Source organism: Sulfurimonas sp. HSL1-2, assembly GCF_039645565.1.
GTDB lineage: Bacteria > Campylobacterota > Campylobacteria > Campylobacterales > Sulfurimonadaceae > Thiomicrolovo > Thiomicrolovo zhangzhouensis.
In genome coordinates this window covers 795,369-851,291 of sequence record NZ_CP147914.1, presented here as the reverse complement: position 1 = coordinate 851,291, position 55,923 = coordinate 795,369, and the positions used below count along the sequence as shown (strand labels likewise).

Annotated in this window: 57 protein-coding genes and 1 riboswitch (2 of these 58 running past the window's edge); of the genes, 31 read left to right on the top strand and 26 right to left on the bottom strand. The window is 58.1% G+C overall.

Features of this window, described 5'->3' with window-relative positions:
• The 14 genes from WCX18_RS04325 to WCX18_RS04260 all read right to left on the bottom strand — a co-directional run.
• Positions 1 to 245: the 5' portion of an MTH1187 family thiamine-binding protein gene (locus WCX18_RS04325; protein WP_345990757.1), read on the bottom strand. 58 nt of this gene lie to the left of the window's left edge; the window shows 245 of its 303 coding nt (coding positions 1-245); the start codon lies at positions 243 to 245; its stop codon lies beyond the left edge, outside the window.
• Positions 246 to 290: 45 nt separating this feature from the next.
• Complete coding sequence (locus tag WCX18_RS04320; RefSeq protein ID WP_345989965.1) at positions 291 to 800, bottom strand: tetratricopeptide repeat protein; 510 nt, start codon at positions 798 to 800, stop codon at positions 291 to 293.
• 114 nt (positions 801 to 914) lie between these two features.
• Positions 915 to 1,409 (bottom strand): HIT domain-containing protein, encoded by a 495-nt coding sequence (locus tag WCX18_RS04315; protein ID WP_345989963.1) that lies wholly within the window; start codon positions 1,407 to 1,409, stop codon positions 915 to 917.
• Between the two features lie 68 nt (positions 1,410 to 1,477).
• Complete coding sequence (locus WCX18_RS04310; RefSeq protein ID WP_345989960.1) at positions 1,478 to 2,368, bottom strand: thioesterase family protein; 891 nt, start codon at positions 2,366 to 2,368, stop codon at positions 1,478 to 1,480.
• Between the two features lie 15 nt (positions 2,369 to 2,383).
• A complete protein-coding gene (locus tag WCX18_RS04305; RefSeq protein ID WP_345989958.1) occupies positions 2,384 to 2,977 on the bottom strand; it encodes a hypothetical protein in 594 nt (197 codons plus the stop codon).
• A 13-nt stretch (positions 2,978 to 2,990) separates the two neighbouring features.
• Positions 2,991 to 4,274 carry a TRAP transporter large permease subunit gene (locus WCX18_RS04300; protein ID WP_345989955.1) on the bottom strand — a complete coding sequence of 428 codons (1,284 nt, stop codon included), beginning with the start codon at positions 4,272 to 4,274 and terminating at the stop codon, positions 2,991 to 2,993.
• The gene (locus tag WCX18_RS04295) at positions 4,271 to 4,777 is read right to left on the bottom strand and encodes a TRAP transporter small permease subunit (protein ID WP_345989953.1); all 507 of its coding nucleotides are present in this window, start codon (positions 4,775 to 4,777) and stop codon (positions 4,271 to 4,273) included. The genes WCX18_RS04300 and WCX18_RS04295 overlap by 4 nt, the downstream gene beginning before the upstream one ends.
• Before the next feature lie 10 nt (positions 4,778 to 4,787).
• Positions 4,788 to 5,300, bottom strand: a complete 513-nt coding sequence (locus tag WCX18_RS04290) for a TlpA disulfide reductase family protein (protein WP_345989952.1) — start codon at positions 5,298 to 5,300, stop codon at positions 4,788 to 4,790.
• A gap of 39 nt (positions 5,301 to 5,339) precedes the next feature.
• Positions 5,340 to 7,571, bottom strand: coding sequence for a TIGR03545 family protein (locus tag WCX18_RS04285; RefSeq protein ID WP_345989950.1), 2,232 nt, complete (start codon positions 7,569 to 7,571; stop codon positions 5,340 to 5,342).
• 64 nt (positions 7,572 to 7,635) lie between these two features.
• On the bottom strand, positions 7,636 to 9,078 hold the full coding sequence (gene murF / locus WCX18_RS04280; protein ID WP_345989947.1) for a UDP-N-acetylmuramoyl-tripeptide--D-alanyl-D-alanine ligase: 1,443 nt from the start codon (positions 9,076 to 9,078) through the stop codon (positions 7,636 to 7,638).
• Entirely contained in the window at positions 9,075 to 9,809 is a 735-nt protein-coding gene (locus WCX18_RS04275) for an alpha/beta hydrolase (protein ID WP_345989944.1), read from the bottom strand. Before WCX18_RS04275 ends, murF begins: the two co-directional genes overlap by 4 nt.
• The gene (locus tag WCX18_RS04270; RefSeq protein WP_345989941.1) at positions 9,809 to 10,846 is read right to left on the bottom strand and encodes a D-alanine--D-alanine ligase; all 1,038 of its coding nucleotides are present in this window, start codon (positions 10,844 to 10,846) and stop codon (positions 9,809 to 9,811) included. Before WCX18_RS04270 ends, WCX18_RS04275 begins: the two co-directional genes overlap by 1 nt.
• A gap of 8 nt (positions 10,847 to 10,854) precedes the next feature.
• The gene (gene ruvA, locus WCX18_RS04265) at positions 10,855 to 11,418 is read right to left on the bottom strand and encodes a Holliday junction branch migration protein RuvA (protein WP_345989939.1); all 564 of its coding nucleotides are present in this window, start codon (positions 11,416 to 11,418) and stop codon (positions 10,855 to 10,857) included.
• 127 nt (positions 11,419 to 11,545) lie between these two features.
• Positions 11,546 to 13,411, bottom strand: a complete 1,866-nt coding sequence (locus WCX18_RS04260) for a hypothetical protein (RefSeq protein ID WP_345989937.1) — start codon at positions 13,409 to 13,411, stop codon at positions 11,546 to 11,548.
• Positions 13,412 to 13,616: 205 nt separating this feature from the next.
• Here WCX18_RS04260 and murJ point away from each other — a divergent pair, with 205 nt between their 5' ends.
• Positions 13,617 to 15,023, top strand: coding sequence for a murein biosynthesis integral membrane protein MurJ (gene murJ / locus WCX18_RS04255; RefSeq protein WP_345989935.1), 1,407 nt, complete (start codon positions 13,617 to 13,619; stop codon positions 15,021 to 15,023).
• Positions 15,010 to 16,410, top strand: a complete 1,401-nt coding sequence (gene cysS / locus WCX18_RS04250) for a cysteine--tRNA ligase (protein WP_345989932.1) — start codon at positions 15,010 to 15,012, stop codon at positions 16,408 to 16,410. The genes murJ and cysS overlap by 14 nt, the downstream gene beginning before the upstream one ends.
• Positions 16,411 to 16,429: 19 nt before the next feature.
• On the opposite strand, the gene WCX18_RS04245 is transcribed toward cysS, so the two are convergent.
• Positions 16,430 to 16,861 (bottom strand): hypothetical protein, encoded by a 432-nt coding sequence (locus WCX18_RS04245; protein WP_345989929.1) that lies wholly within the window; start codon positions 16,859 to 16,861, stop codon positions 16,430 to 16,432.
• Between the two features lie 133 nt (positions 16,862 to 16,994).
• Between WCX18_RS04245 and WCX18_RS04240 the strand changes: the two genes are divergently transcribed.
• Positions 16,995 to 17,552, top strand: a complete 558-nt coding sequence (locus WCX18_RS04240; RefSeq protein WP_345989927.1) for a PAS domain-containing protein — start codon at positions 16,995 to 16,997, stop codon at positions 17,550 to 17,552.
• Positions 17,553 to 17,650: 98 nt separating this feature from the next.
• Here WCX18_RS04240 and WCX18_RS04235 read toward each other — a convergent pair whose 3' ends face one another.
• Positions 17,651 to 19,213 (bottom strand): inorganic phosphate transporter, encoded by a 1,563-nt coding sequence (locus WCX18_RS04235; protein ID WP_345989924.1) that lies wholly within the window; start codon positions 19,211 to 19,213, stop codon positions 17,651 to 17,653.
• Between the two features lie 149 nt (positions 19,214 to 19,362).
• Here WCX18_RS04235 and mgtE point away from each other — a divergent pair, with 149 nt between their 5' ends.
• The 10 genes from mgtE (at position 19,363) to WCX18_RS04185 (ending at position 31,046) form a co-directional block, all read left to right on the top strand.
• Positions 19,363 to 20,712, top strand: coding sequence for a magnesium transporter (gene mgtE, locus WCX18_RS04230; protein WP_345989921.1), 1,350 nt, complete (start codon positions 19,363 to 19,365; stop codon positions 20,710 to 20,712).
• Between the two features lie 49 nt (positions 20,713 to 20,761).
• Complete coding sequence (locus tag WCX18_RS04225) at positions 20,762 to 21,820, top strand: quinone-dependent dihydroorotate dehydrogenase (RefSeq protein WP_345989918.1); 1,059 nt, start codon at positions 20,762 to 20,764, stop codon at positions 21,818 to 21,820.
• A 41-nt stretch (positions 21,821 to 21,861) separates the two neighbouring features.
• On the top strand, positions 21,862 to 23,121 hold the full coding sequence (locus WCX18_RS04220) for a pitrilysin family protein (RefSeq protein ID WP_345989916.1): 1,260 nt from the start codon (positions 21,862 to 21,864) through the stop codon (positions 23,119 to 23,121).
• Positions 23,118 to 24,014 carry a 4-hydroxy-tetrahydrodipicolinate synthase gene (dapA, locus tag WCX18_RS04215; RefSeq protein WP_345989913.1) on the top strand — a complete coding sequence of 299 codons (897 nt, stop codon included), beginning with the start codon at positions 23,118 to 23,120 and terminating at the stop codon, positions 24,012 to 24,014. Before WCX18_RS04220 ends, dapA begins: the two co-directional genes overlap by 4 nt.
• Positions 24,015 to 24,791 (top strand): enoyl-ACP reductase, encoded by a 777-nt coding sequence (locus WCX18_RS04210; RefSeq protein WP_345989910.1) that lies wholly within the window; start codon positions 24,015 to 24,017, stop codon positions 24,789 to 24,791.
• Entirely contained in the window at positions 24,791 to 25,345 is a 555-nt protein-coding gene (gene pgsA, locus WCX18_RS04205) for a CDP-diacylglycerol--glycerol-3-phosphate 3-phosphatidyltransferase (RefSeq protein ID WP_345989908.1), read from the top strand. The genes WCX18_RS04210 and pgsA overlap by 1 nt, the downstream gene beginning before the upstream one ends.
• Entirely contained in the window at positions 25,342 to 26,394 is a 1,053-nt protein-coding gene (rseP, locus tag WCX18_RS04200) for an RIP metalloprotease RseP (protein ID WP_345989905.1), read from the top strand. Before pgsA ends, rseP begins: the two co-directional genes overlap by 4 nt.
• Positions 26,391 to 27,068, top strand: a complete 678-nt coding sequence (locus WCX18_RS04195) for a YggS family pyridoxal phosphate-dependent enzyme (protein ID WP_345989903.1) — start codon at positions 26,391 to 26,393, stop codon at positions 27,066 to 27,068. The genes rseP and WCX18_RS04195 overlap by 4 nt, the downstream gene beginning before the upstream one ends.
• Before the next feature lie 251 nt (positions 27,069 to 27,319).
• Complete coding sequence (locus WCX18_RS04190) at positions 27,320 to 29,710, top strand: hypothetical protein (protein WP_345989901.1); 2,391 nt, start codon at positions 27,320 to 27,322, stop codon at positions 29,708 to 29,710.
• A gap of 103 nt (positions 29,711 to 29,813) precedes the next feature.
• Complete coding sequence (locus WCX18_RS04185) at positions 29,814 to 31,046, top strand: NAD(P)/FAD-dependent oxidoreductase (protein ID WP_345989899.1); 1,233 nt, start codon at positions 29,814 to 29,816, stop codon at positions 31,044 to 31,046.
• On the opposite strand, the gene WCX18_RS04180 is transcribed toward WCX18_RS04185, so the two are convergent.
• Positions 31,043 to 31,312, bottom strand: coding sequence for an acylphosphatase (locus WCX18_RS04180; protein ID WP_345989896.1), 270 nt, complete (start codon positions 31,310 to 31,312; stop codon positions 31,043 to 31,045). The two genes, WCX18_RS04185 and WCX18_RS04180, sit on opposite strands and share 4 nt — an antisense overlap.
• Positions 31,313 to 31,438: 126 nt before the next feature.
• Between WCX18_RS04180 and WCX18_RS04175 the strand changes: the two genes are divergently transcribed.
• The 13 genes from WCX18_RS04175 (at position 31,439) to WCX18_RS04115 (ending at position 42,701) form a co-directional block, all read left to right on the top strand.
• Complete coding sequence (locus WCX18_RS04175; protein WP_345989894.1) at positions 31,439 to 31,993, top strand: LemA family protein; 555 nt, start codon at positions 31,439 to 31,441, stop codon at positions 31,991 to 31,993.
• 6 nt (positions 31,994 to 31,999) lie between these two features.
• The gene (locus tag WCX18_RS04170) at positions 32,000 to 32,965 is read left to right on the top strand and encodes a DUF3137 domain-containing protein (RefSeq protein ID WP_345989890.1); all 966 of its coding nucleotides are present in this window, start codon (positions 32,000 to 32,002) and stop codon (positions 32,963 to 32,965) included.
• Between the two features lie 62 nt (positions 32,966 to 33,027).
• Positions 33,028 to 33,537, top strand: a complete 510-nt coding sequence (locus WCX18_RS04165; RefSeq protein ID WP_345989888.1) for a YtfJ family protein — start codon at positions 33,028 to 33,030, stop codon at positions 33,535 to 33,537.
• Positions 33,534 to 34,391, top strand: a complete 858-nt coding sequence (locus WCX18_RS04160) for an EI24 domain-containing protein (RefSeq protein WP_345989885.1) — start codon at positions 33,534 to 33,536, stop codon at positions 34,389 to 34,391. The genes WCX18_RS04165 and WCX18_RS04160 overlap by 4 nt, the downstream gene beginning before the upstream one ends.
• Before the next feature lie 261 nt (positions 34,392 to 34,652).
• Complete coding sequence (locus tag WCX18_RS04155; RefSeq protein ID WP_345989883.1) at positions 34,653 to 35,105, top strand: hypothetical protein; 453 nt, start codon at positions 34,653 to 34,655, stop codon at positions 35,103 to 35,105.
• Between the two features lie 87 nt (positions 35,106 to 35,192).
• The gene (locus WCX18_RS04150; RefSeq protein WP_345989881.1) at positions 35,193 to 35,555 is read left to right on the top strand and encodes a cupin domain-containing protein; all 363 of its coding nucleotides are present in this window, start codon (positions 35,193 to 35,195) and stop codon (positions 35,553 to 35,555) included.
• Entirely contained in the window at positions 35,552 to 36,154 is a 603-nt protein-coding gene (locus tag WCX18_RS04145; protein WP_345989877.1) for a LysE family translocator, read from the top strand. The genes WCX18_RS04150 and WCX18_RS04145 overlap by 4 nt, the downstream gene beginning before the upstream one ends.
• A gap of 79 nt (positions 36,155 to 36,233) precedes the next feature.
• Positions 36,234 to 37,034, top strand: a complete 801-nt coding sequence (gene blaOXA / locus WCX18_RS04140; RefSeq protein ID WP_345989875.1) for a class D beta-lactamase — start codon at positions 36,234 to 36,236, stop codon at positions 37,032 to 37,034.
• A 158-nt stretch (positions 37,035 to 37,192) separates the two neighbouring features.
• Positions 37,193 to 37,420 (top strand): hypothetical protein, encoded by a 228-nt coding sequence (locus WCX18_RS04135; RefSeq protein WP_345989873.1) that lies wholly within the window; start codon positions 37,193 to 37,195, stop codon positions 37,418 to 37,420.
• 61 nt (positions 37,421 to 37,481) lie between these two features.
• The gene (locus WCX18_RS04130; RefSeq protein WP_345989870.1) at positions 37,482 to 38,201 is read left to right on the top strand and encodes an isoprenylcysteine carboxylmethyltransferase family protein; all 720 of its coding nucleotides are present in this window, start codon (positions 37,482 to 37,484) and stop codon (positions 38,199 to 38,201) included.
• 60 nt (positions 38,202 to 38,261) lie between these two features.
• Entirely contained in the window at positions 38,262 to 39,068 is an 807-nt protein-coding gene (locus tag WCX18_RS04125) for a sulfite exporter TauE/SafE family protein (protein WP_345989868.1), read from the top strand.
• 141 nt (positions 39,069 to 39,209) lie between these two features.
• Positions 39,210 to 39,911: a hypothetical protein gene (locus tag WCX18_RS04120; RefSeq protein ID WP_345989865.1), complete on the top strand. Its 702-nt coding sequence runs from the start codon at positions 39,210 to 39,212 to the stop codon at positions 39,909 to 39,911.
• Between the two features lie 102 nt (positions 39,912 to 40,013).
• Positions 40,014 to 42,701, top strand: coding sequence for a cation-transporting P-type ATPase (locus WCX18_RS04115; RefSeq protein ID WP_345989862.1), 2,688 nt, complete (start codon positions 40,014 to 40,016; stop codon positions 42,699 to 42,701).
• Between the two features lie 9 nt (positions 42,702 to 42,710).
• On the opposite strand, the gene WCX18_RS04110 is transcribed toward WCX18_RS04115, so the two are convergent.
• The 3 genes from WCX18_RS04110 to WCX18_RS04100 form a co-directional block, all read right to left on the bottom strand.
• Positions 42,711 to 43,289: a YigZ family protein gene (locus tag WCX18_RS04110; protein ID WP_345989860.1), complete on the bottom strand. Its 579-nt coding sequence runs from the start codon at positions 43,287 to 43,289 to the stop codon at positions 42,711 to 42,713.
• 31 nt (positions 43,290 to 43,320) lie between these two features.
• A complete protein-coding gene (locus WCX18_RS04105; protein WP_345989858.1) occupies positions 43,321 to 43,644 on the bottom strand; it encodes a hypothetical protein in 324 nt (107 codons plus the stop codon).
• Between the two features lie 151 nt (positions 43,645 to 43,795).
• The gene (locus tag WCX18_RS04100) at positions 43,796 to 47,035 is read right to left on the bottom strand and encodes a hypothetical protein (RefSeq protein WP_345989855.1); all 3,240 of its coding nucleotides are present in this window, start codon (positions 47,033 to 47,035) and stop codon (positions 43,796 to 43,798) included.
• Positions 47,036 to 47,178: 143 nt separating this feature from the next.
• A riboswitch (cyclic di-GMP riboswitch) is annotated at positions 47,179 to 47,254 on the bottom strand.
• 196 nt (positions 47,255 to 47,450) lie between these two features.
• Here WCX18_RS04100 and mutY point away from each other — a divergent pair.
• Positions 47,451 to 48,407: an A/G-specific adenine glycosylase gene (gene mutY, locus WCX18_RS04095; RefSeq protein WP_345989853.1), complete on the top strand. Its 957-nt coding sequence runs from the start codon at positions 47,451 to 47,453 to the stop codon at positions 48,405 to 48,407.
• Here mutY and WCX18_RS04090 read toward each other — a convergent pair.
• Positions 48,388 to 49,662 (bottom strand): MFS transporter, encoded by a 1,275-nt coding sequence (locus tag WCX18_RS04090; RefSeq protein WP_345989851.1) that lies wholly within the window; start codon positions 49,660 to 49,662, stop codon positions 48,388 to 48,390. The genes mutY and WCX18_RS04090 overlap by 20 nt on opposite strands.
• Entirely contained in the window at positions 49,659 to 50,573 is a 915-nt protein-coding gene (locus WCX18_RS04085) for a ChaN family lipoprotein (RefSeq protein ID WP_345989848.1), read from the bottom strand. The genes WCX18_RS04090 and WCX18_RS04085 overlap by 4 nt, the downstream gene beginning before the upstream one ends.
• Here WCX18_RS04085 and WCX18_RS04080 point away from each other — a divergent pair.
• Positions 50,572 to 51,075 (top strand): hypothetical protein, encoded by a 504-nt coding sequence (locus WCX18_RS04080; protein WP_345989846.1) that lies wholly within the window; start codon positions 50,572 to 50,574, stop codon positions 51,073 to 51,075. The genes WCX18_RS04085 and WCX18_RS04080 overlap by 2 nt on opposite strands.
• On the opposite strand, the gene WCX18_RS04075 is transcribed toward WCX18_RS04080, so the two are convergent.
• Complete coding sequence (locus WCX18_RS04075; protein ID WP_345989844.1) at positions 51,063 to 51,410, bottom strand: rhodanese-like domain-containing protein; 348 nt, start codon at positions 51,408 to 51,410, stop codon at positions 51,063 to 51,065. The genes WCX18_RS04080 and WCX18_RS04075 overlap by 13 nt on opposite strands.
• 139 nt (positions 51,411 to 51,549) lie before the next feature.
• Between WCX18_RS04075 and WCX18_RS04070 the strand changes: the two genes are divergently transcribed.
• A complete protein-coding gene (locus WCX18_RS04070; protein WP_345989843.1) occupies positions 51,550 to 52,035 on the top strand; it encodes a DUF2062 domain-containing protein in 486 nt (161 codons plus the stop codon).
• Here WCX18_RS04070 and WCX18_RS04065 read toward each other — a convergent pair.
• Both WCX18_RS04065 and WCX18_RS04060 read right to left on the bottom strand, forming a co-directional pair.
• Positions 52,032 to 52,781: an ATP-binding protein gene (locus WCX18_RS04065; protein WP_345989841.1), complete on the bottom strand. Its 750-nt coding sequence runs from the start codon at positions 52,779 to 52,781 to the stop codon at positions 52,032 to 52,034. The genes WCX18_RS04070 and WCX18_RS04065 overlap by 4 nt on opposite strands.
• Entirely contained in the window at positions 52,771 to 53,505 is a 735-nt protein-coding gene (locus WCX18_RS04060; protein WP_345989839.1) for a 5'-methylthioadenosine/adenosylhomocysteine nucleosidase, read from the bottom strand. Before WCX18_RS04060 ends, WCX18_RS04065 begins: the two co-directional genes overlap by 11 nt.
• A gap of 139 nt (positions 53,506 to 53,644) precedes the next feature.
• Here WCX18_RS04060 and dbpA point away from each other — a divergent pair, with 139 nt between their 5' ends.
• On the top strand, positions 53,645 to 55,024 hold the full coding sequence (dbpA, locus tag WCX18_RS04055; protein ID WP_345989837.1) for an ATP-dependent RNA helicase DbpA: 1,380 nt from the start codon (positions 53,645 to 53,647) through the stop codon (positions 55,022 to 55,024).
• Positions 55,021 to 55,473 carry a YaiI/YqxD family protein gene (locus tag WCX18_RS04050; RefSeq protein WP_345989835.1) on the top strand — a complete coding sequence of 151 codons (453 nt, stop codon included), beginning with the start codon at positions 55,021 to 55,023 and terminating at the stop codon, positions 55,471 to 55,473. Before dbpA ends, WCX18_RS04050 begins: the two co-directional genes overlap by 4 nt.
• A gap of 93 nt (positions 55,474 to 55,566) precedes the next feature.
• On the opposite strand, the gene WCX18_RS04045 is transcribed toward WCX18_RS04050, so the two are convergent.
• Positions 55,567 to 55,923, bottom strand: partial view of a nitrilase-related carbon-nitrogen hydrolase gene (locus WCX18_RS04045; RefSeq protein WP_345989833.1) — the end only. The gene runs 405 nt beyond the window's last position; only the last 357 of its 762 coding nucleotides appear in the window; its start codon lies beyond the right edge, outside the window; it ends in the stop codon at positions 55,567 to 55,569.

Below are 55,923 nucleotides of genomic sequence, written 5' to 3'. Positions count from 1 at the left end.
CGCCCCGCCTTGCCTTTTCGTATATCAAGTTTCAGCGACGAGTAGACCCGTTCGCAGTCCTCGCCCAGGACATCGTAGGCTTTCTCTACGACGGCAAGCGCCTCTTTGACGCTTCCCGTCTCAACAATGGTCCCCATCGGCGTCAGCTGATAGGGCAGACCACTGCGGTCGATCATATCGATGATGCGGCTGACATAGGCAGAGACGGAAGCGCCGTCCCGGCAGTCACCGCTGGTGGGAAACATGGAAAATTCAAGCAATACGGATGTCAAGCGTTACTCCTTCAAGCCTCAATCCAGGCAGGCCTGGGGGTCGAGGCGGCGCAGTTTTTCAATGTTGTCCCAGGCGTTGTTGTTGCCTTTCTGGGCTGCCTTGCGCCAGTAGCGGTAGGCTTTGGTACTGTCTTTTTTGACCCCGAGACCCATCATATGCATGATCCCCAGGTTGTTCATCGCCACCGTGCTGCCGTTGTCCGCCGCACGCTGGTACCACTGCACCGCTTCGCCGTAATTCTTTTTGACCCCTTTGCCGGTTTCATACATGTAGCCCAGGTTCAGCTGCGCCTCCGCATGTTCCTGCGACGCTGCTTTTTTATACCAGTAGACCGCAAGGTCATCGTTCTTGGTCACGCCGGCACCCCGGCTGTACATTACGCCGAGGTAGAACTGCGCTTCCGCATTTCCCTGCGAGGCGGCCATTTTGTACCAGTTGACCGTGCTCGTCTTCGTCGACGCTTCCCCTTCGGCCGCGAAGAGCGCCGTCCACATCAGAAGTGTCAGGGCTGCGATTACTGCTTTCATGGATATACCCACTTTCACATTATAGATTGCACTATGCTATCTGATATCTATTGAACATAAAATTAAACAAGAAATCAAACTTTTTTTATCTCACAAAAATGGCCACGCCGGATGTCACACGAAATAGCGCGGAGCCAGTTCCAGCAGACGGCGGTAGATCCGTTCGAAATCGGTCGAATAGACCCGGGTCCCGGCCACGGCGGTAATAAAGTTCGTATCCCGCTCCCAGCGCGGTACGAGGTGCAGGTGGATATGCTCTGCAATCCCCGCTCCGCCGGCCTTTCCGAGGTTCATGCCGATATTGACGCCCTGTGCGCCGAACCCTTCTTTGAGCATGCGTACCCCCTGCTGCGTCAGGGCGCTGATCCGCAGCCACGCTTCGGGCTCCAGCGTTTCAAGCGCATCCGTATGGACGTGGGGGATGATCATGAAATGGCCGGGCGTGTAGGGGTAGCGGTTCATGACGACAAAACAGTGTTCGTCGCGATAGAGGACATGCAGTTCGGCGTCGGCTTCGGCATGTTCGCTGATGTGGCAGAAAACGCACCCTTCTATAGTCTGCCCGCTGATATAGTCCGTGCGCCACGGCGCATAAAGAATCTCTTTCATGTGGGGAGTATAGCGCATTCTCATCGGCAGATGGAAGAGCGTCCAGGGAAGGTTTCCCGCAAGCGCTCCTATGCCTGCGGTGCTGTTGCAGGCACGGCTACGTACGCCGTCAGCTGCCGGTACAGTGCCTCCGGCATCGGCCGTATTGACCCCTCGGCTGTCTGGAAAATCTCCCAGGCGATGACGCACCGGGCAACAGGGGTATGATCGGATGCGCGCGCAATCGCGACGGCCCACTCACCCCCCTCCGGGCCCAATGCCGTCAGCGCCATCGTCAACTCCAGTGTCTCTCCCCAGACCGCCGGTACCAGGTACTGGATATGGACATGACGGTTCCGCAGCGCCAATCCCTGTGCTTTGAGCTCCGCGGGGCCCCACCCGAAACCGGCCAATGCCGCGACGACGGCATCTTCGGCAAAGGCGACGTAACGGGTGTTGTTGACATGCTCAAGCGAATCCAGGTCCTGCCACTCCACGGTCCGCCGGCGCTGAATCGTCCGGTTCCCCTCTATGGTAAGCGTCGGAAAGGGACGGTGCGGAACCGTCCGGGGTGCCGGCGCCGTCAGACGTTCCACAATGGTATCGGGAACCGCTTTGGGGCGCATGTTCGCCGGGTTGAGCGTGACGACCTCCTGTGCCCCCTGCGCGACAACCTCCCCGCTCGCCTTATGCACAATTTCGAAAAAGCGCGTCCCGTGGACCCTGCGCCAGTGGGCCAGCCAGATGGTCAGTTCGAATTCGTCGTCGGGGAGGAGCGGCCGCAGCAGGGTGATCTGCGTTTCACGGACCACCCAGACCAGCCCGAGCTTCCGGCTGTCCTCGATCCCGAGTCCGACCGCCGCCCCCCAGGACCAGGCCGTTTCGATCAGGTAGCGGAAATAGGTGGGCAGGTGCACCTCTCCGTTGGCATTGGCATCGGACCAGTCGACCCGGAACGTTCTTGAAAAAATATGTGACATCACTGTTCCCCAGACTTAGTAATAGACTTCACGTACCTTCATACGTTTGAGAGGTGCGCCGAAAAGTTCGACCATCTGCCGCTCCGTCAGCGGCAGCGCGTAAAAGGCACCGCCGTCCGCTGTGCCGACAATGGGTGCTGCCCTCCCTCCGGCACAGTGCGAACAGAGCCCGAGACGCTCCAGCCGCCCCGCTGCAAATTTCATGTAAATCCCTTTGCCTTCGTAAGCATCGTCTTTTGCCGCCCTCTGCTTCCACGCTTCGGGCCATTGCGGCGGCGGCTGATATCGTTCGAGATAGCGCGACGCCACTGCCGGCGTCAGTTCGTACAACGCATACGACGCTGTTTCGGGAGTAAATTTCAGGCGCACTTTTGCAATGTCGGGTGCTACCGTCTCGGTGAAGTCGATTCCGATGGAATAATAAAGGACGTCGTCCGAACCGTCAAGCTTTTCGGCATGCGCTACCAGAGAGGGCTTCTCGAAACGCACGACATTCGCACAGCCCTGGAACAGCACAACCGACAACAGAATGAACAGCAGCGTTCCTGCTCCAGCAATGGACGGTATTGATCTCCCGAACCGTCTTTGCGCTGTGATTCTGGCAGACATCAACCTATGCCGCCTATATGAACGCGAAGACGAGGTCGGGAAAGAGGATGACGATAACGATCGCCAGCAGCTGCAGCAGGATAAAGGGGATGATTCCCCGGTAGATCTGCAGCGTCGTCACCATCGTCCCGGCGGCCCCCTTGAGGAAAAAGAGCGCCAGTCCGAACGGCGGGGTAAGGAAAGAGGCCTGCAGGTTAAGCGCGATCAGGATCGCGAACCAGACGGGGTCGATCCCGAACGCGTGCATGACGGGTACGAGGATCGGTACGACGATAAAGGAGATCTCGATGAAGTCGATGAAGAAGCCAAGGATAAAGATGGCCAGCATCGCCACCCCGATAAAGACCCATACGTTCCCGATATCATGACTGAAAAACTCCAGCACGAGGTCGCTGCCGCCGAGCTCGTTGAATACGAGGCTGAAGGCCGTTGCCCCGATCAGGATCATAAAAATCATCCCGCTGAGCTTGACCGTCTCCAGCAGTGCGTAGCTGACCATGGAGCGGCCGAACGTGCCGTTGAAGGCGCTGAGCAGCAGCGCACCGACGACGCCGAATGCCGCCGACTCCGTCGGCGACGCGATCCCGGCGAAGATGGAGCCGAGGACCGCGACCATCAGCAGCAGCGGCGGTGCGATCGCCGCGAGGGCTTTGAAAATGCCGACACGTTCGCCCTGCGACGCCGCCGGGGCCGCTTCGGGTTTCAGCGCCGCGTACACCAGGATATAGACGATATAGAGGCCGACAAGCACCAGCCCCGGAAGCACCGCCCCCATGAAGAGCTCCCCGACGCTGACGTTCATGACGTCGCCGAGAATGATGAGGATGATAGAGGGCGGAATGATCTGTCCGAGCGTGCCGCTGGCCGCGACCGTCCCCGACGCCAGCCCCTTGTTGTAACCGGCCTGCAGCATCAGCGGCAGGGCGATAATGCTCATCATCACGACCGAAGCGCTGACGATGCCCGTCGAGGCGGCAAGGATCGTCCCGACGAGCACGACGCTGACGGCCAGCCCGCCGCGCAAGCCGCCGAAAAGGCCGCTCATGGTCTCAAGAAGCTTCTCGGCCATTTTCGACTTCTCCAGAATGAGCCCCATGGCGATGAAGAGCGGGACGGCCATCAGGGTCGTATTGCCCATGATGCCGTAGATGCGGAACGGCAGCAGGCTGAAGACCTGCAGCCCCAGCTCGGGGATCAGCAGCGCAAAAAGCAGTGCGACCCCGCCGAAGACGAAGGCAACGGGGATGCCCGAAAGCAGCAGCGCCAGCGCGATCACGAACATGGCCAGTGCGATCACACGTTCTCCTTCAGCGCCTGCCAGGCATGTGCCAGTTCGCGCAGCGCCTGCAGGATCAGCAGTGCGAACGCCAGCGGGATCAGCGCCTTGACGAGGAAACGGTAGGGAAGCCCGCCCGGGTCGGAAGAGGCCTCCATCTGCGTAAAACTCATCATCACGAAGTCGAAACTGACAAAGAGGATCAGCACGGAAACCGGCAGCACGAAAAAGAGCATCGTCACCACGTTGACGAGATGCTTGGTCCGTTCGGAGAAGCGGTCGTAGAAGATATCGACGCGCACATGCGCCCCCCGGTGCATGGCATAGGCGACGCCGAGCATGATGACCACGTCGAAGAGGTGCCACTCCAGCTCCTGCAGCGCGACGGAGCCCTCATGGAAGAGGTAGCGGCGGGTGGCGTCAAAGACGATCAGGAGCACCAGCATGCCCAGGACGGCCGCGCTCAGGGCGCCTACCGAACGGATCAGCAGCCGGATAAAGGCAAACTTCCCCTGCTCTGTCATGTCCGGCAGATCACTTCTTGAGCAGTTCGTCGAAGATCATCTCAAGGTCCTTATCGCTCAGATAGCCCGGGATAATCTCGGAAACCTCGCCTTTGCCGTTAAAGATGATATTGAATGGGATGCTGCCGTTGAATTGTGCCCGGGAACCGATATGCCGGACGATCGCCATATTGTCCTCGTATTCGAATACGGGGTAGTTGAACCCCGCGGCCCCTGCCAGATGCGTGCGGTCCTGCGGCATCATGCGCCCCTGCATATGGATACCGAAAATACCGACTTTATCTCCGTAGCGTTTTTCCATCGCAACGAGATGCGGGATCTCCTTCTTGCAGTAGCGGCACTGTTTCCCGAAAAAGTTTACCAGCACCGGTTTGCCCTCGTAGCCTTTGAAACGCATGCCGTTGGGCAGTTCCGTCGCGACGATCGTCTTCTCGCCCGCCGCTTTGAGCGTAAACATCTCCGCGGCATCCGCCGCCCCGAACATCAGCAGCAGCGCCGCCGCCATCATGATTACTCTTTTCATTGTTCTCCTATTTTCCTGTAGTCTACCCGGGCTGCACTCCTAGAACGGGAGCGCGCCTTTGAGTTTGTCGCTGACCGCGCCGCCGCCGGCCAGTTTGGCTGCTTCCTCGGCGAGCTTGCCTAGCATCGTGTTCTGGTCGCCGACGAGCTTGTCGACGTCGGCAATGCCGGACTCCGACGATTTCAGATCCGCCAGCTGCGCCGCGGTATCCCCGCCCAGCAGCGACTTGAGCTCGCCCTGGTACTTTTCAAGCTCCTTGCCCATCGCTTTGCCGAGCCCCTGGGAGATCTGGCGGTCCAGGTCGGACGTGACGCCGATGGTCGGTGCCGTCAGTGTCCCGCCCAGGGTCGTCTCCAGCTTGAACGCGGAAATCCCGCTGAGAATGCCTGAGACGATCTCACCCGTTTTGCCGCCGAGCCCCTCGGCCGTAATGGCCGCATCGCTGAACGCGAAGCTGCCGCTCCCGGCAAGCGCAGAGGCATCGCTGAGGCTGAGCGTCCCCGTCATGGCCAGGTTGCTCTTGTCCAGCATGACCGGTTTCATATCGAGCGCATCCAGCGGAATTTGCAGCGCTTTGAAGTTGACGCTGTCCTTTACCGTGTCGCCCAGGCGGTTGTCTTCACCGGAAAGCACGAGCCCCTTGACCGTCGGGCCGTCACTCGTCGCCTTGAACGTCAGCGGGCGCCCCAGCGCCTTCTGGTTGTCGGAGATGTCGTTAACGGTGCCGGAGAAGGCCTGGCTTTTGAAGAGGCCGTCGATCTGGGTCAGGGCCACCAGCATGTCCGGGCTCGGCACGGTCTGCGGGTAGCGCATCCAGCGCCCTTCACCCCGCGGCGGTACCGCCTCCTCCGGCGGGTTTTCACCCCCGGCACTGCCGAGGTAGGGAGAGACCATCGCGTAGTATTCGCGCGCCAGCGCCAGGTAGCCTTTGATCTTCTCGCCGAAGAGTCCGCCGATAACATTCAGCGCGCCGTTTCCGTCGAGGGTATAGGTCGATTTGAGGCGGTTGTAATCTGCCATCGGGGCGTCTTTGACCTGCTGCATCAGCGCGGCAATGCGTTTGCGGTCGTTGTCGAAGTCCGCCTTGAGCTTCTCGAGCGCCTTTTTACGTGCCTCTACTTTCGCTTTGAACGCCTTGGCCTCCTGGGCCAGTTTGATCATCGACTGCGGGTCCTTCGACTGGCTCATCGTCTTAAGCTTGTCCAGGTCCGCCTGCAGGTCCGCGAGGCCGTCAGCGTTCAGCTCCTCCTTCGAGGCCTTCTCCCAGCGCGCCTTGATCTCGCCGATCTCTTTTTGCGCATCGTTGTAGACCTTGACCGACTGCAGGTCTGCTTTGGCTAGCAGAGTCTTGGGGTCGGGGAACTCAAAGGTCGGGAGCGCGAATGTGCTGCCTTCTCCCTCCGCCGACGTCGCCGCTTTTGCTTCCGCCGGGGATTTTTTCAGTGTCGCCGGGGTGTCGAAACCGACGCCGCTGATGATCATCTTCTCGATATGCACTTTGTCCATCAGCAGTGCCGTCAGATCCGCATCGAAACTGATCAGGTCCGCCGAAACGGCATCGACCCCCTCTTTTTTGCCCGCGACTTCGAGGCGGTGAAGCGTGACGGCGCCCTTGCTGAAATCGGTATCGACGGCGCCGACACGGACATCACGCTGCAGCGCCAGGCTGCCGCCCGTTTCCACCGTCCATTTGAGCAGCGGGTCGATGACCAGCAGCGCGACGGCGGTGACGATCCCCCCTCCGGCGACGTAGAGGCCCGCACCCCACCAGCGCACCGTCGGGTCCAGGTGCGTCGTCGCTTTGAGGAAACCGAAGGTTCCCAGGACGGGTCGGCGTTCGAGGAACCTCGCCAGTACCGTACGGTAACGCCCGATCAGAAAGCCCAGCAGCAGGTAGAGCGGTACGGCCAGCAGCAGCGAGACGACCGTCGCCCCCATGACCAGGGTGTTGTTGAAGTGCGTCAGGCGGACAAAACCGTTGTTGTAGAAGCCCGTCCAGAGCCCCTGAAGCCCTTCGCTGCTGAGAATAGCGTAGCCGAGCTGTTCGAACCAGGGGTCGAAGAGGTAGCCTACTCCTGCGAAAAGCGCCGCCGAGACGAAGAAGAGCCCCAGGTGGATATTGAGCAGAAAGGCAATCAGAAGGATCACCGCATTCTGCAGGCCGCTGATGGGCGTCAGCCCCGCGATCATCCCGAGCGTGATCGCCAGCGTCACCTGCCAGGGGCTTTGGGCGGAGTTCAGGGCTTTGAAAAGCTTGAGAAGAAATTGCATGGAGGCTCCTTTGGCTGTATTATATTACAAAATGATTAGCCGTCGGTTTCGCCGCGGAGACGCCCTAGATAAAGTTCGGAGCGTCGTTGGCGAAGTAGATGATATCGCCGGGGCGGGTCTTCTCGGCCAGGACGGATGTCAGGGTGCTTTTCTCTTCGAGATAGACAGCGTCGGCGATGGTGAGTTCCGCCTTGAACTGCGCCGCGTTGAGCTTCCCGGTCACGATGACGAGGTTGAACACCCCGTTGATCGCCTCGATCAGTTCGCGGTTGAGGGCTTCCGTGCTCTCCACGAGGCCCGGGGTGACGATCACTTTGCGCCCCGGGTGCAAAGCACAGAGGCGGATCCCCTCTTTCATCCCGTCGATATTGCCGTTGTAGCCGTCGTCGAGGATGATCTTGCCGCCGGCATCGATGCGCTGCAGACGGTGTTCGACCGGTTTCAGGGCTTCCACGCCCCTGATGATGGCATCATCTTGCATCCCCATCGCCCGTCCGATCAGCACGGCGGCCTCGATATTGACGGCATTGAAGCCTCCGAGCACCGGGGCGTGCAGGTGCAGATGCGCCCCGCCGAGGGCGAGGTCGAATGCCGTCCCTTCAAGGTCGGCGGCGATGTTTTCGATCTCCGCCCCGAAGAAACGCACTTTCTCATGCGGTTCTTCGGTCGCTTCATAGTGGACGAACGCCGCTTTCAGGCGGGGTGACTGGATCAGTTCCAGCTTGGTGCGCACGATCGTCTCCAGGTCGCCGAAATACTCCAGGTGCTGCGGGCCGACCTTGCCGACGACGGCATAGTGCGGTGCAACGAGCTGCGCGATCTCGAGGATGTCCCCGGGACGGCGCGCGCCCGCCTCGCAGACGTAAACCCGGGCCGTTTCGGGAAGGGCTTCGTTGATATCTTTGATGATTCCGCCCAGGGTATTGACGCTGCGCGGCGTCATGTAGACCTCGAACTGCGTCCCGAGCAGCTGGGCGATAAAGTTCTTCATGCTCGTTTTGCCATAGCTCCCCGTCACGGCGACGACCGTCAGGTTTTCCAGCCGGGCCAGTTTGCGCTGCGCCTCCCGCTTATAGGCAAGGAAAAGGAACTTCTCTATGCCTGTCGAGAGCAGCCACGCCAGCAGCAGCGGGAGGAAAAGGGGCAGCATGCCGCAGCTCTTGATGAGGCAGAGGAAATCACCGAAGAGCGCCAGCGCGCCGAGCAGGATGAGAAAACGTTTGACCCGCCAGGTCAGGACCAGTTTCTTGTCCAGACGACGGTACCACCAGATGAAGGCTCCCAGGTAGAGGAGGAAAAAGGGCGGGAAAAATTCGCCCAGGATGAAATAGGCGAGAAAAGGGGTAACGAAGTAAAAAAGGTGCCAGCTGCGTTTGTGGTGGTTGAGGACGACGCGCTCGAGCTTGTAGCTGTACCACTGCAGGTTGAGGATGAGATACCACCCCAGCGCCAGCACCAGCGCGAGGTTGGTTACGACCGCCAGTGTCTGCAGAGCCGCCGGGGTCACTTCACGCTCCGCGTAATCTCGGCGGCGATCTCGGCCGCTACCGCGTCAGGCTGTTTGAGGAAGAAGTAGTGGTCCCCCTCCATCGCGACAAGCCGGCTGTTTTCGATGAGCGTGCTGATCTTCTCCGCGCTTTTCATCGGCGTTGCCGTATCGTCACGGCCCCAGCACAGCAGCGCCCGCCCGCCGAAGTGGCGGAAGGTACCGGAAAAATCTTCGTTGACGACGCGTTTGAACGTCTCGTACATCACCTTGTTGAGGCTCTTGGCATCCTCGGCGACGAAGCGCGACCGCAGTTTGGCCAGCCCCAGGGTCTTGAGCAGTTTGAACGCGGCGATCTTTACCCGCACTTTCAGCGGTTTCGGCCAGACGATCCCCGCCGAGGAGAGCAGCACCAGAAGGCGGGGGCGCAGCAGGGTTGCGACCTTCCCGCCGAAGGAGTGACCGACGATCACCTCTTTGTCATTGGCGTTGATCTGCGCCAGGAAAAGCTCCATGATGTCGGCATAGTTCTCGCTGTCGAGCGCGATCGGCGCGGTCGAGTTCCCGAAGCCCGGCAGGTCGACGTAGACGTGGCGGAAGGTGTCGAGCGTTTGGCCGAACGCCTGCTTCATCAGCTCTTTGTTCGATCCCCACCCGTGCAGGAAAACGATCGTGTGCCTCGCCCCGGGGTTGATGATCTCGTAGCTGATCGAGAAGGTGTGCTGTGCATATTGGAGGGTCTTAAGGGCCACTATTTTCCTTTGGCTGCGTTGATGGAGTGGATGTATTTGTAATCGACCTGCGGACGGCGCGACTGCGGCAGGTTTGAAAGCAGGTCATTGATGGCCGCGGGGAAATCCGCGAAGAGGTAGTTCGCCATCGAGCCCGGGATGGGGTTGATCTCGTTGAGGTAGACCTCGCCGTCGATGACGAAGAAGTCACAGCGGATCAGGGCCCCTTCGAAGAGCCCTTCGTAGATGGAGGCGAATGCCATTTTGAGCTTCACGGCCAGAACGTCCTCGATAACGGCGCTGCCGATCTCACCGCTGCGGGCGAAGTCAAGGTACTTCTTGTCGAAATCGAGGAACTCGTTCTTCTGCGGCTCTTCGATGATGGAGTAGACGATCCCCTCTGCACCACGGTAGCCGGCCAGGTTGTACTCTTTGACCCCGTTGATAAAAGGCTCGACGATAACGCTGTCATCGAACTCGAAGGCGACGTCGAGGGCATAATCGAGTTCCGATGCGCTTTTGACGACGCTGACCCCGATGGAGCTCCCCAGGCGCGAAGGCTTGACGATGCAGGGCATCGGCGTAGACACCTTGCGTGCCCCCGCCGTATGCAGCTCCTCGTACGCCACCGTCTTGACGCCGCGGCCCGCGGCGAACCACTTGGTCATGCGCTTGTCGAAACTGAGTACCGAGGCATCCGTGCGCGGGCCGATGAAGGAGATATCGAAGAACGACAGCAGCGACGCGACCGTCCCGTCCTCGCCGTCCGCGCCGTGGATCAGGTTCAGCACCGGCATCGCATGCTCGGTGGAGCCCAGGCGCCGTTTCTGGACGAACGCCCCTTTGGTCAGGGTCAGCACGGGGGCCTTTTTATAGTCGCCGGAAGCAAAATACTTCGCCTTCATGTTACCGCGGTCGATCATGTAGAAGGTGTGGTCCTGGTCGCAGAACACGAACGTCAGCTCATAGCCGGAAAGTTTCTCCATCACGGTGATGGCGCTGACGATGCTGATCTCGTGCTCGTAACTCGCGCCGCCGAATACAATCGCTAATTTCAAGGTGATCCTTACAGTTTCTGAAGTAGTTTGAGCGCCTCTTTGACGAGGGCGGAGGTCTCGGTGCTTTCGCATTTGGCCAGGGCTCTGGCCACTTCCTCTTTCTTGAAGCCCAGGGACTCCAGGGCCTGTGCCGCTTCGCCGGAGGCGGCCGGGACGGCCGCATGTCCGGCGGTCAGTTCGATGTCGAAACCGGCCAGCTCCACGAGAATCCGCCCCGCACTCTTGGGACCGATACCGGGCACGCGCTTGAGCTGGGTGATGTCGCCGGCCGCGATCACCTGCCCGAACTGCGCCGGCGTGAAGGTCGAACAGATCGCCTGCGCGACCTTGGGGCCGACGCCGTTGATCTTGATGAGCCGTTCGAAAAGCACCTTTTCGCTCTTCTCGAAAAAACCGAACAGCAGCTGGGCGTCTTCGCGGATAATGTGGGAGGTGTGGAGTTTGACCCGGGGTTCGCGGATGGCGCCGTAGGTCTGAAGTGAAATAAAAACCTCGTAGATCAGGCCCGAAACATTCAGATGCACCAGTGTTGGTTCTTTGTGTTCTACCGCGCCTTCAATCCCGACGATCATCCCCGCTCCTGCAGCCAATTTGGTTGTTATTGTAATGCAAAGGGGGTTAAAGTTGTGTAAAAGCGCGCAAGGGATGCGCTGGGTCTGCGGGCGCCCCTGCGGCGCCCTTTGTCAGGCTGCGCTGCCGCTATTTCCCGCCGCGGCGTTTGAGCGGATAGGTTTCGTCGTTGTCGGAGGCATCCGAACAGCTGGGGTCCTGCAGGTCGGTTTTGCCGTCACCGTCGTTGTCGATGCCGTCGCTGCACTCCGGGAGCGGTTCGGGCGTCGCCGTTGTGACCGCGTCGGTCTCGTCATCGTCCGCGCTGTCGGCGCACCCCGGGTCGGCCAGGTCCGCCAGGCCGTCGCCGTCGTTGTCGATACCGTCGCTGCAGGCCGGAAGCGGCGCGCCGCCGCTCCCCTCTACATCGAACGTCGCCGCCGCGATCTGCGCCGTTTTCATCGCCGACGCATCGTACATCGACCGGAATGCCGACGCTTCCGCGGAGCTGTCGCTGAACATATCCTGGGCAAAGGCATAGGAGACCGGCTGGTAGAGCAGTTCCGCCTCCACGCGGTAGCTACCCTCCGGCAGCCCGCTGACACGGTAGGAGAGCGTGTCGCTCCCGCCGATGAAATCGGTGTCGTTTTCGGCACCGCCGTGCACGCGGATATCCGCAGAAGCCGTCGCTTTGTCAAAGCCTGCCGGCAGGATACGGTTGTCTTTTTTATACCCCATGCCGCGCAGCAGCGTATAGGTCACGTCACCAAGGTTGTTCTGCATGATCGTCTCGTAGATCTGGACCTGGTCCGCCGAGTCAATGAGATCGTAATGCGGCTCATAGGCCGCAGCGTCGCTGTCCGCGTCCGCGCCCTCGATGCTGCCGTCGGCGTTGACCCGGCCCGATTCGAAGACAACACTGCCCGCCGCATTCGTCACTTTGAAATGTACAAACGCCCGTCGGGAGGGGAAGCTGGTCGGGAGCTTGTGCCCCGTCGTGCTGCTGATCCTGAGCGCCACGTCCAGGGTGCCCTGCTGCAGTGACGACTGGAGTACCTCGATGGCGGCGGCGCTTTGAAGCATTTCGCCCGCCTTGGCGATCGTCGTATCAAAATTGTCCGCCGTCACCTCCAGCGCGCTTTTGTTGTTTTTCAGAATGTCCAGCAGCAGCACGTTTCCGCCGACGAACATATGCTGCGCGAAGCCGTCGCGCGGTGTATTCGCCCAGTTCGGGCGCATCGAGATACGCACGCCGTCGACCCGCTTCATGTGGCAATCCTGGCAGCTTTTGCTCTGGGCATAGCTGCTGTGTTCCCACTCGCTGTAGGGCATCTGCTCCGGGAACTCGCTCTCGGACGTCGTGCTGAGCACGTTGCCGTTCTCGTCGACGTAGGGCGTTTTCAGGTTGTGGCAGCTTGCACACATCTTCGAAGCACTGATGTGGTCGCTCTGGCGGATCGTGTAGTTGAGGTTGTTCATCATCGGCCCGGCAAAGACGTCGCCGTACTGCCCGTAGATGCTGCGGCTGTCGTCGACTTCGTAACCGCCTGACATGCCGGCAAGCGTTCCAAGCTTGCTGCTCTCCTTGACCTGGTGGCAGAGTGTACAGCTTACCCCGTTCAGGGCCTCGTCGTGGTGCGCATTGCTTGGGTTCAGGAAGCCGTCGCCGAAGATCGCGATTTCGTCGCCGGAGCTGTGCGCCTCGACGTTCGCCATCGGGGCGTGGCAGCGCGTACATTTATCGTTGATCACCCCCTCGAGATGCGGGTTGCGGTTGATCTCGCTGCGTACTTTCGCGCGCCACATCGGGTCTTTGGAGGAGTTGGCCATCATCGTGGAGGACCACGCCGTCTCGATCGACATATCGTTTCCGTAACTGTCCGTCATACCGTTATGGCAGCGTATACAGTTGCCCGAACCCATAAAGTGATAGGACGTAAAATAGGTATCTTCCGCCTCTGCAAGGGTGACCAGCAGCCCCAGCAAAAGCAGGCTCTTTCTTAAAATAACATTCACTAACATCTCCTAATATCAAAATTGAAGCGTATGTTAAGAAAAAAGTGTTACTTCTGTGTTAATCCGTTTAATGTGATATTTGTGTGATCCTTCCGCTCCTCTGGAGATATTTTTGGGTTCCCCTGTGCTAGAATCCCTGCTTATAAGGGAGTTCCAGCCATGATGAACAGACGATACGCGCTTAAGACCTGCCGGGGGGAACGGGATGTTTAAATCCATCTTTACCAACAGCTTCGGCATCCTCTTTTCGCGCATCCTCGGGTTTGCCCGCGACCTGCTCACTGCGTCGATACTGGGCGCGAACATCTACAGTGACATCTTCTTTATCGCCTTCAAACTCCCAAACCTTTTCCGGCGTATCTTTGCGGAGGGGGCCTTCACCCAGTCCTTCCTTCCCGCCTTTACCCGTTCGAAGCACAAGGCGGTCTTTTCGGTCCACGTCTTCCTTGTCTTCCTGGGCATCATCTTGCTGATGACCCTCGCGGTCAACCTCTTTCCCGCCCTTGCGGCCAAGGTGATCGCCCTGGGGTTTGACGCGCAGACGGTGCAGATGGCCGCCCCCTACGTCGCCATCAACTTCTTCTACCTGCCGCTCATCTTTGCCGTCACCTTTCTGAGCACCTTTTTGCAGTACAAAAACCACTTTGCCACCACGGCCTTTGCGACCGGCCTGCTCAATATTGCCCTGATCATCGCCCTCCTGCTCGCCCGCGACGGCAGCGATGAGACCGTGGTGCTCTATCTGAGCTACGGGGTCGTCCTCGGCGGCTTTGCCCAGCTCTTTGTCCATCTGCTGGCCATCCGCGGCCTGAACCTCCACCGCCTCCTCAGCGGCGGCATCCGCTACTACGGCCGCAAAGCCGCCAGGATCAGGGAGGAGACCCGCCGCTTCACCCGGGAGTTCTTCCCCGCGGTCTGGGGAAACTCGACGGCGCAGATTGCCGCTTTCCTGGACACCTGGCTCGCCAGTTTCCTCAGCGCCGGGGTCATCAGCTACCTCTACTACGCCAACCGCGTCTTCCAGCTGCCGCTGGCACTCTTTGCCATCGCCACCTCGATCGCCCTCTTCCCCAGGATCTCCCGCCACCTCAAGCACGACAACGAGGCGCAGGCGCACGCCATGCTTGCCAAGGCGTTCTGGTTCCTGCTCTACCTGCTCAGCTTTTCGGCGGTCGGCGGGATCGTCCTGGCCGCAGAGATCACGCAGCTGCTCTTCGAACGCGGGGCGTTCACGGCCGACAACACGGCTGCCACGGCCCTGATCCTGCAGATGTACCTCATCGGCCTCATCCCCTTCGGCCTCGGCAAGCTCTTTTCCCTGTGGCTTTACGCCCAGCGCCGGCAGGGTGAAGCGGCGAAGATCGCGACCTGGAGCCTGGGGACGAACGTGCTGCTCTCTCTGGCGCTTATCGCCCCCCTCGGCGGCGCGGGGCTGGCCCTGGCCTCGTCGCTCGGCGGCACCGTCGCCCTCGCGGCCACGCTGCGGGCCGTGGGACGGGCACACGTATCTGCTATAATTCGCCCGAAAAACGGGCTCCGGTGGCTGTTTGCCGTCGCACTCTTCACCCTGGCCGTCCTCGCATTCAAGGAGCTGCTCCATGCATATATTTGACAGTGTCACCAAGACCAAACGCCGCTTCGAGCCGCTGATCCCGGGCAAAGTATCGCTCTATGTCTGCGGACCGACCGTCTACGACGACGCCCACCTGGGCCACGCCAAGAGCGCCCTCGTCTTCGACCTGCTGCGCCGCGTGCTTGAAGCCGAAGGCTACGATGTCACCTATGCCCGCAACATCACCGACATCGACGACAAGATCATCAACAAATCCCGCGAAGCGGGCATCTCCATCACGGAACTGACCGACACCTATACCGAGGCCTACCACCGCGATATGAGCGCGCTGGGCGTACAGCGCCCCACCCTGGAACCCAAGGCGACCGAATCCCTCGAGGCGATGTTCGACCTCATCCAGAAACTGCTCGACACCGGCCACGCCTACCAGACGAGCAATGGCGACGTCTATTTCGATACGGGGAGCGACAACGGGTATCTCAGCATCTCCAACCGCCGCCAGGACGAGGCCGATACCCAGCAGCGCGTCGAGAGCTTCGGTGAGAAACGCCATCCGGCGGATTTCGCGCTGTGGAAAGGGGTGCAGGGCGATGCCGTCGCCTTCGATTCGCCTTTCGGCAAGGGGCGCCCGGGGTGGCACACCGAGTGCTCGGCGATGATCGAAAAACACCTCAGCACCCACATGGAGTACGCCATTGACATCCACGGCGGCGGGGCCGACCTGCTCTTCCCCCACCACGAGAACGAGGCGGCACAGACCCGCTGCGCCACGGGACACGAACTGGCACGCTACTGGATGCACAACGGCTTTGTCACCGTGGGCGGCGAGAAGATGAGCAAAAGCCTCGGCAACAGCTTCTTCATCAAGGATGCGCTGAAGGCTTACAGCGGCGAAGTGCTCCGCTTCTTCCTGCTCGGCACCCACTACCGCAGCGACTTCAATTTCAACGAAGAGGACCTGCTGGCCGCAAAAAAACGGCTCGACCGTCTCTACCGCCTGAAAAAACGCCTCTTCGGCATGAAAGCGGTCGAGGAGAAGACCCCGTTCCAGGCGGCACTGCTCGAAGCGCTGGGGGATGACCTGAACATCTCAAAAGCCCTGGCGCTGCTCGATGAGATGATGGCCGCGGCCAACGAGGGGCTCGACGCCAACCCGAAAGACAAAGGCTTCAAACGCAAAGTGCTGGCCGACCTCGCCTATGTCGAATCGCTGCTCGGTTTCGGGACGATGAACCCCTACGCGTATTTCCAGCACGGGATCGATGAGGAGACGAAAGCAAAAATCGAGGGGCTGATCGCGGCACGCAACGAAGCCAAGCAGGCAAAGGACTTTGAACGTTCTGACGCGCTGCGCAGCGAGATCACTGCCCTGGGGGTTCAGCTGATGGACACCCCGCAGGGGACCTTCTGGGAAAAAACGGAATAACGGCCCGACACGGCGCTACTCACCCCCGCAGCAGTTTCAGACGCCCCTCGGCCGCTTCGAGCTTGTAGATGATCTTGCGCGTCATCTCTTTGAGGTCGTTGCTGTAATTCATCACCTTCTCCTGGTCCAGTTCGGTCAGTTTCGGCTGGCTGCCGAAAAGCTTCGAGACCAGCCCCTTCTCCTTCTGGTAGAGTTCATAAATCTTGTAGTACTCCTCATGCCACTGTTTATGCAGTTCCTCGATCTCTTCGATGAGTGAAGCGCCCACCAGTTTTTTCAGCCCCTCTTCATCTTCGCGCAGCGCCTTGTCGACGCCGCACTCCAGATAACTCGTCGCAATCGCGTCCCCGTCAAGCGGGATTTTTTTGACCATCAACAGTACTTTTTGCATTTCGCCGTTCTGCAGTTTTTTCGCCTTGGCGACCACTTGAAGTGCATCATTTTTTTTCATGTTTCTCATCTCGCTTTAGCATCTGTTTCAAATTAGAAACAATTATACTAGCTTAACGTTGAATTTATTTAACGATTGTTAAACTAATTTAGTAACCGCAAATAACGGTACAAATTAACAAAAAGGTTTATTTATGTCAGGTTCTGTTAAAGATCGTATAGATCTGGACCCAAAAAAATATATTGTCAGTAAAACAGATCCCAAGGGGATCATCGAATACGGCAATGATTATTTTGTTGAAATTTCTGGTTACAAAGAGAGCGAGCTGATCGGGCATCCGCACAACATGATCCGTCATCCTGATATGCCGAAGGTCATCTTCAAAATGATGTGGGACCGTATCAAAAGTAAGCACAACATTTTAGCCGTTGTTAAAAACCGTGCCAAAGACGGCCGTCACTACTGGGTCATTACCGATTTCGAGCCGAAAACGGACAAGATCACCAACGAGATCGTCAACTACACCGCTTACCGCAAAGCAGCACCTGACAACGTCATCAACGCCATCGAACCGATCTATAAGAAACTGGTCGAAATCGAGAACGAGAGCGGCATCGAAGGCTCGGAAAAATACCTGCGCGGCTACCTCGAAGAGAAAGGGAAAAGCTACGACGAATTTATCAATGACCTGGTCGGGAACAAAGGCCTCTTCAAAATCTTCTTTACGACGATGAAAAAACTTTTCGGGTAACCGGACTGTCCACACACGCAGGCGCCCTCAACGACGCCCGGCGCGAGCTTTACACCCTATCCGCCTCCCCACACTATTCAAAGATGCCGTCTCCCGGTCTACAATACATTGCGCAGAACAACATAAACCAGGGCTGAAAGCAGCGCCGCAACGGGAAGCGTTATGACCCACGCCAGGCCGATAGGCTTCATCATTGCCCAGTTCGTCTGCCGATTGACGATGCCAATGCCCAAAACCGCACCGATCAGGATATGCGTACTCGATACCGGGATCCCGAAGGTCGTCGCCAACAGGATGACGGCACTCGCACTGAGTTCGGCGGCAAAGCCCGATGCGGGGTGCATTGTGGTCAGATCATGCCCGACAGTCTGGATGACAAAGCGCCCGACAAACCAGAGCCCGCCCACCATGGCGATCCCCGCCGTCAGCATCGCCAGCGGCGGGACGGCCGCCTGCCCGGCCACCGAACCCGAACGCAGAACATCCAAAACCGCCGCAAAAGGCCCGATGGCGTTGGCGATGTCATTGGACCCGTGGCTGAAGGCAAACCCCGACGCCGTAAAGACCTGCAGCCAGCTGAAAAGCAGGAAGGTGGACTTTTCCAGGTTTTTTCCCCTGATCGTTTTGGCATAGATGAAGACCGCCATCCAGACCAGGGCCGCGATCATGAACATGATCAGGTACTTGTTGAGAGTGGAAAAATCGAGCTCAATGTGTTTGAGGCCTTTGAAGATGACCATGCCGGTAATGATCATGGAACCGAAGGCGGCGATCAGCGGTACCCAGTTCTGGAGGGCGTGATAGGCTTTGATCTCCTCTTTGCGCTTTCGGTGCGCATACATCTTCTTGTAGTAGATCGATTCGATGTCCGCACTGCAGAAGTCATCCTCATGCTCCGCCTCGGAATCCTCGACGACCTTCAGATCCTCGGCCATCCGCGCTTCCGGTGCCATCGCCATGTACTGCTGCTCATACTCACGGCGTAGTGCTCTCTTCTCCTGTTTGAGCGCTTTGAGCTTCTCCGCCGCCCGCTCGTTATAGCCGAGAATGAATTTTTTGATTGCGCCGTAGAGCAGGTAGGCGAGCAGGCCGCCGAGCAGCGGCGAGATCACCCACGACGACGCGATCAGGCCGATCTTGTGCCAGTGTACCATGCCAAGCGCCGTATCCGCGCCGTCGATGACGATCCCCAGCGCGATGGAGCTGCCGACGATCCCGCCGACGATGGAATGGGTCGTCGAAACGGGCCACCCCTTCCGCGTCGCGATCAGCAGCCACCCCGCCGCCGCGAGCAGCGCCGACATCATGATATAGACGAACTCCATCGGCGAGACATCGATCCCGCCCAGGTCGACGATCCCCTTGCGGATCGTGTCGGTGACCTGCCCCCCGGCGATCATCGCGCCGCTTACTTCGAAAATCCCCGCGACGATCAGCGCCTGTTTCATCGACAGCGTGCCGGCGCCGACACTGGTCCCGAACGAGTTGGCGACATCGTTCCCGCCGATATTGAACGCCATAAAGATCATAAAGAGGGTCGCGAGCAGAAACGTCAGCGTATGGTGTTGGTAGGTATAGTCCATCCCCCAGATGACGAACCAGAGGGTGGCGGCGCCCAGAAGGGTGGCAAAAAAGAGGTTCTCTTTCGATGCGTGCGGCATGGTCACTCCTTCGTCGTGAACGTCTGATTATTCCCCACCCCCATTACGGGGGCATTACATGCGCAACATTTCGGTCTTTTTCAGCAGAGTCCCCTGAGTTTCCGGCACGACCCGCCCTGTTTTTCAGGAACGCTTGCTACGATTAACATATGAAGCCGAAGATCAAAAAGCATGTCGACCTTATCCATGCCGTTGCCGGGGGGCACGAACGGTTCAACCCCACCGACATGGCCAAAAGCCTCGTCAAGCTGCATGCCTACGACATCGGGCTCTTCTTTTCGAATCTGAGCAAACTCAGCCATCAGCACCTGGGTGAAGTGCTGCTCGAACTCCCCGCCGAAGCCTTCGCTGCCGCCGCCGAACGCCTCCCGCCGCACCGGCTCGCCCGGGCCGCCGAAGCGATCGAGAGTGACGAGGCGACCGACCTCATCCAGGATATCCGCCAGCTCGATGCCACGCTGGCCGAACGGATCCTTTCGCTGATGGCCCATGAGGAGCGGCGGGAGGTCCTGGAACTCTCCAAGTACGAAGAGGACCAGGCGGGTGCCTACATGGAGCGCGAATTCCTGGCCGCCCACCCCGAAGACACCGTCGGCGACGTCAAAACGCTCATCCGTCTTTTCCGCCAGAACGAACCGGCCGCACCGATCATCAAGCTCTTTGTCACCAATGCGGAGGGGCTGCTGCTCGGGACCCTGCACTTCACCGACCTCATCCTCTTTGACGACACGACGACCATCGGGGAGATCCTGCAGCGCGGCGACCGCAAAGCTCCCCTCTCCATCCGTCCCGCCTCGCCGATTGCGGATGTCGTCCGTCTTTTCGAGGAGTACGACCTCAACATCATCGCCGTCGTCAACAGCGAAGGCAAACTGATCGGCCGGATCGTGTACGACGACATCTACGACATGATCCGCCAGATCGAAACGGACCAGGCCTACGGTCTGGCCGGGGTCGACGACGAGGCCGAAGAGAGTTCCGTCTCCCGCGCGGCGCACCAGCGGCTGATCTGGCTGCTGTTCAACCTCGTTGCCATCCTCGCGGCCTCCGCCGTCATCAACCTCTTTGATGCGACAATAGCCTCTTACATCGCCCTTGCCGCCCTGCTGCCCGTTATCGCCGCCCTCGGCGGCAATGCCGGAATGCAGGCGCTGACCGTCACCATCCGCAAGATCGCCCTGGGGGAGATCGAGTATGAGGGGGTCTCCGCCGCCGTGCGACGGGAGGCGCTCATCGTCCTCGCCAACGGGCTCTCCGTTGCCGTCGTCGCCGCGCTCGTGGTCTACCTCTGGTTCGGCGATCTCCGCCTGGGCACCATCGTCGCAGCGGCCCTCTTCTCCAACCTGCTTGTCGCCGGGACGGCCGGGACCCTCATCCCCCTGGGACTGCATAGACTGGGGATCGACCCTGCCCTGGCTTCATCGATTTTCCTGACGACGACAACCGATGTTTTCGGCTTTTTTATCTTCCTGTTCCTGGCACAAACCTTCCTGCTTTAACTGACCGTAAATCATTATTAAGTATAATCCTGCCAAAAACAGGTACGTGATGATCGCTTACGAATCCCTCAAACCGTGGCTTTTCAAACTGCAGCCGGAGACGGCCCACCACGTCGTGGCAACCCTGCTGCGCATGGCCAACGTCTGCCCTTCGCTCTTCAACCGCTGGCTGGAAAAGCACTTTGTCGCCGACCCGATCCTGAACCAGGAGCTGTTCGGGCGTACCTTCCCCAACCCCGTCGGCCTGGGCGCGGGCTTCGACAAGAATGCGACGATGATCCGCGGCATCCAGGCGCTCGGGTTCGGCTACACCGAGATCGGCACCGTCACGCCCCAGCCGCAGCCGGGCAATCCGAAACCTCGGATGTTCCGCCACGTGGAGGAAGAGACGATCCAGAACGCCATGGGCTTCAACAACGAGGGGATGTACAAAGTGCAGCAGCGTCTGAAAGCGCGCTACCCCTTCACGACCCCCATCGGCGTCAACATCGGCAAGAACAAGGTCACGCCCGAGCAGGACGCGATCAGCGACTACACCCAGCTCATCCGCGGCCTGCACGACCTGGGGGACTACCTCGTCATCAATATCTCGTCGCCGAACACCCCGGGCCTGCGCGACCTGCAGAACGAAACCTTCATCGCCGAACTCTTCGCCGAGGCCAAGGCGCTCACCGACAAGCCGATCCTGCTCAAGATCGCCCCGGACATGACCCCCGAACAGGCCGTGGCGCTGGCGACCCTGGCCGTCGAAAAAGGGGCCGACGGGATTATCGCGACCAATACGACCGTCGACTACTCCCTGGTCGCCCACCCCAAAGAAATCGGCGGGCTCTCCGGCAAAGTCTTAAAGGAGAAGAGTTTCACGATCTTCGAAGCCGTGGCGAAGGAACTCTTCGGTAAAACGGTGCTCATTTCCGTCGGGGGGATCGACAGCGCCGAAGAGGCCTACCGCCGTATCAAGGCGGGTGCCTCCCTCGTCCAGGTCTATTCGGCCCTGATCTTCAAAGGACCAGAGCTCATCGGTGAGATCAACCGCGGGCTCGTCGACCTGCTGAAGCGCGACGGTTACAGCAATATCACCGAGGCTATCGGAGCCGACAGACGATGATCAGAACGGTTGTCGCACTATTTTTCACCTTAGGAACGCTTATGGCAAATTCACTGCCGCCTTATGAAACGCAGACACTGGAAAACGGGATGCAGGTCGTTGTCATCCCGATGCACAACGGCACGGGGGTCATCTCGACCGATGTCTTTTACAAAGTGGGAAGCCGCAACGAAGTAATGGGCAAAAGCGGCATCGCGCACATGCTCGAACACATGAACTTCAAATCCTCCGAGCACCTCAAAGCGGGCCAGTTCGACGAAGAGGTCAAGAGCGTCGGCGGCGTCAACAACGCCTCCACCGGCTTCGACTACACCCACTACTTCATCAAAAGCTCCACGGGGAATGCGGAAAAATCCATCTCCCTTTTCGCGGAGCTGATGGCCAACCTCAGCCTCAAGGACGAGGAGTTCCAGCCCGAGCGTGACGTCGTCGCCGAAGAGCGCCGCTGGCGCACGGACAACAACCCCCTGGGCTACCTCTATTTCCGGCTCTTCAACAACGCCTACCTCTACCACCCCTACCACTGGACGCCGATCGGCTTCATGAACGACATCCAGACCTGGACCATCGACGATATCCGCAACTTCCATGCGACCTACTACCAGCCGGGCAACGCTATTCTCATCGTCACGGGCGACATCGAGCCAGAGACCGTTTTCGCCCTCGCGAAGAAGCACTTCGGACCGGTCAAGAACAGCCGCGACATCCCCAAGGTCCTGGCGAAAGAGCCGGTACAGGACGGCGCCAAGCGCGTCTTCATCGAAAAAGAGAGCGAAGTGGAGATGATCGCGATCGTCTACCACATTCCCGACTTCCGCCACCCGGACCAGCCGGCCCTCTCCGCCATCTCCGAGATGCTGAGCTCCGGCAAGAGCAGCCGGCTCTACAGCGAGCTCGTCGACAAAAAACGCCTGGTCAACCAGATCTACGCCTACAACATGGAAAATATCGACCCGGGCGTCTTCATCTTCCTGGCGGCGTGCAACCCGGGCGTCAAGGCCGAAACCGTCGAGGCGGAGCTGCAGGCGCAGATCAACCGTATCAAGGCCGAGCCCGTCTCCAAGGCGGAGCTTGAAAAGGTCAAGATCAACACAAGAGCCGACTTCATCTTCTCCCTGGAGAGCGCCAGCTCCGTCGCCGACCTCTTCGGCGGCTACCTCGCCCGCGGCGACCTGAAACCGCTGGAGACCTACGAGGAGAACATCGCGGCGCTGACGGCCGAGCAGATCCGGAAGACGGCACAGACCTATTTTGACGACAAACACTCTACGACCATCATTTTGAGAAAGGCAGACCAATGAACATTATCACCGGTTCAAGTACCGCGCTGATCACCCCGTTCAAAAACGGCAAACTCGACGAACAGTCCTACGCGGCGCTGATCCAGCGGCAGATCGACAACGGGATCGATGCCGTCTGTCCCGTCGGCACGACCGGGGAGAGTGCGACGCTGACACCGGACGAAGATATCCGCTGTATGGAGATCGCCGTCGAAGTCTGCAAGGGGACACAGACCAAAGTCCTCGCCGGCGCCGGCAGCAACGCCACGGCCGAAGCCATCACCACAGCCATCCGTGCCCGGGAGTGCGGCGTCGACGCGATCTTCTCCGTCGCGCCTTACTACAACAAACCCTCCCAGGAGGGACTGTACCAGCACTACAAGGCGATCGCCGAAGCCGTTCCGGAACTGCCGTTCATGCTCTACAACGTCCCGGGACGCACCATGTCCGACATCTCCGCGGACACCGTCATCCGACTCTTTGACGACCTGCCGAACATCTTCGGCATCAAAGAGGCCACCGGCAGCCTGGAGCGCACCGTCGACCTGCTTTCACGCCGTCCGGAGCTCAAGGTCTTCAGCGGCGACGACGCCATCGACTACCCCATCCTCGCCGCCGGCGGTGCGGGGATCACCTCGGTCACGGCAAACCTGCTGCCCGATATGAAAAGTGCCCTCGTCCGCAGTGCGCTCGAAGGCGATTACGCCACGGCGCGCGCCCTCAACGAGCAGCTGCTGCCGATCAACCAGGTCCTCTTCTGCGAGGCCAACCCCATCCCGATCAAGGCGGCCATGTATATCGCCGGGCTCATCGACACCCTCGAATACCGCCTGCCGCTCGTTCCGCCGTCGGCGGCGAATATGAAGCGCATCGAAGAAGTCATGAAAAACTATACCATCGTAGGAGTCAACTAAATGTCAGAGATGAAAGGCAAAACACTGGTCATCACCGGGGCAACCAAGGGGATCGGAAAAGCGATCGCCGAGAAGTTTGCCGCCAACGGCGTCAATATCGCCTTTACCTATAACAGCAACGAAGCCGTCGCAAACGAGCTGGCGGCCTCCTGGGAAGCTGAATACGGTATCAAGGCGCGCGCCTATGCGCTGAACATTCTCGAACCCGACGAGTTCAAGCCCCTCTTCCTCAAGATCGACGAGGATTTCGACCGTATTGACTTTTTTGTCTCCAACGCCATGATCTACGGCCGCCCGGTCGTCGGCGGCTACGGCAAGTTCATGCGCCTCAAGCCCCGCGGTCTGAACAACATCTACACCGCGACGGTCAACGCCTTCGTCATGGGCACCCAGGAAGCGGCAAAGCGGATGGAAAAGATCGGCGGCGGTGCCGTCGTCACGATGTCCAGTACCGGGAACCTCGTCTACATCGAGAACTATGCCGGCCACGGCACGAACAAGGCTGCCGTCGAGGCGATGAGCCGCTACGCCGCCGTGGAGCTGGGTGAAATGAACATCCGTGTCAATGCCGTCTCCGGCGGCCCCATCGACACCGACGCCCTCAAAGCCTTCACCAACTACGAAGAGGTCAAGGCAGAGACGGTCAGACGCTCCGCGATCGGCCGTATGGGACAGCCCGAAGATATCGCCGGCGCCGTCTACTTCCTCTGTACGGAAGAGGCAAGCTGGATTACCGGCCAGACCATTGTCGTCGACGGCGGGACGACCTTTAAATAATGTTTAACCTGCCCAACTCCCTGGCACTGTCGCGCATCATCATCGCGCCGCTGATGTTCTGGATCATCCTGAACCCGGAGACCTTTACGGACCGGGGGATCGATATCACCTGGAACTACTATGTTGCGTCCCTCCTTTTCGTCCTCGCCAGCGCCACGGACTTCTTTGACGGCTACATTGCACGCGAGCTCGACCAGATCACCATGACGGGCAAGATCCTCGACCCGCTGGCGGACAAGATGCTTATTCTCGCTGCCTTCCTGGGGCTGATGATGACCGATGCCGCCTCGCCGTGGGCCATCTATATTATTATCGTCAGGGAACTCTTCATCACCGGGCTGCGCACCGTCTCCATCTCCGAGGGGATCGACATTGCCGCCTCCTGGGCCGGCAAGGTCAAGACGGTCGCGCAGATGTTCGCCGTCGGCTTCCTGCTGATGCACTGGCCCGGCGGGGACATCCTGCTCTGGATCGCCGTCGTCCTCACCGTCTACTCCGGGGCCGAATACGTCGTCGGCTTCGCCCGCACCTACGCAAGGCACCACGCGGCATGAGCTGGCTTATCTCCCTCCTCGTCCTCTCGGCGCTGATCTTCTTCCATGAGCTCGGACACTTCGCCGTGGCCCGCCGCCTCGGCGTCTATGTCGAGGTCTTCAGCATCGGCTTCGGCAAAAAACTGGCCAGCTTCCGGGCGTTCAACACCGAGTGGCGCATCGCGGCGATCCCCCTGGGCGGCTACGTCCGCATGAAGGGGCAGGATGACAGCGACCCGACCAAGACCAGTCCCGACCCGGACAGCTACAACAGTAAAACGCCCCTGCAGCGCATCGCGATCCTGCTGGCAGGCCCCGCGGCCAACTTCGGACTGGCCTTCGTCCTCTACTTCCTCATCGCCCTCGGCGGGCCGCAGGTCCTCTCCCCCGTCATCGGCAGTGTCGTGGAGGATTCCCCGGCAGCGGCGGCGGGCCTCAAAGAAGGCGACCGCATCCTGGCCATCGACGGCAAAACCGTCACCACCTGGGATGAGATGTCCGATGTCGTCAAGCGGGCCGAACGCACGATTGCGCTGCAGATCGAGCGCGACGGCATGGTCGAGAACATCGCCGTTACGCCGAAAATGACCGAGACCCAGAACATGTTCCGCGAGACCGTCTACCGCCCGATGGTCGGCATCGGTTCCGCCGGGGAGACCCACGCGCTTGATCTCGGTCTGCTCGGCGCCGTCGGCTACGCCGTCGATGAGACCTGGGAGGCCTCGAAGCTTATTTTCATCAGCCTGGAGAAACTCATCACCGGCGCCGTGCCGACCTCCGAACTCGGCGGCGTCGTCACCATCGTCAAGATCACCGCCGACGCCAGCGAGAGCGGCTGGATGGCCGTCTTTTTCTTTGCAGCGCTCATTTCGGTCAACCTCGGCGTCCTGAACCTGCTGCCGATCCCGGCCCTCGACGGCGGCCACATCATGTTCAACCTCTACGAGATGGTGATGCGGCGCGCCCCGAGCGAAGCGATCCTGTTCAAGCTCACCATCGCGGGCTGGGGGATTCTGCTCGGGCTGATGAGCCTCGGACTCTATAACGATATCAACAGGTTGATGCAATGACACAGACAGAGTATAAAATCTACATCGACAAGATCGTCGAACGGATCGAACGGGCGCGCATTCTGGTGAGCGAACACCACATCGTCAAAGTGGTCGCCGTCAGCAAATATGTCGACGCCGATGCCGTCCACTCCCTCTACGAGATCGGGCAGCGTGCCTTCGGCGAGAACAAGGTCCAGGACCTCAAATCGAAGATGGAAACGCTGGAAGAGCTCCCGCTGGAGTGGCACTTTATCGGGAGCCTTCAGAAGAACAAGATCAACCAGCTGATCGACCTCGACCCCTTTCTGATGCAGTCGCTGCACTCCTTGGAGCTGGCCGAGGCCCTCGACAAGCGCCTGGAAGCCAAGGGCAAAACGATGGAGTGCCTGCTGCAGATCAACAGCGCCAAAGAGGATACGAAGTCCGGCGTCATGCCCGAAGAAGCCCACGATATCTACGCGCAGATCGCGGAGACCTGCCCCCGAATCGACCTGCGCGGCGTCATGAGCATCGGGGCCCACACCGAGAACAACGACCACATCAAGCAGAGCTTCGAGACGACCCGCAGGATCTTCGACGGGCTCAAAGGAGCCCAGATCTGCTCCATGGGCATGAGCGGCGATTTCGAGCTGGCGATCGCCTGCGGCTCCACGATGGTTCGCCTCGGTTCCCTTCTTTTCCCCGGGCGCTGACGCGCCAACCTTTACTTTTTTTTAACAAAACTTATCAATATTTTTTAAAAATACCTATTTAAAAATAGGCAATAATTATCACACTATCATCACGTATTATTTTTTCGTAACGGAACCATAAGCTGCAAGTATAGAATTTTCTTATTTTTATCACACGTTCATCACAGTCCCATTTAAGTTTTTTCCCTTTAAAGATAGATTAAAAAAACAAATGCAAAACTAACGGGATTTCTATCACTGAGGAGTACATGATGAATCGAAAACTTCGTGGCGTTTCTGTTATGACGGCAGCGGCGCTCACCCTGGCTGCACTGTCCAGTACTGCATCGGCTTCTGTCAAAGAGTATGACAAGAACCCGCCGTTTAGTATGACTTTGCTCAAGCCGACTGAAATGAAAATCGGTGGAAAGAAAGTAAAAGCTTACAATCCCAAAAACGAGATCAATGCGTTCGTCAACTATGAGTTGGGGATGCACTGTGTCGGTTTTGAGATGAGCTACTGCTGTGTCATTCCGCCTTACAACTCAATTCAGTCCCAGGCTGTAAAATCCGGTACGGACGGCGCACTGCCGAAACTGCTGACACCGGATGACAAAGTCAAGCTCTACTACTATACGAAAGACAACTCGTACAGTGAAGGCAACAAGATGAAGTACTGGTCTGTCGCCAAAGACGTCGACGGCAACGGCCGTATGGACGACCCGGGCGACAACGTAGCCAACTATGTTTGGAAGCACCTCTTTATCTATAAAGACCTTGAAGGTACTATTCCTGCAGGTGCCACGGCGAAAGACCGCCTCTTTGTCGGTAAAGACATCAAGGTACCGATCGACTCCGGCCCGACAGGCAAGCACATCGCCGGCGGTTACCTCGAGTATTCCGGTAAAGACGGTAGCAACGTCGTCTTCACAAACACACTGGTTCCGCCGGTCCAGAACATCCCGCTCGTTCTGACGGCGTCACACCTCTGGGACGCACTGGGTCTGCCGCTGACGGCGTTCAACGACTCTACACGTAGAGGGACAATCCGTTCCGTCACGGAGAAAGATTTCCAGCCGTTCCAGAAATCCGCGGTTCAGGTACACGACCAGAACGGTCGCCCGATCATGGATGAAAACGGTCAGATCGTTGAATACTTCGGTACCAACCCGGTCGACATTCCGAACTGTTATGCATGTCACTCCCGCCAGGGTAAAGCAGCCCAGATGGCACGCGACGAAGGTCTGACGCAGTCTGACAAAGAGTACGCCTACTGGAAAACCTACCCGGATGAGAGTGAATACATGGCACGCCTCAGTGAAGCATCCATCAACATTCTCTCGCTCCACGACGCCCACCACGGCACGACGTTCCTGAAGCACTACAACGACAAAGCGTCTTCCAACCGTCTGGGTCAGACCGGTGAGGTCAACTGTGCCGACTGTCACGGCGACAACGTCTCCGGTAACCTCGAAGAACCGCGTCCGGGTGCGACAGGCTACAAGACTGTCAAGGCTAAAACGCTGACCGAAGCGATCCACAGCTTCCACCTCTCTATGGTTCCGATGCCGGATGCCGCTGGCCGCTCACAAGCATGTCAGTCCTGTCACCCGACACACTTCCAGAACCCGAGCATGAACGACGATACGAACCCGTACCGTGTTGCTGACCGTTACGGTGAAGGCCGTTTCAGCGAAGGTGATGTCCGTACAAGCGGTGGTGGTTGTTATGTCCGCCGTGACGCGCACTCCAACCCGGATGCCAAACCGCCGTTCTTCCTGAACGAATACGGTAAGTTCCAGCTCAACGAAGTCGCACACAAAGATGAGAACGGTGAGCGTGTTTCCAAAATGCGCGGTCTGTACTGTACGAACTGTCACACGAAAGTCGCACAGAAAATGCAGGCACTGGATGACCTCAAAACGGTTCAGACCCTCGAAGGTAAATCCATCCGTAACAAGTCTCTCAAAGACATCGTCAATGCGGTTACCGGCGGCGACATGAAGAAATTCGTAGCGATTGCCGACCCGAAAACGACCGGCGGGAACGAAGTACTGAAGTACTACTCTGAGCACGAATCTGCTGTCCTCGTCAAAAACGTCGCGAAAGACGGTCTTGACCTGAAACCGTGGAACCACCCGACTGGCGGTGCAGTACCGTATGCAGCGGCATCCGGCGGTAACGACTGGTGGCTGGCAGCGGCAGAACCGCATTGTGCAGACTGTCACATCGCTCCGTTTGTTGAAAGTGAAGGCGGTCAGTACTTCCCGATCGACCAGAACAACAAACTGTCTCTGTTCCGCTACTCCAAAGCGCACGGCGACCTGGCTTGTCAGACATGTCACGAGTCCACACACGGCCTCTACACGACACGCTATGACGGACCGAACCGCACGGTTGACATTACGACGCATGAGCAGGCGCTGCAGTACAGCCCGGACGGCGAATACGCAGGCCCGGTCACATGTTCCGCATGTCACACGGTCAACAAGAAAGGTGTTCCGGTTCAGCTCGAAGGCACAGCATATGCTGACGACTACTGGGCATCCGTTACTCTGGCGCACTTCATGAGAAGCGGCGATCAGAAACTCTCTGTCAAAGAACTGGTCGAGAAGTATCCGTACGATAAATCGACTCAGATCGTCAAAGACGGCTGGAATTAATTCCGCCGCCTTCGGGCACCCCCGGGTGCCTTTTCTTTTTTTCTCCCCCTATTCTTTTCCGAAACTAACCCGAAACTAACCCGACAGCCACTACAATCCCATTATGAGTACGATCGCAATTATCGGCGGCGGTGCCGCAGGGCTTATGGCCGCCATCACGGCAGCGGAAGCGGGTGCCGGCGTCACCGTTTACGAGCAGAATGCCGAACCCGGCAAAAAGATCCTTGCCTCGGGCAACGGGCACTGCAACATTATCAACACGACCTCGGACCTGGATGATTTCGAAGGGGAAGCCACGGACTTCGCCGCTTTTGCGCTGGAGACGATGAACTTCACCGCGTTCGAGCGCTTCTGCAAACGTCTCGGCCTGCTGCTGGAGATCAGGGAGGACGGCAAATGCTACCCCATGAGCCAGGAGGCGCGCAGCGTGCAGAGCGTCCTGCTGCGTGCCGCGCAGCACCGGGGAGTCCGTTTTGAGAACGGCGCCTATGTCACGGGAGTCACGGGGGAGGGAAACATTTTTGCCGTCGCGGCCGGTGAGGAGACACGCCGCTATGAACGGCTGATCATCGCGACGGGCTCGCCCGCCGCACCGCAGCTCGGCGGCAACGACAGCGGGATGGCGATGGCCGAAGCGCTCGGCCACCGCATCGTGCCCCCCTTCCCTTCGCTGGTCGGGCTGCATCTCGATGCGGCGGAGCTGGAGAAGATGGCCGGGACCAAGACGACCGCGCGGGTGACGCTGCTCGTTGACAACGCGACTGTACAGGAGGAGGAAGGCGATCTGCTGTTCACACGCTACGGCGTCTCGGGTTTTGCCGTCCTGGACCTCTCCCATGCCACGTCGCGTGCCCTGCAGGCCTATGCCTACGTCACCGTGAAGATCGACCTGCTTCCCCGCTTTACCGTGCAGTCGCTCGCATCCCAGATCGAACAGATGGCCAAAACGATTCCCGATGATACGCTCTACGATCTGCTCTGCGGGCTGCTGCCGCGCAAACTGATCCGTCCGCTGCTGCAGGCACAGAAAATTGCGGCCGACCTGCCCTGCAGCGCCCTTAATGCCAAGACGGCAAAGAAGGTGGCCTATATCATCAAGCAGTGGTCCTTCACGGTCACCGACACCCACGGCTACCAGCATGCCGAAGTCGCCGGCGGCGGCGTGGCGACGGAGGCGATCGACCCCAAAACAATGGCGTCACAGATCGTCGAGGGGCTCTTTTTTGCCGGGGAGGTCATCGACATTACCGGGCACCGCGGCGGCTTCAACTTCCATTTTGCCTGGGGCAGCGGCTACCTGGCAGGGCTGCACGCCGCCAAAGCCCCCGCTGTCTAGCGCTGCTCGAAATCCCCTTCAAAAATTTCTTCGATGATGTCGTAGGAGACATTGTCGACGACGCTGAGCGGCGATCCTTCCCACAGCAGCCGTTCGAACTGGTCGAAACAGTCGTCATTGGGACAGCTGACGGCGGCTTCGACGCTGCCGTCGGAACAGTTGCGGATATAGCCGCACAACCCCATTTCCCGGGCATGCTGCTGGATGGTCGCGCGGAACCATACCCCCTGCACCCGGCCACGGACCGAATATCGTCTGCTCTGCATACTGCCCCTTTGTGCTTGATGTCCAATTGTAGCGGCCCTTGCGTTGCTTTTTACTTATCCCCCTCGTTTACGGATTCGTACCCTTTTTCAGTACAATAAACCATATCATTTCCCCGGAGTATCCCCATGACCGCACTCATCATCCTTGCCGTCATCGTCGTCATCATCGTCCTGATGTACAACAGCCTCGTTGCCAAAAAGAACCAGGTCGACAACATCTTCGCCGGCATCGATGCCGTGCTCAAAAAACGCTACAACCTCATCCCGAACCTTGTCAGCTCCGTCCAGCAGTATATGCAGCACGAGCGCGGCATTCTGGAGAAGGTCACCGAACTGCGTTCCCAGGCGATGAAACCGGGGATCTCCGATGAACAGAAGATCGTCCTGGACAAGCAGATCACCTCTGCGCTCGGCAGCATCATGGTCGCGGTGGAGAACTACCCGGACCTCAAGGCCAACGAAAACGTCATGCACCTGCAGCGCAGCCTCTCCGAGATCGAAGCCCAGATCGCCGCGGCCCGCCGCGCCTACAACCAGGCCGTGACGGACTACAACAACGCCATCGAGATGATCCCGACGAACATTCTCGCCAATATGATGCACTATACCCGCAAACAGGTCTTCGAGATCACGGAGGACGAACGTAAAAACGTCGATGTCGGAGCCCTTTTCAAACAGTAACCCCTGATGAAGAGCGCCTCTGAACTTACTGATTATTACTATACGGAACTCTACGACTCCCTGCAGGAGCTGGAGCAGGAGCGCCACGCGGTCCGCAAGAAGGTCCTGACCCTCTTCGGCATCCTGGGGGCGCTGTCGCTGCTGATCATCGCTTTCATCTACAACAGCTGCCACTGCTTTAACGAATCATTCATCTGGATCGGTGTCGGGGCGACGACCATCGGCGGCTTCGGCTACCGGATGCTCGTCAGCGGTTATCGCAGCGGGTTCAAGGAGAAGATCATCCGGCCGCTGATCGAGGCGATCGAAAAAGAGCTCCATTATGCCCCGGACGCTTTCATCCCCCAGTCGCTCTTCCAGTTCTCCCACCTCTTCGATAAGCGTGTCGACCGTTTCCGGGGCAACGACCTCGTGCGGGGGCAGATCGACGGTATCTCACTGCAGTTCTCCGACATTCATGCCGAACACCGCAGCCGCGACTCCAAGGGCAGGACCCACTGGTCGACGATCTTCCAGGGGCTCTTCATCGTCGCGGACTTCAACAAACACTTCAAGGGGCGCACCCTCATCCTTCCCGACCTCGCCGAAAACCTTTTCGGCTCCTATATCGGCGGGATGCTGCAGTCGCGCAACTTTACCAAAGACCAGCTCGTCAAGATGGACGACCCCGCTTTCGAGAAGGCCTTCGTCGTCTACGGCACCGACCAGATCGAAGCGCGCTATATCCTGACGCACACGATGATGCAGCGGCTGCTCAAACTGAAAAACGATACGGGCAGCAAGATCTACGTCTCCTTTAACGGCGAGAAGATCATGATCGCCGTCGACTACGACAAGGACCTCTTCGAACCGACGGTCTTTGCCTCCCTGCTCTCCATCGAACAGGCCATGGGCTACATCCGCACCCTGCGCTCCTCCATCGGCATCGTCGAGGAGCTGAAGCTCAATGAAAAGCTCTGGAGCAAAGTCTGACCGGGCCATCTGGAACCAAGCCTTTCCATGCTAGAATCGTCCAAACCACGCAAAGGATCCCTATGAAAATCATCCTGACCCTTTTCGCACTCACGCTCAGCCTGATGGCCCTGCAGACGGGCCAGCCCCTGCCCCCGCTCTCGCTCAACGGCGATGAAGGCGGCAAAGTCGACGGCACCGCCTGGAGCAGTGACGAGCTCAAAGAGAAGGTCCACGTCATCTTCTACGTCGACCCGGACGAGAAAGACCTCAACAACCCCTTCTCCGACGCCCTGAAGGCCGAAGACTTCGACCGAAGCCGTTTCGCCTCCGTCGCCGTCATCAACATGGAGGCAACCTGGCTGCCCAATTTCGCCATCGCCAAATCGCTCAAGGCGAAGCAGGAGAAATTCCCCGATACGATCTACGTCAAAGATATGCATAAGAAGGGGGTCGCCGCCTGGAAGGTCGCCGACGACAATTCCGACATCATCATCACGGACAAAAGCGGCAACGTCCTCTATCTCCATGAGGGGCAGGTCCCCGAAAGCAGCTTCGCCGAGATCATCTCACTGATCAAGGAACATATGTGAACGAAACACTCCTCTCCATCAGCATCCGCGACTTCTTTTCCAAACGGATGCTCCAGTTCGCGCTGATCCCCTTCCTGGGTACCATCCTGCTCATGTACACGCTCTTTTTCGGCATTGCCGACGCTGGCATCGACTCGCTGCGCGAGAGTACGCTTCAGATAGAGCAGCACCAGCAGACACAGCAGAACGGCGTGGTCGAGACGCAGCACGAAACGACGACGGTCGAAGGGGGCTCGGCCATCCTGCGCTTCTTGATGGAGCATACCGTCACCTCTTGGCTGGTCAGCTTCATCGTCTTTACCGTCGGCGGGTTTATCACATTCATCTTTGCCATGTTCATCGCGCTGATCATCATCGGCTTCCTTACCCCCTACATCGTCAAAGAGATACACCGGCGCCACTACAGCCACCTGCCGCTGGAGCACCACGGTTCCATCGCGGGCATCATCCTGGCCTCGCTGAAGCATGTGTTCATCATGCTTCTGCTCTTTTTGGTGCTGACGCCCTTCTATTTTGTCCCGCTGCTGAACCTCGTGGCCTTCAATCTCCCCTTTTACTACCTGTTCCACAAGCTCTACCTGCTCGACGTCGCCTCGGAAACGACGACCAAGGAGCGCTTCAAGCTCATCATGGCCTTCCACGGCGGGCAGGTGAGGATGACGACGCTGGGGCTCTACCTGCTCTCGCTGGTCCCCTTCGCCGCCTACATCACCCCGGTGTTCAACGTCATCGTCCTCACGCACTCCATGTTCCGCAAGACGGTCGAAGTCGAAGCGCACCACGAAAGCGTATCTGCCGCAAAAAGCGCCACAGAGAAAGTCCCGAACGGTTCGCAAGACGTGCTGCCTTCCTAGCTTCCCTCCTATTTCAAAAGTCCAGCGGGCTTTTGATGCTCTCCTTGTTCAGCTCCACCACGTCGTGCGTGTAGATTATATACGTCTCTGCAGCTTTAAGAAAAAAAGCGTAGTATTAACAGATATATTTCAATTTGTTTAATATTGCGATTATTTAGCTGACACTAGGACACTCTTCGTTTCCAGGTATCTATCGATATTCAAGCAATATGACATATTTTGGAAATGAATAAATAGTTATGCATAAAAAAGGAATAAACAGTGGAATGGGTTGCTGCAGCAATAGTTTTGGCATTATTTATATACTTTACTAGGAAGATGCTTATTCTCTCAGGAGTTGTAGTAGCAATTGTGGCAGTTTTGGGAGCGTATTTCTATTATCAAGATTGGACAAAAGAAAAGGAAATAGAAAAAGTAGCAGTGATAATTAAATTTTCACCGGATGAATGTAAGGAACCTTATCCGCTTCATATAATTATTGGCAATGCTAGCGATAGTGTTGTTACAAAGGTCGAATGGGATATAGCTGTTTTCAAACCCGGTTTTAGCACAGATATTTCACAATCCGGATATCATGAATACTCAGAAGATAAAATTCTCAAACCAAAAGAAGGATGGGGAATTTGCGCGAGAGTTCCAGAACTGACAACAAAAGTAAAGAACTTATCGTCGTTAGAATATTTGGTAAAAAATAAATACGTCACCTTTGAATAAGATGCATAACAAATCAGTGGAGACCAATCAAAAACCCGCGAGCGGCTTTTTGATTGTCATTTTAAACGTTAGACATGGGAGTATCAAATGCCAATCGTTTCTGTAAAAAATGCTGATCATTATGTATGGGCTACCAACTGCGAAGGTTGGCACCTTGCTGCTTCTAAAAACCTAAGCGTGATTCAGGAACGCGTGCCCAAAGGTTCCTGTGAGACTCGCCACTTTCATAAGAAGGCGGAACAATTCTTCTACGTTCTTTCCGGTATTGCAACGCTTGAAGTGGCAGGCGAAATACACATCCTCCATCCGCATGAAGGCTTTCATATTCCTGCCGGTATTGCACACACCTTGAGCAATGAACATGAAAAAGATTTGGAATTTTTAGTGGTATCCACACCACCAAGCCATGGTGATCGAGAAAATGTACCACAAATTAGAGTAGAACCATGACTTTTTACAGTATTGCAGGTTTATCTGCCGCCATGTTTGTTTTAGCCGTGACACCGGGGCCCGGAGTGTTTATTACCGTATCCAAAGCTTTGGCTTCGGGATTCAGAAATACGTTGCCTGTTATCGCAGGGATTGTTACGGGTGATTTGATATTTCTTCTGTTCGCGATTTTCGGTCTTGCGGCCATCTCAGAAACATTTGAAACAATGTTTCTTATTATCAAGTATCTGGGCGCGGGGTACCTGATTTGGCTGGGGATTAAATTGTGGCGGTCGCATCCGGAAAAAATGGAAATCACCGCTTCAAAAAAGCACCGCTTTTTAAGCGGCCTCTCCATAACGCTCGGCAATCCAAAGGTCATCTTGTTCTATCTGGGATTTCTACCCACATTTGTAGACTTGAATGCACTGAGCAGTTTGGATGTTTTCTCCATAGCCTTTATCGTCTCTTCCATTCTGGGTGCGGTCATGTCGTTTTATGCCTATTCGGCATCCCGTGCGAGACAACTTTTCAAAAACGAACGGACGCAAAAGCAGATGAATGAAATTGCCGGGAGTGTAATGATCGGCACAGGGTCTCTATTGCTTTATAGAACCTAACAAAACAGGGGACCAATCAAAAACCCGCGGGTTGCTTTTTGATTGCTCATTTTAAACGTTAAAGGTCACATAAATGTACATGCACCCCGTACGTAGGAAAAGATTCAGGCTCATCATAGTAGCCCTTCTGCTCTTTCCGACGGTAGGTTTCGGCTGGGAAGAAAATGCCAAGATTGCCGAGCTCTTTCACAATGCGAATGTCGACGGAACGTTCATACTCTACGATATGACTGGGAATGCGTTCATTGGATACAACCAAACCCGCACTGAAACACGCTATATCCCCGCATCGACTTTTAAAATTGCCAACGCGCTCATCGGGCTCTCGTCGGGTGTCGTCAAAAGCGTGGATGAGCCCCTGCCCTACAAAGGCCCAGCCAAGCCTTTTATTCCGGAGTGGGGACATGATATGGGGTTGTGCAGGGCCATCGCCATCTCCAACGTACCGATCTACCAGGAACTTGCACGGCGCATCGGTCTTGAACGTATGCGTGCCGGCCTCGTCAAACTCCATTACGGCAACGAGGAGACGGGAAAAGTTGTTGACAGATTCTGGCTCGACGGGCCGCTCAAGATCAGCGCACTCGAACAGGTGGAGTTCCTTACCGGACTCGTTCAGAACAGACTGCCGCTTCCGAAACAGGTGCAAGAAAGCGTGCGGGAGATCCTCTTGCTCGAAGAGGGGGCAGACTGGAAGCTCTACGGTAAAACCGGATGGCAGAACGCTCCGAACAACGGCGTCGGCTGGCTGGTGGGATGGCTGGAGAAAAAAGGGCACTTTTACGTGTTTGCCCTGAATATTGACATCAAAAAACCCTCTGATGCAAAGGAGCGCGTCAAACTGGCAAAAGCGAGTTTGAAACTTCTGGGCCTGATATAATGGTTTCCCAGTTACTCATTTCACGTGTTCTATGACGAAAAGAGATGAGTAAAAGCAAAAGAGCGGATCATGCATATAGACTCTATAGCGCTGAAGAATCATCATGCCGAATATGCAGTCGAACAGCCTAAAAGAGTCAACCCAAACAAGGAAAATTAATGTCACAACATCATCAAAAGATACTGATCAGAAGCATCGAACAGCGCATTCAGCACATCGATATGGCTTTTGAAAACCTCAAACAGATCGGAACGTACGATCGCGACGATTTTTATTTTGATGAACCGGAAATAAGAGAAAAATATGTCCAGGCGCATGAGTCGTTAAAGGAGATACGGAAATATCTCAGCGACACTCTCACGAGATTTGAAAGCAGAGGGAAGTAGAGCACAAAACCGGTCTATTTCATGACAAGGGAGTAGAGATGTTTTGTTTCGGAGTAAAACGATGAGCACGAATACCATAGATCCAAACACAAATCAGGCTACGAACCGCCGACTGTGGCTTAACCTGGTTCTCCTCTACCTCATCATCCCGCTGGTACTGCTGCTCTGCGGAGGCGATTGGGGCTGGTGGCAGGGCTGGGTCTATTCCGTGCTCATATTTGCCGCCGGTATCGGCGGGCGTTACTTTGCAGAAAAGCGGCATCCCGGGATTCTCGCAGAACGGGCCAGCATGGAGAAGGCCAAAAGTGCGAAACCGTGGGACAAAATTCTCGCACCGCTGATGGCCCTGAGCCTCTCGTTTCCTCTTGTCATCGTTGCGGGACTTGACCACCGCTATGGGTGGACGCCGCTGATGCCGGTATGGCTTAATATTCTTGGGCTTGTCCTCATCGTGCTCGGGTACGCATTTGCCGCCTGGGCCATCGTCGAGAACCGCTTTTTTGCCACGACGGTGCGTATCCAGACGGAGCGCGGGCATACGGTCTGCGACAGCGGCCCTTACACCTTCGTCCGGCATCCGGGCTATGCCGGGAACCTCCTGGCCCTTGCCGGCATCATCGTCGCACTGGACTCCCTGTGGACCCTTATCCCGGCCGCAGCGGCACTGGTCATCGCCGTGATCCGAACTGCGCTTGAAGACAGAACGCTCCAGGAAGAGTTGCCGGGCTACCCTGATTATGCAGAGCGTGTACGCTATCACCTGTTTCCAGGGATCTACTGAACTTATCCTATCGCCAAAAAGGTTTTTGATGTCTGCAAAACAAATCGGGTTCGAAGCTATATGAAACGTTTTCTCCAGGGATTTGGTGCCGGGGGTGCCGTTGCGACGCTGGCCGGGCTTATCGGCCTGGGCGGCGCAGAGTTCCGGCTGCCGATTCTCAAGGGGCTTTTTCGGCTGGCGACCCTCCAGGCGGTTATCCTCAATAAAGCGACCTCGCTGATCGTCGTTTTCTTTGCCTTGATTTTCCGATCCCATGAGATTCCTTTCGAACAGATATGGGAATACAAAAGCATCATTTTCAACCTGCTTTTGGGCTCCTTGGCGGGCGCGTGGATCGCGGCAGGGATCGCGATGAAGATCAGTGAACAGACACTCGACCGTATTGTGCTCGTGCTGCTGCTGTTTCTTGCGGCGGTACTGCTGCTGGAGCACTGGTTCCTCCCGACGCAGAACGGCGCCCTTTTCGACTCCCTGCCGGTGGAAATTGCCGCGGGCATCGCGGCGGGGTTCGGCATCGGTGTCGTGGCGTCGATGCTGGGCGTCGCGGGCGGCGAGCTGCTTATTCCCGTTATTGTCCTGCTCTACGGCATCGACGTGAAACTGGCGGGCAGTCTCTCGCTGGCCATCAGCCTGCCGACCATGCTCGTCGGCTTCGCCCGCTATACCAGGAGCCAGGCTTTTGTCGTTTTGCGTGAAGAGCAGCCTCTCTTCATCGCGCTGGCCCTCGGTTCGATCATCGGTGCCGCCGCGGGGTCGGCACTGCTCGGCGCTGTTTCCAGCGACATGCTGATCCTGCTGCTGGCCGTCGTGCTGATGGTGTCGGCATACAAAATATTCCGCCACCAAAGCAAAGCCCTGCCGGCCTGACGCGTCGGGAGAGTGTGCGTCTGTAATTCTTCAGAAACTTTCCGCACCGGCCGCTGTTTTACAGCCCGTCTTTAGATCGTCATGGCTACTATACGCGCATACTATGCCACGCATATATTTTTTGAATTGGAGAGAGACCCCATGAGTATGATTCACTTTATCGGCGGGGAAAAAGGCGGTGTCGGGAAGTCCGTCTTCGCGCGTCTGCTTTCGCAGTATTTTATCGACAACGACGTTCCGTTCGTCGGCCTGGACGCGGACCGTTCCCACGCATCGCTCACCCGTTTCTACGAACAGTTCACCGATGCGATCAACCTTGACACCTTCGAAAGCACCGACAAGATCATGGAGCTCGCGCTGGAACAGGACACCAACGTCCTGGTCGACCTGCCCGCGCAGTCCGAGCGCTTCCTAGACCGCTGGATCGAGGAGAATGACGTCCTCGGCATGTGCGAAGAGACGGGGATCGAGATCGTCTACTGGTACCTCGTCGACGGCGGTAAGGATTCCGTACAGCTTCTCAAGAAGTTCCTGCCCAAGTACAGCGTCGTCATGACCTGCGCCGTCGTCAAGAACGAGGGGCGCGGCAGCGACTTCTCCGAAGTGGATGACGTCATCGCGTCCGTGACGAGTTCGGCGAACGGGACGCTCAAAGAGGTCGTCCTGCCCGCCCTGCACACGCCGACGATGCAGAAGATCGACAAAAACACCTTCAGCTTCTGGGCCGCCGCCAACGCCAAAGAGAACGGCACGGTCCACCTGAATCTGATGGAGCGCCAGCGTACCAAAGTCTGGCTGCGCAAAGCCTATACGATGTTCGACACCGTTCTGGCCCAGCACTGATCTACACGCCACGCCGCCGTCCGGGCGGCACCTTCACCTCACCGCACCCTTCTCATTTTTTGCTACAATCGTTTATCCCCGTGCACTCTCAGGAGGAACGCTATGGAAAACGTACCGAACTGGCATGCCGAAGAGGCCGAAAAAGTTCTGGAGGCGCTGGAAACCTCACCCGACGGCCTCAGTGAGGATGAAGCGGCCGCACGACTTGAAACCTACGGCCCCAACCGGCTGCCCGAACCGCCGAAACCCCATCCGCTGCTGCGTTTCCTGGCACAATTTCATAATATCCTCATCTACGTTCTGCTCGGCGCCGCCTTCATCACGGCACTGCTCGGACACCTCGTCGATACCGCAGTCATCCTCGCCGTCGTTCTCATCAACGCCCTGATCGGCTTTTTACAGGAGGGCAAAGCCGAAAAAGCGCTCGAGGCGATCCGCCACATGCTCGCGCTGCACTCCTCCGTCGTACGCAGCGGACGGCGCAGCACCGTCGCAGGAGAAACGCTGGTTCCCGGCGACATCGTCATCCTCGAGGCCGGAGACAAGGTCCCGGCAGACCTGCGGCTGCTCAAGGCCAACAGCCTCCAGGTCCAGGAGGCTATTCTCACCGGAGAATCGGTCCCGGTGGAAAAACGGCCTGAGCACGTTGATGCCTCAGCCCCGCTCGGCGACCGTATCTGCATGGCCTACAGCGGCACGACGGTCACCCGCGGCCAGGGCACCGGCGTCGTTATCGCCACCGGCGGCCGGACCGAGATCGGGCGTATCAGCAGCCTGCTCTCGGAAGTGCAGACCCTCAATACGCCGCTGGTCCTGCAGATGGCCCGCTTCGCCAAGGTGCTGACACTCTTCATTCTTGTCGTCTCCGCCCTGATCCTCGCCGTCGGCCATAGCCTTCTCGAGCATCCTTTCGACGAACTGTTTATGGCCGTCGTCGGCATCTTTGTCGCCGCCATCCCCGAAGGGCTGCCTGCCGTGTTGACGATCACCCTGGCCGTCGGTGTCCAGGCAATGGCCAGGCGAAACGCCATCGTCCGCCGCCTGCCGGCCATCGAGACACTGGGTGCGGTCTCCGTCATCTGCTCCGACAAGACCGGCACGCTCACGCGCAACGAGATGAACGTCGCCACGGTCGTCACCGCCGGCAATCGTTTCACCGTCGGCGGTACCGGTTACGAACCCGCCGGGGAGATCGAAACGGAGGGGGAAAAGATTGGCGCCGGCAGCTTCCCCGAACTGCTGGAGCTGGGGGAAGCTGCCGTATTGTGCAACGACGCGGAACTGCTGAATAACGAAGAGGCTTGGGAGATCGAGGGCGACCCGATGGAAGGGGCACTGCTCGCCTTTTACGGCAAGGCGGGCGGCGACCTTGCACAGACCCGCGGCCGCTGGGTCAGGAGCGACGCCATCCCCTTCGACAGCGCCCACAAATTCATGGCAACCCTCAACCATGATCATGAAAACCGAGCCGTTATCTTCGTCAAGGGTGCGCCGGAAGCGCTCCTCGGACTTTGCGACAGGCAAAGGGAGAGAGACAACGGCACCGCTCCGCTGGATCGGGAATACTGGCAAGAACAGGCCGAAGCGGTCGCATCGCAGGGGCAGCGGGTGCTGGCCTTTGCCCTTAGGCCCGTGCCACCGGAGCACTCCGTACTGGAACGTTCCGATCTGGAAGGCGCTCTCATCTTCCTAGGGCTGGCAGGCTTCATCGATCCCCCGCGCCCCGAAGCCGTCGACGCCGTGGCCGAATGCCGCCGCGCCGGTATCGGGGTAAAAATGATCACCGGAGACCATGCCACTACGGCACTGGCCATCGGCAAAGCGCTCGGCCTGGAGCATGCCGATGCGGTTTTGACCGGACCGGAACTGGATACCCTCGACGATGCCGCACTCAAAAAAGCTGTCACCACGACGGGGATCTTTGCGCGTACAAGCCCCGAACACAAACTCCGGCTGGTTATGGCACTCCAGGCCAACGGCATGACCGTAGCCATGACGGGCGACGGCGTCAACGACGCCCCGGCGCTCAAGCGGGCCGGCGCCGGCATCGCGATGGGAAAAACAGGTAGCGAAGCGGCGAAGGAAGCGGCGGAAATCGTGCTCGCCGATGACAATTTCGCCTCGATCGTCGCCGCTGTCCGCGAAGGACGGACAGTCTACGACAACATCAAGAAGGTCATCAGCTGGACGCTGCCGACCAACGCAGGCGAGGCGCTGACCATCATTGCCGCCCTCTTGCTGCAGATGGCGCTGCCCATCACCCCCGTCCAGATTCTCTGGGTCAACATGATCACCGCAGTGACACTGGGGATCGCCCTCGCATTTGAGCCGACCGAGCGCCATACGATGCGGCGTCCGCCGCGCTCCCGGGACGAATCGCTGCTCGGCGGAGGGCTGCTGTGGCACATTGTCCTCGTCGCGGCACTCTTTCTCGCGGGCGTTTTCGGCATCTACGACTACGCCGTCACCCGCGGCGACTCCGAAGCCCTGGCACGTACCCTTGCGATGAACACGCTCGTCACACTGGAAATCTTCCATCTGCTTTTCATCCGGAACTTCCGTGAAACCGCCCTCTCCTGGAGTGCGCTCCGGGGCACCCCTATCGTCTGGGGCGCCATCGGCGTTGTGCTGCTGGGGCAGCTTTGCATCACCTACCTGCCCGCCCTGCAGGGGATCTTCGGAACCGAAGCCGTGCCGCCGACGGATCTGCTCCTAATGCTGGGGATGGGAATGGCGCTGTTTGGCATCATCGAAGCGGAGAAACAGCTGCGACTTCGCCTTTTCACCTAGGCCGGGCCCTCAGTACAGTCGTTCCAGCCGCCGTCCCGCACGCTCGAAAAAGACGTCCAGGACTTCCCTTCCCGCCCGCACATGCCAGCGGACCTCCGCGGTACCGAACGACTTCTCGACATCGGCAACACCGCACTCTCCAAGAAGATACTCCATCTGCGACACTGCGCTGTAACCGCAGCTGAACGCTGCTTCCACCTGGGGGATGTACTCGGTCAGTTCCGCCAGGGCCGCGGCATCGGAAACCGCCTGCGTATAGGCACGGACCAGTCCCCCCGTCCCCAGCTTCGTGCCGCCGAAATAGCGCACCGTAATGACAGCGACGTCGATCAGGTCATGCCCTGCCAAAACGGCAAGGCTCGGTTTACCCGACGTCCCCTTCGGTTCGCCGTCGTCGCTGCTCCCCTCGACGACCTGCATATGCTCATTCAGGTAGCGGAAAGCCGTCACGAAATGGCGCCCCTTTGGATGCTCCTCTTTCAGACGTTGCAGCGTTGTATCGAATACGCCGTAGGGGACAAGGTGGGCGATGAATTTTGATTGTTTGATTTCAACGGTGGCGGAAACGGGCGTCTTGAGGGTTTGCATGACGCCATTATAGCGGGAGCGGGGGACGCGCTTACTGCTGCGCGCCCATCCGCTGGTTCAGACGTTCGCGGAAACGGTGCTGCATCGCCTCGAACTTTTTCTGCTGTTCGTCGTTGAGCAGCGCTTCGATCTCATGGGTCTGCTCGACACGCAGTTTCATATGCGCCTTGAGATAGCGTTCGTGGATCTCCCCCCACTCCTGCGTCTGCTTGTCGCTGAGGCCCAGTTCCGTCTGGATCTGCTTGAGCATCTCCGTCTGGCGCGCCTGCATCGCTTCGGTCTGCTGATCGGCTGCGGGGGCCGCATAGAGTGCCGATGCCAGGACGGCTGCCGCGAGAATCGTTATCTTTTTCATACTTCTCCTTTAAATAGCGGGCATATCATAATAAATGTTGATAAACAGTTTTCTATTTCGAACGTCAAAAAGCGAAGATAGGAAGTCACGTGATTGAAATGTGATGATTGAGGCAAAAAATGGGCAAAGGCGCGGAGCCTTTGCCTGACGGTTACGGACAGAGCGCACCGTTGTTGTAGCTGTCAAGCGTACCTGCGATCGAGGTCGCTTCCGATTTCTGGGCAGCGGCGTTCTTGCCGCCTTTGAGGTAGCCGCCCGTACCGTCGAAGCCGATGGATGTCAGCAGTGCATCCCCGGCATTGATGGCATCGGTCGCAGCACTACACTGTGTCGCGCCGGCGGCATAGTTGGCCTTGGCCGCCATCAACTGCGCCGCCAGCCCATAGGCCGCATCCCCGGCACGTTTCTTACCGCTGGAGACATCGCGTTTATCCAGGATGGATACCGCGTCTTCACAGTTATCGACGACATAGCTGCCGAGGGTGATCGGCAGGACATAATCGACCAGCCAGACCTCCGTTTGACCTGCCAGGAGGTTCGCCGCTTCGGCTTTTTCCTGCTGGTTGCCGTGGCCGTCACATGTCGTCCAGTTTTTCCAGTAGCCGATCGTACGCGGTTCACCGCCCGGAGGCGTATAGTTGTTCTCTACGACAAAGTGGATCGTTTGATTCGCTTCAACCGTAAAGTCATAACAGTGGTTTTCGTTCGATGCCTCCCCGGAGTCAGGATTGTCGTAGGAGACCGGCGAGCCTTCGACGTACCAGAGGTTTTCCCAGGCGACCGGGATCCCCATTTCACATACAGTGTATTGTGCACCCGGGATCAGCCAGACATTATTGAAGTCCACCAGTCCGTTTGCGTCAGGTGTATCCGTAAAGTTCAGACCGTTTCCGCTGAGCTTGAAGGTCCAATCCATCGTATAGACCGTACCGCCGTTTTCATGCTTGATCAGTTCGATCTTGCCGCGTTTGCGGTTGGTATAGGTACATTGGACCGTTTCACCCGGATCGACGACGATCGTTGCTTCGCGCTGACTCAGGGAAGTGGAACTGTTTTCCACACCGTCAAGCTCGACGCAGGTGAGACCGATCAGGTCATACTCCGGTGTCGGATCGTCTTCCGTCACCGTATAGGTTTTCGGAATGACATCCATGAAGGTGTGCGATCCCAGATGGGTCAGGTTGAGATCATACGAACCGTTGAGGTCCTGGGTAAAGTGGAAATAATCCGGCATACCCGCAGGCACGGTCAGCTTGTTGATGATCACCGTGGCATATTTGGTATTTTCAAACTGGCACTCGTAGTCCGCACGATAGAGGTCTTCCGGATAGTCGACGGTGAAGTCGCAATCGCCGGACTGATCGGACATATACCAGCCGTCTTTCATGATTTCGACGACTTTGTAATGCCCTTCGGCCAGTTCACCTTCCGGCACGAGCACGTTTGTTGCGCTGTTCGGATCGGTCAGCAGCGATGTCACAGCTGTCCAGACATCCGGAGCAGTCTCTTTGTAAAGCGTCATGTTCCAGTCGCCTTTTTGTGGTACGCCCGCAATCTCGGCCGGTTTGGTTACTTTGATGACTTTGACCGCCGGTTGGCCGGCCAGCTGGTTGTTAAAGGTGACGGACTCGCCGCAGGACGGCAGCGTGATGGTGACCGGCTTGATCGCACTGACTTCCGGCTCAAACCCGGTCGGAGCCGTTTCCGTCACGGTATACGAACCCGGTTCCAGCCCCTCGATCTTCACAGATTGTGTCAATGAAGTCAGCGCCGTGAAGGTCAGGGTCCTGTTGATGTCATCCATCCCCTCTTTGGAGACAGTGAAAAGGACATCGACACTGTCGTTGCCGTCAAGAATATCCGGCATGGTTTTATTGATCGTGAGTGACACCGTCGCATCGGCAGAAAGCGCGACTTCATGGGTTGCCGCGTCCGGTGTGAAACCGCCATCCGCAACCAGTGTTGCCGTATCGCTCAGTGTACCGGTTGCGATCATCGGTCCGGTAATATAAACGGTCTTGTGGAAGACAAGCACACCGCTGTCTTCGACGGTGTAAGAGGTCCAGTTGACGTCACCGACCGTCTGCGTACCCGCGACGTACGGCGCATCGTAGCTACCGATGCCCGCAGGGGTGAAGTCCCCGCTCGCAAAACTCATCAGCCCGTTCGTACTTTCGATCCACTCATGGTCTCTGACCGTTGCCGTGGCGTTCAGGGTATCGCCCGGTTGGACCGAAGCAGATGCGCTGGCTTCCAGCGTGACCGTAATCGGCACATCCGGAAGGAACGGGTCATCGAAGCTGATCGTCGCGATGTCGTTCAGTCCGCCGCTCTCTCCTTCAGGGACGATAATATCATGTTCACAGACCACCCCGGAAAAGTTCGATGGCATCAGGTAGGGAGGACACGCATCCGGCTGCACACTGGTCATACCGCCGCTGAAGTAGACAATATCGGAGACATTGGCGTAGATTTCACGCGAAGAGGTGTTCGTCACATAGATCTTCGTATGTACACCGACGGTCCCGACCGGTGTTGAAGGGAGTCTCGTCCAGGTCACGTTGACATCAACCAGTTTATTGGTAACGGCACTCGGTGCACAGGTGTCGCCGAAATCAACCGTCGCCGGGCCGCTTTTGGAGATGGCCCAGCCATATGACTGTGCCTGGCGTGCCGTCATGTCTTTGCTGGTTTCAATCGCTCTGACGTCGGGGAGCTGGACACGTTTCTGACCGCCCGAAGAGCTGAGATTCGCATCCCAGAGGTTTGACTGAAGAGATGAACCCGAGTAAAGGTGCGAACCAAGGGCGAGACGCTGATAGTAGTTCGCCACACACACTGAACCACCGGGAAGACCGTTGGCCGCATACGCACCGTCCCTCGGACCGCCGCCTGCAACAGCGATTTGACGGTAAATCGTCGTAAAGACACCGCCGGCACCTTCATTATCAGGGGTAATCAGAAGATCCTGGACAACCAGCTGATCCTGGTTCGCAAAGGCCCAATCTTTACAGATCTGATTGGAAAGGTCCTCATCCAGGACCAAAACGGAGATATAGTCCCATCCACGCAGGTCACCGCCTTCCGCGTAGAGGTAGTCACCACCGACGGTGAAGGTGAATTTCTGGGGATCACTCCCCTTGTTTTCGATCGTCACCCGGTGCGGCACAAGGTCGAGTTCCGCCCACCCTTTCAGGTTACCGGTCGTATAGGCCCCGTCAGGGCAGACATAATCGTTCGCAGCCAGGTCGTATCCGTCAGGGATAGACGTGGAGCGGCATCCTTCCAGCGTATAGCCGATGTTGGCCGACGCCGCCACGGCAAAGAGCAGTGCTCCCGCTCCCAGCATGCGCTTGGTCAGCCCCCATTTTTCTCGAAATGAAGCTTTCATTTGTAGAGTCTCCTGTTGCAAAGAACGTCTCTTTCAAGAACGTTCCAGACCCGACCGCATGACACGTTCGGGCAGCGAAGTACTCAAATCAAAAAGTGGGTAACGAAACCATGGTGAAAAATATTCAACCGAGTTACCCTACTTTTGGCAACCCGGCCATCTTCGAGAAGATCCGTAGCTTTCCGCCCCCGGTTCGCACCGGGTTAGGCTTTTCTTGCAGTACAAAATATCAAACAACTTTGAACAGCCCCCCTCTCCTCTTTTGGCACAAAACCGTGAGAAAAACAGCTATTCATTACCTCCCAGTATAGAGCGGCATAAATTAATTTCATATAAGAAAAATCAATTTGATCGCAGACATAAATCCTGCACCCACAATTGCATCCGGCGACAGGCGTCTGCTATAATCCGCCCTATGAAAGATGATCTGCACAACCGACTGCTGCAGTGGTATGAAACCCACGGCCGGCATGCCCTTCCGTGGCGCAACACCGATGACCCCTACCGTATCTGGGTCAGTGAGATCATGCTGCAGCAGACCCAGGTCAAGACCGTATTGGAACGCTTTTATTTCCCTTTTCTCGAACGTTTTCCTACCCTCCCCTCCCTCGCCGCCGCGCCCCTTGACGACGTACTGAAACAGTGGGAAGGGCTGGGGTACTACACCCGTGCGAAGAACCTTCACAAGGCGGCTCAGCTGGCGGCACCGTTCATGCCAAAGAGCGTCGACGGGCTGCTGGGCCTCCCGGGTATCGGCAAAAGCACCGCCCATGCCATCGCCGCCTTCGCATACGCCGTGCCGGTGCCTATCCTTGATGCCAACGTCAAACGTATCCTCTACCGTTTCTACGGCCGCAGGGAAGCCGATGAGAAAACACTCTGGAGCCTGGCCGAAAAGCTCTTCGACCCTGAACACCCCTATGAATTCAACCAGGCGATGATGGACATCGGGGCCACGCTCTGCCTTCCGAAAAGCGCCAAGTGCGAAGCGTGCCCTTTTCAAAAGGCCTGCAAAGGTGCCGCCGGCGACCCGCTGCGTTACCCCGCACCGAAAACACGCAAAAGCATACCGGTACGTGAACGGCATATCGTCGTCTACCGGCACAACGGACAGTACGGGTTAAAACAGCGCGAAGGACGTTTTCTGCACGGTCTTTGGGGGTTCCATGAACAGACAGCGCCGCCCGAACAGGGGAGAGCACTCGATAGCATCGTGCAGGTCTATTCGCACTTCCGGCTCGAAGCGCAGGTCTGGCTCTGTGAAGCGCACCGCGAAGAGCTCACCTATTTCGGGAGGAAAGAGATCGACACCCTGGCCCTGAGCGGGGCCGACCACAAGGTGCTGAAGCAGCTTAGCGCATCGCGCCCCTGACCTCCTTGGCCACCGCCTTTTCATCGACCAGCATCAGCAACAGTGCCCCTATGATGAAGAAAACAGCGACCGATGCGATCCCTGCCCGTGAGCTGTGCGTCACCAGGGCAACCCCGCCGATCAGCAGCGGTCCCAGGACCGTCGCGAACTTTCCGAGGAAGTTGTAAAAGCCGAAAAACTCCGCCGCATACTCGGCGGGGATCATTTTCGAATAGTACGAACGGCTCATCGCCTGGATGCCGCCCTGCACCAGCGCGATCATCGCCGCCAGCAGGTAGAAGGAGCTCACGTCGTGCATGAAAGCCGCCAGCACGGCAATGAGCACATAGAAGCCCAGCGTCAGGTAAATCGCTTTTTTCGTGTCCCACATCTGTGCCAGCTTCGCGACAAGGATCGTCGCCGGGAAACCGACGAACTGCACCAGCAGCAGCGCCTTGATCAGGTCCCCGGCCTCGAAGCCTATCGCCATGCCGTAATCGACGGCCATCCGGATGATCGTATCGACCCCGTCGATGTAGAACCAGTAGGCGACGAGGAAGAGGAACAGCCCTTTGAGATGCTTGATCTTGTGGAAGGTGCGCATCAGGCGGCGGTACCCGAGCACGGTGAGCGTCACCGTACCGATTTTGCGGGTATTGCGCTTCTCTTTGACCCAGAAGACGAACGGCAGCGCGAAAAGGGCCCACCAGAGCGCGACGGTGACGAAGGAGGCCTTCACGCCCGCCGCCGCGTCGGCCAGGCCGAACCATTCCGGCTGCTGCACCATCGCCACGTTCACCGCAAAGAGAATACCGCCGCCGAGGTACCCCAGGGCATACCCGAGCCCGGAGACCTTGTCGAAACGCTCCTCCGTCGTCACCGAGGGGAGGAAGGCGTCGTAGAAGATGTTCGACCCCATAAACCCGATATTGCCCAGCACATAGACGAACGCGGCCAGCTCCCACTGCCCTTTGCCGACCAGCGCAAGCGACGCGCTCATCAGGATGCCGAGGAAGGCAAAGAGGAGCAAAAAACGCTTGCGGATGCCGCCGGCGTCGGCAATGGCGCCGAGCAGGGGGGCGAGCAGCACGACGATGATGCTCGAGACCGCATTGGCGACCCCCAGCTGTGCCGTCGAGACCGTCGCATCGGCTTCGGCGCTGTAGAAGGCTTTGAAAAAGAGCGGGAAGAATCCCGCCATCACCGTGGTGGCATAGGCGGAATTCGCCCAGTCATACAGCGCCCAGCCGTAGATGCTCTTCGCTTCGCGCGTCATTCTCTCTCCTTGGAGGGTGCTTCGGGGGTATAAAACAGCAGGTAGTCCGCTTCGCCGACATCGGCCGCCGCTGTCCCTTCCGGGACGGGGAGGATCGTGACATAGGGCCTATCGCTGCGGCGTGCGAAACGGGCATTGACGCCCAGACCGTAGGCCATATGGAATGCCCCCGCAAAGACGACCAGCAGATCATCCGGGGTCTGCAGTGCCGTAGCGGCGAGGCGTGCGCTCTGCTCGCCCATATAGCTGTCCCATGCCACCTGCACCCGGTACATCCGCTCCCGGCACTGCTGCGCATCCTCGCCCGTCTGTTTTGCATGGCAGTGGGCGAAGAAGGGTGCGAGCATGCTGCGGTGCGCGCTGAGGTTCAGATCAAGCTGCTCAAAGAAGGTACGCTGCGCGTCGTTCATGGCGGTGAGGTTGTTGTCGGAGACCGCTTTTTGGAACGCTTTCGTCATATTGATGCCGTAGAGCCTTCCCTTCGCATTGCGGATGCTCCCGTAGATGGGTTCGTACGATGCGAAAGGATAGCCCGCCTTCGCCGACCATCCGACCGCTTCGGTAAAGTTCCCCTCAAAGCCGCCGCCGGCATAGCGCGCCAGCAGTGCATCATCCTCGGGCACGAACCATTCGTTGGCCAGCAGGAGATGGCGCCCCTCCCCTGCCAGGGTTGTCAGCAGTTCGGCAAAACGTGCATGCATGGCCGTCGAGGCGTGATGGTCACCGACAAAAAGCACCTGGTACGGGGCAAGGCGCGACACCAGCGACGCATCGCTGATACAGGCTGCCTGCTTCATATCATAGAGACGGCACGGCTGCGGAAAGGTATGCTGCAGCGGGGCGTCGGGCCGGCTGCAGCCCAGGAAAAATGTCAGCACAACGGCGGGGAAAAGTACGCTGAAATATTGCATGCAGTATAATATCCCAAATGCCTTAAGGGGTGACGACACGATGGCGGTCCGCTTCAGCTTCAAACACTTCCTGTTCAACGCGTTCAGGGAGCTTTTCCTCTACCACCACAGCTCGCTTGAATTCCGTGCCAAACTTTTTGCCGCGCTCATCTCTGCCGACAACGAAGCGAACGAGTGTGAATTCGATGTCGTCAAAGAGGCGGGGATGAAGATCTACAACGATGAGGACCGTTCAAATACGCTGGTACTGACGACGCGGGAGATGGTGGAGAAGGTTCTCAAGAACAACGGGCTCGACATCGATGCGCTGGTCGAGGATATCATCCGCGACCTCCGTTCCGTGCCGCGCTACGCGCTGAAGATCGATCTGGCCCAGCTGGAGCCGCTGCTCGCGTGCCAGGATGATCCCGACATCACCGCCTATCAGCAGAGTATACTGCGGCTCTTCGGGGAGCTGCGCAGCGAATTCGTCGCGGCGCGGGAGGGCGATCAGCCTTTGTAAGGGACGAGCTCGTAGCCCTCGCTCATCAGCTTCATGACGCCGCCGGCGAGGTTCTTGACGTTGTAGCCCTGCTGTTTCATGAACATGGCGACCTGCGCCGTGCGGGAACCGGTACGGCAGATAAAACCGATCTCTTTCTCTTTGCCGCCGAGTTCATCCATCGCTTTCATAAACCCCTCGGCATCGTAACTGCCGTCCATCTGGAAAAAGGTGACTGTTTTGCATCCCGGAACGACACCCGTCTGCATCCACTCCATCTCGGTGCGGATATCGACGACGACCATATCGGAGTTTTCCAGCATCTCTTTGTCCGGATATACGTTAAGACTTGACATTCTCTTCCTTTGAAATCATTCGGTTATAAAAATTAGGTAAAATTATATCGTCTATCATTTAAACAAATTTTATCTGTTCCTTAATAGGCGATTCCATTAAAGCAGTTATAATACTGCGACTTTTTCACGGGGTGACGGCATGATCCGACGGTTTTTCAAACGCAGCCGCTTCAACGAGAAATACGCCGACCTCATCACCCGCTACAAAATTCCGCGTGCTTTTTTGAGTGTGAACAGGCATGCAGTTGCAAAAGGCGTTCTCGTCGGGCTCTTCGTCGCCTTCATCCCGATGCCGGCACAGATGGTCGCCATCGTCCTGCTGCAGCCGCTTTTCCGCTTCAATCTGCCGCTCTCCATCGCCCTGGTCTGGATCACCAACCCCGCGACGATGCCCTTCATCTACTATGTCGAGTACAAAACCGGCGGCTTCCTGCTCGGCATGCACGACCTGCCACACGTCGCCATGAGCCTGGCGTGGTTTGAGCAGAACTTCGATGCGATCGTTGTGCCGCTGTATACGGGAGCCCTCTTCTACTCGACCCTTTTTGCCGCTGCTGGCTATTACCTTGTCCAGCGGCTCTGGATCGTCTCCGTGCACCGCCACCGCTCCCGGAGGCGGCGCTAGAGCAAAAAACGCTCCGGGTCGAAAAAGCTGTCGTCGGAGATGTGGCCGAACGCCGCGTTGATCGACGTAAAGAGGTCGGGGTACTTGCCCTCCATCTCCGAGAGCATCGTTTTCATCTCGGCACGCGCGTAGGGCATCTTGACATCAAAGCGCATCGAGGGGCACGCCTCGTCCCCGATCGTCGGCCAGCCGTTGTCGTGCGCGGCGGCCGCGAGCTGGCGTTCGCGCATCTGGATCAGGGGGCGGATGACGACAAGCCCGTTGTCCGCGCGGTATTTCGGGGCGAGCGAACGCAGATGCCCGTTATAGATCAGGTTCATGAAAAAGCTCTCGGCCGCATCGTCGAGGTGGTGGCCCAGGGCCACCTTGTTGCACCCGAACTTCTCTGCGGCGCTGTAGAGGGAGCCGCGGCGCATCCGGGAGAAGAAACTGCAGTACGAGGAGTTCTTGCGGATCTTCTCTTTGGCCGTATCGTAGATGTTCGTATCGTGGATATGGTGCTCGATGCCGTGCTCTTTGCAGTGTTCAATCAGCGCGGAAAAATCCTCCCCCATGCCGTAAGCGACGGTGACGGCGACCAACTCGAAGTTGAAAGGGGCGCGGCGCTGCTGCTCTTTCATGGCATGCACGAGGGTCAGGGAGTCTTTCCCGCCCGAGAGGCCGACAAGGATGCGGTCCCCCTCCTCGACCAGGTTGAACGCGGCGTTGGTGCGGCCGAGCTGCCGCATGATTTTTTTACTGACCATGGGCGGCGGCGATCTTCTCCAGCATCCCCATGACGAAACTGCTGCTGACCTGCGATGAGTGTTTCAGGAATTCGTCGAAATCGAAGGTTGCATCCATGTCCGCGGCGTCGCTGATCGCACGCAGGACGAAGAAGGGGACCTGCATCGCATCGCAAACGACGGCGACGGCCGCCCCTTCCATTTCGATGGCATCCGCCTCAAACGTCTTTTCGATCCACGCTTTACGCTCCGTATCCGCGATGAACTGGTCTCCGGTCGCGATGATCCCCCCTTTGAGATCGATCCCTTTCTCCTCGGCAACGCTCTTGGCCATATGCAGGAGTTCGCGGGACGGTTCGACATAGACCTTGCCTTCAGGCACATAACCGTGCGGGTGACCGAAAGCCGTGATATCGAGGTCGTGCTGGCAGAGCTGCGTCGCGGCAATCAGGTCGCCGATTTTCAGTTCGGGGTTCACCGCGCCCGCGACCCCGGTGAAAAGAAGCATCTCGCAGCCGAACTTTTCGAGCATTGTCGCGGCGGTCAGTGCCGCGTTCACCTTGCCGATCTTGCTGTAGCCCAGCACGATATCAAGCCCTTTGAAACGCGCCTCGTGGTAGAGGTTTCCGGCATATTCGACGTCGTTGTGCTTCTTGAAATATTTGAGCAGCGGCTCGTGCTCACCCGCATCGAGGAACGGCTCCACCTCTTCGACCATGGCCCCCATAATGGCAATTTTCATCATTCATCCCTGCATCGTAAAATTGTTGCAATTATAGCCAAAGAGCTTGAGAGCGCCTATATCGGGGCCCGGGGCGGAATACGCTACAATGGCGCATCTCTTCGGAACCCGCTTCCGGAGCATTCTGCCACAAAGAGCCGCCGTGACTTCCAAACCTTTTACCACCCTTCCCCTTCCCGCCCCGCTGCTCGAAAACCTGGACACCCTCGGCTACCGCCGTATGACCCCGGTACAGGAACAAAGCCTTCCGGCGCTGCTCGAGGGCAAAGACGCCATCGTCCGCGCGCAGACCGGCAGCGGCAAAACCCTGGCCTTCGGGATCGGCATGATCATGAAGCTCGCAGAGAACGAAACGGATGTTCAGGGACTTGTCCTCTGTCCGACGCGGGAACTGGCCGAACAGGTCGCCGGGGAGCTGCGCCGCCTCGCGCGCCACCGGCCGAACGTCAAGGTACTGACGCTCTGCGGCGGGGTGCCGCTGGCGCCGCAGCGCGACTCGCTCACGTACGGCGCACACATCGTCGTAGGCACCCCGGGGCGGATCCTCGACCACCTGGGCAAAAAGACGCTCTCGCTTTCGAAAGTGCATACCCTGGTGCTCGACGAGGCCGACAGGATGCTGGACCTCGGTTTTCATGACGCCATCATGCAGATCGCCTCGCACCTCCCCTCCTCCCGTCAAAGCTTGCTCTTTTCGGCCACCTTCCCCGGGACGATCGCCGCGATCGCTTCCGCGCTGCTGCGCGATCCTGTGACGGTGGAGGTCGAGAACAGTGCTACGGAGGTGACGCTCACACAGCACTTCGTCAGGGTTAAAGGGGAAAAGAGCGCTACGTTTCTGCGTCTCCTCGGGCACTACACTCCCGAATCCGCCGTCGTGTTCTGCAATACGAAGGCGGGCTGCGATGCGTTGGCGCTCGAACTTGCCGAGCAGGGCTACGATGCGGCCGTCCTGCACGGCGACCTGCGCCAGGGCGAACGCACCGAGGTGCTGACGCGTTTCGCCCTCGGAGGGATTCGGCTGCTCATCGCAACGGACGTCGCCGCAAGGGGGCTCGATATCAAGGAGCTGGGCGCCGTCATCAATTTCGACCTGCCCGAAAAACCCGAAACCTACCTCCACCGCATCGGGCGTACGGCCCGGGCGGGCAGCACCGGGATGGCGCTGACGCTCTTCACCCCGAAGCAGCAGAGTGCCGCCGAACGGCTGGCCGCAGTCGGCGACATTCCCTTCGTCCCTGAAGACGCTTCCGGTTTCGCGCCGGCCGATCCCGCACTGCTGCTTCCCCGTTTCGCCGTCCTGCGGATTGACGGCGGCCGGAAACAGAAGCTGCGTCCCGGGGACCTGCTCGGCGCCCTCTGCGCCTCCGGCGACATCGACGGCCAGTCGGTAGGGAGCATCGCCATCCATGACACCCTTGCCTACGTTGCCGTCGAACAGGGTGTTGCCGACAGTGCGCTGCAGCAGCTGAACCGCGGCAAGATCAAAGGCAAAAAGTTCCGCGCCAGGATCACGCCGTGACGATCTTCGTCGACGGTGACGCCTTCCCGAACCTGCTCAAGCCCATTGTCGTCCGCGCTGTCGAACGGGTGCAGATACCGCTGGTGCTGGTCTCGAACAAACCCGTCCGGCTGGGGGACTCCGCCCTGATCGAGACGGTCATCGTGGAAGCGGGTGCCGACGCCGCGGATGACCGGATCGTCCAAATGCTCTCCCCCGGCGATCTTGTCATCACGGCGGACATCCCCCTGGCCGACCGGGTGCTTTCAAAAGCAGCCCATGCCATCGACCACCGCGGGGAGCGCTACACGCCGGACAATATCAAGCAGTATCTCGCCATGCGCAACCTGATGGAGACGGTCCGCGACAGCGGCGTCGTTACCGGAGGACCGAAGCCCTTCGGCCCCAAAGATGCGCACGCCTTCGCCAATGCCCTGCACCGCTTTCTGACCGAGCACGCCAAAGCATAAGCGCGTGTGGAATACACGAGAGAGAAACAATAGAAAATTGATCTGATTAACGTGAAGGGCGGTCTGAAAAGGCCGCCGCGGTAGGGAAAGGGGTCAGTCGATCTTTGCGAGCCACTTTTCAACGTCGTGGAGCCGATGATCGGGGGTCACCGTCTCGACAGCCTCGTCGAAGAGCGGGAGACGGCGTTCAATGCCGCCGCGGGGCGTGATAACGCGGCTGCCGCCCCAAAAGCCCAGGCCGTCCTCGAACCCGACACGGTTGACGAAGACGACATAGGCGTTGGCGAGCTGTGCCAGTGATTTGAGCAGTGCGTCCCACTGCCCTTCGATGGCCAGCCCCTCATCTTCGAATCCGCGTGCCGGGGAGTTGGCGATGACATAGACGAACTCCGGTTTCAGTGCCGCAACGTCGGCCATCGTCTGGGCGCGCCAGAGATCCTCGCAGACGAG

What these genes read in the sequence shown, in the direction of transcription:
- WCX18_RS04320 (WP_345989965.1), bottom strand. Translation starts at nt 800, where the DNA reads ATGAAAGCAGTAATCGCAGCCCTGACACTTCTGATGTGGACGGCGCTC.
- WCX18_RS04315 (WP_345989963.1), bottom strand. Translation starts at nt 1,409, where the DNA reads ATGAAAGAGATTCTTTATGCGCCGTGGCGCACGGACTATATCAGCGGG.
- WCX18_RS04310 (WP_345989960.1), bottom strand. Translation starts at nt 2,368, where the DNA reads ATGTCACATATTTTTTCAAGAACGTTCCGGGTCGACTGGTCCGATGCC.
- WCX18_RS04305 (WP_345989958.1), bottom strand. Translation starts at nt 2,977, where the DNA reads ATGTCTGCCAGAATCACAGCGCAAAGACGGTTCGGGAGATCAATACCG.
- WCX18_RS04295 (WP_345989953.1), bottom strand. Translation starts at nt 4,777, where the DNA reads ATGACAGAGCAGGGGAAGTTTGCCTTTATCCGGCTGCTGATCCGTTCG.
- WCX18_RS04290 (WP_345989952.1), bottom strand. Translation starts at nt 5,300, where the DNA reads ATGAAAAGAGTAATCATGATGGCGGCGGCGCTGCTGCTGATGTTCGGG.
- WCX18_RS04285 (WP_345989950.1), bottom strand. Translation starts at nt 7,571, where the DNA reads ATGCAATTTCTTCTCAAGCTTTTCAAAGCCCTGAACTCCGCCCAAAGC.
- ruvA (WP_345989939.1), bottom strand. Translation starts at nt 11,418, where the DNA reads ATGATCGTCGGGATTGAAGGCGCGGTAGAACACAAAGAACCAACACTG.
- murJ (WP_345989935.1), top strand. Translation starts at nt 13,617, where the DNA reads ATGTTTAAATCCATCTTTACCAACAGCTTCGGCATCCTCTTTTCGCGC.
- cysS (WP_345989932.1), top strand. Translation starts at nt 15,010, where the DNA reads ATGCATATATTTGACAGTGTCACCAAGACCAAACGCCGCTTCGAGCCG.
- WCX18_RS04245 (WP_345989929.1), bottom strand. Translation starts at nt 16,861, where the DNA reads ATGAAAAAAAATGATGCACTTCAAGTGGTCGCCAAGGCGAAAAAACTG.
- WCX18_RS04240 (WP_345989927.1), top strand. Translation starts at nt 16,995, where the DNA reads ATGTCAGGTTCTGTTAAAGATCGTATAGATCTGGACCCAAAAAAATAT.
- WCX18_RS04235 (WP_345989924.1), bottom strand. Translation starts at nt 19,213, where the DNA reads ATGCCGCACGCATCGAAAGAGAACCTCTTTTTTGCCACCCTTCTGGGC.
- mgtE (WP_345989921.1), top strand. Translation starts at nt 19,363, where the DNA reads ATGAAGCCGAAGATCAAAAAGCATGTCGACCTTATCCATGCCGTTGCC.
- WCX18_RS04225 (WP_345989918.1), top strand. Translation starts at nt 20,762, where the DNA reads ATGATCGCTTACGAATCCCTCAAACCGTGGCTTTTCAAACTGCAGCCG.
- WCX18_RS04220 (WP_345989916.1), top strand. Translation starts at nt 21,862, where the DNA reads ATGGCAAATTCACTGCCGCCTTATGAAACGCAGACACTGGAAAACGGG.
- dapA (WP_345989913.1), top strand. Translation starts at nt 23,118, where the DNA reads ATGAACATTATCACCGGTTCAAGTACCGCGCTGATCACCCCGTTCAAA.
- WCX18_RS04210 (WP_345989910.1), top strand. Translation starts at nt 24,015, where the DNA reads ATGTCAGAGATGAAAGGCAAAACACTGGTCATCACCGGGGCAACCAAG.
- pgsA (WP_345989908.1), top strand. Translation starts at nt 24,791, where the DNA reads ATGTTTAACCTGCCCAACTCCCTGGCACTGTCGCGCATCATCATCGCG.
- rseP (WP_345989905.1), top strand. Translation starts at nt 25,342, where the DNA reads ATGAGCTGGCTTATCTCCCTCCTCGTCCTCTCGGCGCTGATCTTCTTC.
- WCX18_RS04195 (WP_345989903.1), top strand. Translation starts at nt 26,391, where the DNA reads ATGACACAGACAGAGTATAAAATCTACATCGACAAGATCGTCGAACGG.
- WCX18_RS04190 (WP_345989901.1), top strand. Translation starts at nt 27,320, where the DNA reads ATGAATCGAAAACTTCGTGGCGTTTCTGTTATGACGGCAGCGGCGCTC.
- WCX18_RS04185 (WP_345989899.1), top strand. Translation starts at nt 29,814, where the DNA reads ATGAGTACGATCGCAATTATCGGCGGCGGTGCCGCAGGGCTTATGGCC.
- WCX18_RS04180 (WP_345989896.1), bottom strand. Translation starts at nt 31,312, where the DNA reads ATGCAGAGCAGACGATATTCGGTCCGTGGCCGGGTGCAGGGGGTATGG.
- WCX18_RS04175 (WP_345989894.1), top strand. Translation starts at nt 31,439, where the DNA reads ATGACCGCACTCATCATCCTTGCCGTCATCGTCGTCATCATCGTCCTG.
- WCX18_RS04170 (WP_345989890.1), top strand. Translation starts at nt 32,000, where the DNA reads ATGAAGAGCGCCTCTGAACTTACTGATTATTACTATACGGAACTCTAC.
- WCX18_RS04165 (WP_345989888.1), top strand. Translation starts at nt 33,028, where the DNA reads ATGAAAATCATCCTGACCCTTTTCGCACTCACGCTCAGCCTGATGGCC.
- WCX18_RS04150 (WP_345989881.1), top strand. Translation starts at nt 35,193, where the DNA reads ATGCCAATCGTTTCTGTAAAAAATGCTGATCATTATGTATGGGCTACC.
- WCX18_RS04145 (WP_345989877.1), top strand. Translation starts at nt 35,552, where the DNA reads ATGACTTTTTACAGTATTGCAGGTTTATCTGCCGCCATGTTTGTTTTA.
- blaOXA (WP_345989875.1), top strand. Translation starts at nt 36,234, where the DNA reads ATGCACCCCGTACGTAGGAAAAGATTCAGGCTCATCATAGTAGCCCTT.
- WCX18_RS04135 (WP_345989873.1), top strand. Translation starts at nt 37,193, where the DNA reads ATGTCACAACATCATCAAAAGATACTGATCAGAAGCATCGAACAGCGC.
- WCX18_RS04130 (WP_345989870.1), top strand. Translation starts at nt 37,482, where the DNA reads ATGAGCACGAATACCATAGATCCAAACACAAATCAGGCTACGAACCGC.
- WCX18_RS04125 (WP_345989868.1), top strand. Translation starts at nt 38,262, where the DNA reads ATGAAACGTTTTCTCCAGGGATTTGGTGCCGGGGGTGCCGTTGCGACG.
- WCX18_RS04120 (WP_345989865.1), top strand. Translation starts at nt 39,210, where the DNA reads ATGAGTATGATTCACTTTATCGGCGGGGAAAAAGGCGGTGTCGGGAAG.
- WCX18_RS04115 (WP_345989862.1), top strand. Translation starts at nt 40,014, where the DNA reads ATGGAAAACGTACCGAACTGGCATGCCGAAGAGGCCGAAAAAGTTCTG.
- WCX18_RS04110 (WP_345989860.1), bottom strand. Translation starts at nt 43,289, where the DNA reads ATGCAAACCCTCAAGACGCCCGTTTCCGCCACCGTTGAAATCAAACAA.
- WCX18_RS04105 (WP_345989858.1), bottom strand. Translation starts at nt 43,644, where the DNA reads ATGAAAAAGATAACGATTCTCGCGGCAGCCGTCCTGGCATCGGCACTC.
- WCX18_RS04100 (WP_345989855.1), bottom strand. Translation starts at nt 47,035, where the DNA reads ATGAAAGCTTCATTTCGAGAAAAATGGGGGCTGACCAAGCGCATGCTG.
- mutY (WP_345989853.1), top strand. Translation starts at nt 47,451, where the DNA reads ATGAAAGATGATCTGCACAACCGACTGCTGCAGTGGTATGAAACCCAC.
- WCX18_RS04090 (WP_345989851.1), bottom strand. Translation starts at nt 49,662, where the DNA reads ATGACGCGCGAAGCGAAGAGCATCTACGGCTGGGCGCTGTATGACTGG.
- WCX18_RS04080 (WP_345989846.1), top strand. Translation starts at nt 50,572, where the DNA reads ATGCAGTATAATATCCCAAATGCCTTAAGGGGTGACGACACGATGGCG.
- WCX18_RS04085 (WP_345989848.1), bottom strand. Translation starts at nt 50,573, where the DNA reads ATGCAATATTTCAGCGTACTTTTCCCCGCCGTTGTGCTGACATTTTTC.
- WCX18_RS04075 (WP_345989844.1), bottom strand. Translation starts at nt 51,410, where the DNA reads ATGTCAAGTCTTAACGTATATCCGGACAAAGAGATGCTGGAAAACTCC.
- WCX18_RS04070 (WP_345989843.1), top strand. Translation starts at nt 51,550, where the DNA reads ATGATCCGACGGTTTTTCAAACGCAGCCGCTTCAACGAGAAATACGCC.
- WCX18_RS04065 (WP_345989841.1), bottom strand. Translation starts at nt 52,781, where the DNA reads ATGGTCAGTAAAAAAATCATGCGGCAGCTCGGCCGCACCAACGCCGCG.
- WCX18_RS04060 (WP_345989839.1), bottom strand. Translation starts at nt 53,505, where the DNA reads ATGATGAAAATTGCCATTATGGGGGCCATGGTCGAAGAGGTGGAGCCG.